Origin of the sequence: Achromobacter sp. 2789STDY5608621 (assembly GCF_001299375.1) — a bacterium.
Classification (GTDB): domain Bacteria; phylum Pseudomonadota; class Gammaproteobacteria; order Burkholderiales; family Burkholderiaceae_B; genus Achromobacter; species Achromobacter insuavis.
In genome coordinates this window covers 1-55,846 of record NZ_CYTU01000025.1, presented here as the reverse complement: position 1 = coordinate 55,846, position 55,846 = coordinate 1, and the positions used below count along the sequence as shown (strand labels likewise).

Sequence of the window (55,846 nt, the reverse complement as noted above, 5' to 3'; positions counted from 1 at the left end):
GTTGAGCAGCGCGTCGATCGCGGCCAGCAGCGCGTCCGCGCCGCATTGTTCGCGCGCCACGCCCAGCTGCAGATGCATGCGGCCATCCGGGGCCGCGCACGCCACCACGCCACCGCCCGCCTGCAGGAAGTTGCCCTGCGCGGCCAGCAACGCCAGCGCGCCATCCATCTTGCCCCCGCCCACCGCGCAGGACAGCAGGATCTGGCCGCGCGCGCCATGCGCCATCAGCTGCACCAGATGGCGGCCATCGAATGCCAGTTGGCACAGCCCGCCCTCGGCGGGCGCCAGCGCGGGAATGCCCAGCGCCTGGCCGAGTTCGGAAAGCACCTGGGCGAAATGAGGGTCTGACACGGTAACGAAAGTGGCGATGCGGGCGCGAACGGGCGCGGCCGCCCGCAGCGCGAGATGGACGAGGCCACATTATGGCACCCGCGCCGCGCGAATCCCAGGCCCCGGCAGGGAACCGGAAGGCATGCTGCTGTTACTCAAGGGGTGATTCCCACTCCGCGAGCTTTCCATGGCGTTCAACTCCCTCTCCGACATCGCGCAGGCCGCCGCACAGTACGCGCAGGCGCATTTCCATACCGGCGACACCGAACAGCCCGCGCAATGGGCCGTCCCGCTGGACGACCATCATCAACTGGGCATGGCGCGCAACGCGCACGACGGCAGCGTGGTGCTCACCGCCTGGCGTCACGCCTTCAACGACGCGCCCGGCTTCGACGACCCGCAGGGCGAAGCGCTGCTGCGCCGCGGCTTCGATACGCGCCTGGGCGCGGGCCTGATCGGCGGCATCTCGCCCGAGCTGGGGCCGAGCCTGAGCCTGCCGCTGTACGCGGCCTGCGACGCCCAGGCCCTGCACGACATCGCCGACACGCTGCTGCGGGAACTCGACCGCCTGGCCGGCCCCCACCCCGACGCCACGCCGCCCGCGGCGCTGCCGCGCGGCCCGCAAGGCGATGCGCGCCAGGCCGAGCGCGACCTGGCGCGGCTCGCGCTGGCCTGCGGGCTGGACACGCTGCCCAGCGGCGCGCGCCAGTTCGATCTGTTGTTCGACGACCTGCCCGGCCGCGTTACGCTGCACCCCGACAACCGGCGGCTGCTGATCGATTTCTTCCTGCACGACGCCGCCGCGCTGCAGGGCAGCCTGCGCCGCGCCGTCATCAAGAGCGCGCTGCTCATCAACCAGAACGCGCTGCGCGGCCACGCCTACGTGGTCGGACTGGACAGCCGCCAGTTCGTGACGGGCAGCGGCCGCATCGCGCTCGAGCGCCTGGACGACGACACCTGGCCGCGCTGGCTGCAATACCAGCTGGCGCAGGCGCAAGACACGCGCGCGCTGGTGCGCGACCTGGCGCTGGAAGGCGCGCAGATTTCCTTTGGCGTGGCGGCCGCCGCCACGGGCGCCGCCGCGCCGGGAGCGCTGGTATGAACGGTATCTCCAGCGCCATCCAGAACAGCGCCGCCGCCTCCGTCTGGCAACCGCCGGCACAGGCGCCGACCTCTTTGCTGGGCCAGCTCAAGGGCCTGTTCGTCACGCCCGACACCAACGCCGCCCACGTCGACGCGGCCAAGCGCTCGTTCGAGCAGTACTTCATGCAGGAGACCAGCGCGCTCGCCAACATGATGGGCCCCAAGGGCATCGAGAGCTTCGCCGGCGACGTGCAGACGCGCTTCGAGTCCATCGTCCAGCGCTCCTTCGACGCGCTGCCGCGCAAGCAGGACGGCTCGGTCGACGGCAAGGACTTCGCCAGCGCCATGAAGTCGGCCGGCAAATCCGCCGCCATGGCGCTGGACCGGCTCAAGGTGGATGCGGCGCGCTCGGAACTCATGTCCAACCTGCCGCAGGCCGACACCCGCCCGCAGATCATCCCGCGCGGCGACAAGTACGTCGTCATCCGCCCCGCGCCGCAGCTCGAGAACATGGCGCTGCGCGGCGGCGGCGCCAAGGGCATCGGCTACAGCGCCGGCCTGGACCAGATGGAAAAGACCGGCATGCTGGCCGGACTCAAGCACCTGTCGGGCTCGTCCGCCGGCGCCCTCACCGCCACCTGCCTGGCGGCGGGCCTGAGCGCGGCGCAGTTCGAACAGGGGCCGGCCGACGCGTTGTTCCGCCCGGGCATGCTCGATGCGCTCAAGGGCGGCGGCGACCTGGCGCGCATCTATCCCGACCTGAAGATGGAAGGCGGCCTCGCGCCCGCCGTCGCTTCCTTGAAGGTAGTCGACCAGACCACCTCGCGCAGCGTGCACGACTACCTGACGACGCACTGGAACACCCATGCGTTCCAGGACAAGCTGGTCGCGCTCGCCGGCCAGGGCCAGCTGAGCGACCGCCAGCTCGAACGCCTCAGCCGCCTGCAGCAGCTGCCGGACTTCGAGCAGGAACACAAGGACAGCATGATCACGTTCGGCGACCTGAAGCTGCTGAACACGCTGGCGCCCGACAAGTTCAAGCAGCTGACGCTCACCGGTTGGAACAAGACCGATCAGGTCGAGGAATACTTCGACGCCGACAGCGCGCCGGACATGCCGATCGCCTATGCCGCGCGCATGTCGATGTCGTTCCCGATCGCGTTCAAGGCGGTGTCGGTGGAGACGGCCGACGGCGGCAAGAAGGTCTACGCCGATGGCGGCATCGGCAGCAACATGCCGTCCGAGGTCTTCACCCATCCGAAGGACGCGCAGGGCGTGCCCACCGCCCTGACCGGCGACGCGCTCGGCCAGACGCAGGCCCGCACCCTGCTGCTGACCTTCGACGAAAACGGCAAGGCCTACCAGATCATGCACGGCGGCCCGCCCCAGGCGCCGACGCCGGGCGTGCTGGGCAAGATCAAGTCGTTCTTCGTCAACCTGATCACCAGCCACCCCGACCAGGCCGGCGCCGATTTCGCCGACAAGCAGAAGATCTGGACGGCCGGCCCGAACGCGCTGCCGGTGTTCCACGGCGGCATCAGCACGCTGACCTCGAACATCAGCGACGAGGTCCAGCACCAGGCCCACATGCTGTCGGCCTGGAAGTCGCTGGAGCAGATCGCGGTGCGCACGCATCAGGCCTACTCGATGGAATGCGACAGCCTGGCGGACCTGGCGGGCCTGCTGACCGACGGCGAAAAGCAGGCGCTGCGCACCGGCGCCGCGCCCGATGGCCTGCAACGCCAACTGCTGGCGCTGGTCGACAACGTTCCGCCGCCCGGCCTGGGACCGATGCCGCAACTGGCCTGAACGATGCCGGCCCCGCACGGGGCCGGCCGGGCGATTCAGAGCGGCACCACTGCCCTGGCCTCGCACACCTTGGCCAGGCGGCGCGGATCGCCATCGAGTTCGCGCCACAGGCGCAGCAGGCGGTCCGCGCCGCTGCTGCGCGCATCGACCGCGTAGCGCGCATAACCGAGCCAATGGCGCTCGTGCGGCGCCAGCCCGCCCGCGGCCACCGCCAGCACCTCGCCGGCCAGCGCATGCACCGCGGGATCGTGCAGCGCGTCGCGCATGGCGTCGGCGCGCATGGCACGCAGCCGCAGCCAGCCCCATGACCGCAACAGATCCTCGGCTTGCGGCAGGTTGCGCATCAATCCCAGTTGCAGCGCCGACGGCGCCATCACCAGCGTCGCCGCCACCTCGCGTCCCGCCTCGCGCAGCAGTTGCGCATCGGCGAAGCCGGCGCCGGGCGCGCGGCCTTCGATGTAGCCGCTGGCGCCCAGCTGCGCGTACAGCTCCTCGATGCCGCCCGGCCGCCGCCAGGCTTCACGCAGCGCCTCCAGCGATGGCGGCGTCGCCAGCCGGTAGCGCCAGCGCGCATCGAGGAAATGCGCGAACTGCGAATACTCGAAATGCGCGCCCTGCGGCGCGATGGTGACGCCCTCGCCGGTGTCCGAGCGCCGGCCCGGCCAGCCCTCCGACGCCAGGAACGCCGACAGGCACGGCGAACCGCGCAGGTACACGCCGGTGGCCGACTTGTAGCCATCGTCCGTCGCCAGCGGCAGGCAGCGGCTGGCGGTGCCGGGCGCGAACATCCAGCGGAAGTAATCGCCCAGGTCCACGAACGGCCGCTCGGGCAGGCGCTGCAGGTGATAGTCGCCGGCATAGCGCGAGTGGCGGAACATGCGGTCCCACACCGTCAGCCGGTTCTCCTTCAGGCCGGTCGCGCGGCCGTTCTCCAGCGGGCTGTTGGCGAAGATCGCGATGCTGGCCGGCGCCAGCGCCAGCACCACGTTGAGCGCGCGCGCCGCTTGCGTCACGTCCACCGACGTGCACGGGCTGTTCTGCGCCTTGGCGTCGATCCCCACGCGGTGCAGCCATTCACGATGGCCCACCAGCTCGCGGTAGATCGGCCGCGGCACGTGCACCGTCGCGTACCACGACGGGTCCAGGGTGCAGTCGGGATGCTCCGACGCATTCAGCAGCACCGCGCCTTCCGCTTCCAGCGCGCGGCTGGCGTCATGCAGTTCACGCGTGGCGCGCCGCGCCAGTTCGTCCAGTCCGCCGTCATCCTCCGAGACCGGCGCGAACGCGGTCTCGAGCAGGTTGAAGCCGTTGTCCAGGCCGCTCTCGCCGGCCGCCACCGACACGCCGACGATGCGCTCGCCGATGCGCGCCAGGTCCGGCGCCTCGCCGCGCGCCGCCTTGATCGCGGCCAAGGTCTCGAAGTAGCCGCCCACCGGGTGGCTGGCGCCGGTATCGCGCCGCGCCACCGCCATTTCCATCTCCAGCCCCAGCGTGCGTCCCGCGCGCGGCGTCATCGCGCCGCTCCCGCGGCGCGCGGGCGGTTCCGGACATCGGGAACGGAAAGGGTGGCGGCGTGCATCAAGACTGTCTCCTTGTTCTTCTGGCGCGATACGCGCCGCAAGCTGAGTAACACCGATGGCGCCGCCGTTCCCCGGCGGCTGTCGAGACGGTCTCAGACGGACTCGACCATGTCTCCGAAGCGCCGCGTCAGGATGTCGACGAAGGCCTCGGTCACCACCGACGGCGCGGTCTGCGCCGGATAGGCCATGCAGACCCGCACGGGTAGCTTGGGCGTGAACGGACGTATCGCCAGCTGCTGCGCGAAGACGTCGGCGATATACGGATTGACGATCCCCAGGCCGGTGCCGGCCGCGGCCAGCGCGCAGATCGTCGATGAATAGGTGGTCTCGATTTCCGACACCGGCTGCACCTGGTGCGCCAGCATCGCGCCGCGCAACTGCAGGTAGACGTCATCGTCGGCGTTCAGCACCAGCAGCCGGCGCTCGTTGAGGTCGGCGATGCCGATGGCCGGCAGCGCCGCCAGCGGATGGTCCGGCCGCATCACGCAGACCGCCGCGCTTTCGTGCAGGCTTTGCAGCGCCAGGTGCGCGCCGTCCAGCGGCACGGTCGTCACCACCACATCGTAGGTGCCGTGCAGCAGCCCCTCGCGCAGATACTGGCTGCCCACGGTCTGCATGTTGATGTGCACGTCGGGATAGCGCTGCGCGAATTCCTCGACCGCGCCGGGCAGCATGCCAAGGCCCAGCGCCGGCGTGCAGGCCAGCCGCAACACCCCGCTGCCGCTACGGCGCATGGCGGCCACGCGGTCCTCGATGCGCTCCAGGCCGACGAAGTGCCGCTTGACCGTATCGAACAGGTCCTTGGCCTCGCGCGTCGGCCGCAGGCGGCCGCGCTCCATGTCGAACAGTTTCAGGCCGCTGGCCTGCTGCGCCTGCGCCAGCAGGCGGCTCACCGACGGTTGCGTGGTGCGCAGCATCTGCGCCGCGCCGGTGGTGGTGCCGGCCAGCATTACCGCGTGGAAGGCTTCGATCTGACGGAAATTCAGCGGTCGGCTCATGGGGTCACAGGGTATAGCAAACTTGCATAGACTATGCCGAAAAAAGAATTTTTTCAAATACTTAGCGACTCCTACACTCGTGGCTCCTCGGGTGCTCCTGCTCCCGCACCCCACCGAAACACCAACCGCTGTAGGGGAAATACCATGCGTTCAAGCCATCCCTGGCGCCGCCGCGTCCTGCAAGCCTTCTGCCTGACCCTGGCGAGCGCGGCCCTGCCGTTCGCCGCCCAGGCCCAGGCCAATTATCCGGACCGCCCGTTACGGATCATCGTGCCGTTCACCGCCGGCGGCAGCTCCGACATCCAGGGGCGGCTGCTGGCCAAGTACCTGGGCCAGCTCTACAACCAGCCGGTCGTGGTCGAGAACCGGCCCGGCGCCGGCGGCCACATCGGCGGCAAATTCGTCGCCGAATCCGACCCCGACGGCTACACCCTGCTGCTCGGCTCCATCGGCCTGCATGCCACCTACGGCGTCTACAAGCACCTGAACTACCGCCCGGCCGAGGCCCTCAAGGTCATCACCATCGTCGCCGAGATGCCGCACGTGGTCGTCGCCAGCCCGACGCTCCAGGCCAACACCCTGGCCGAACTGACCGCCCAGGCCAAGGCCAACCCCGACAACCTGCATTTCGGCTCGGCCGGCGTCGGCTCCTCGGTGCATATGGTAGGCGAACTCTACAAAATGGCCGCGCAGGCCCCGATCGCGCACATTCCCTATCGCGGCAGCTCGGCCGCCATCAACGACCTGATCGGCGGCCAGATCCAGCTGCTGTTCGAAAACGTGCCCACCACCATCGGCTACATCCAGACCGGCAAGCTCAAGGCGCTGGCCATCACCGGCGCCACGCGCTCGGCCGCGCTGCCCGACGTGCCCACCGCCGCCGAGGCCGGCCTGCCCGGCCTGACCGTGACCTCCTGGACCACCCTGGCCGCCGGCAAGGACGTGCCCGACGCGCTGATCGACAAGCTCAGCGCCGACCTGCGCCGCGTCTACGCCGATCCGGAATTCCGCGCCGGCCTCGAGCACCTGGGCATGACGCCGGTGGGCAACAGCCCGGCCGAGGCGCGCGCCTTCGTCGAGCGCGAGCGCGCCCGCTGGAACAAGGTCATCGAAACCGAACACATCAGCGCCGGCTGAACGCCCTTCCCCTTCCTTCATTGATGAATCGCATGACCACTCCCGCCATCGCCTGCCGCCGCCTGGGCGGCCCGCCGGGCCATCATTTCTTCGGCTACTACAACAAGACCGTCTGGCATCGCGGCGGCCGCTATCTGCTGGCCAACCGCGCGCCGGTCAAGGACGCCGTGCTCACGCCCGGGCTGCGCGCCGAGGTCGGCTACTTCGACCTGCGCGACGGCGAGCGCTACCACGCCGTCGGCGCCACCACCGCCTGGAACTGGCAGATGGGCTGCCAGCTGCAGTGGCTGGACGGCCAGGCCGAGCCGCAGCTGATCTACAACTGCCGGCGCGACGACGATGGCGGCTTCTATCCCGGATTCCGCTCGGCGGTCCACAACCTCGTCACCGGCCAGACGCGCTACCTGCCGCTGCCGATCTACGTCGCCGCCCCCGACAGCCGCTACGCGCTGTGCGTGGACTACCGCCGGCTCTACATCACGCACCAGACCATCGGCTACAGCGAACACGCGCCCGCGCCGGTGGCCAACGCGCCGGCCGACGACGGCATCCACACGCTCGACCTGGACAGCGGCGCCCACCGCCTGCTGGTCAGCTACGCCGACCTGCGCAACTTCCATCCGCGCGCCTCGATGGAACGCGCCATCCACTGGGTCAGCCACATCGAGGTCAACCCCTCGTCGACGCGCATCCTGTTCCTGCATCGCTGGACTGAGCGCGTCGAGGACGAGACCTGCTTCCTGCACCGCCTCATCACCATGAACCCGGACGGCAGCGACATGCGCCTGCTGGAATGTTCCGATCATCCGCTGCCGCAGCTGGCCGACGACTTCGATCCGGCCGCCGTCGGCACCTTCGATTACGAGAAATCGGAATACCAGATCTCGCACCCGCTGTGGCGCGACGACCGCTCGATCATCGTCTGGGGACCGCATGCCGGCCGCATCCACTACCACCTGTACGAAGATGCCGACGGCGGCCAAGTGCAAGTGGTGGGCGACGGCGTCCTCACCGAGAACGGCCACATGACGTTTTCACCCGTGGACAGCCGCTGGCTGCTGAGCGACACCTATCCCGATCCGGTCACCCACGAACGCATCCTGTTCCTGTACGACATGCGCACCGGGCAGCGCCACGACCTCGGCAGCTTCTACGCCGATCCTTCGCTGTCCAAGGAAAACCGCTGTGACCTGCACCCGCGCTGGAGCCGCGACGGCACGCAGGTGTGCGTGGATTCGGTGCACGAAGGCGAACGCCAGATGTACGTGCTGGATGTCGCGCCGATCGTGAAAGCCTGAGCCGGCCGCCGCATGGACAAGCCCGGGACCGCCGTCGCGCGGCAACGACGCGGCGGCCTCGCGGTCATGCGGATCGCGGCGCGGCGCCCATGGCGCCGCCCGCCGCTCACCCCTCGCGCGCGACCTGGCGCAGCGCCTGCTCGAACACGTCGGCCGGCTGGCCGCCGGACACCAGGTACTTGCCGTTCAGGATCACCGACGGCACCGAGGTGATGCCGCGGTCGCGCCATTCGGCCTCTTCCTTGCGCACCTCTTCGCTGTAGCGGCCCGAGGCCAGTACCGCGCGCGCCTCGGCCGCATCCAGCCCGGCGTCCGCCGCCGCCTGCACCAGCACCTCGACGTCGCTGGTGTCCTGGTTGTCGTAGTGATAGGTCTCCAGCAGGCGCTTCTTCAACGCCGTCTGGCTGCCCTGCCCCTCCAGGCCGGCCCAGTGCAACAGGCGATGGGCGTCGAAGGTATTGAACGAGCGGTTGTCGTCGCCCATGCGCATGCGCATCCCGACCGCCGCGGCGCGCTCGCTGATCACCTTGCGATTGGCCTGCACCTGCTCGCGGCTGTAGCCATACTTGGCCATCAGGCGCTCGATGGTGTTCTGCCCGCCCTTGGGCATGTCGGGATTCAGCTCGAACGGACGGAAATGCAGCTCGACCTCGGCCTCGCCGCCCACCCGCTCGATCGCGGTCAGCAGGCCGCCCAACCCGACCGCGCACCAGGGACAGGCGACATCGGACACGAAATCAACAGTGATCTTGGACATGGAACTCTCCGGGAACAGAGAGCTAGCGTAGACCAAAGCACGGCACCACGGCCAAGAAACCCTGGACGCGCCAGGGCCGCGACGCCTAGCGCGCCGCGTTCCGACCAAACAGGATCCGCTCGATCGCCCGCACCCTATCCCGGCGCCGCCTGACCGCGCGCACCGGCCTGCCGAACACGCGCTTGCGCTGCGTGGCTTCCCGGCTGGCCTGCAGATGCTCGATGAACACCTCGTCGCACGACGCATTGTCGGTCTTGTCGAAGATCCAGCAATAGGCAACGGGCAGCCGCGCCTGCCGGTAACGCGGCTCGGCGGACAAGGCGTCGCTGGCCAGCAGGCGCTCCAGCACCCGCTGGTCCCACTCGTCGGGATTCTCCGCGCAGGCCTGCGCCCAGGCTTGCAACAGCGCGGCGGCGGCCGGCGTATGGTTGATGAACAACGTGCCGCTCAGCAAGTGCCCGTCGGGCTCATGGTAGGCGGCGATATCGCAGTCCAACGCGGCCAGCGTCGGCCACGGATCGCGATGAAACACCGCGTCCACGTCGACATACAGCAGTGGCCCCGTGTGCTTCTTGCGCATGGCAACCAGCACCGATGGCTTCATGGACGCATTGCGCACCCAGGACCCGGCGGATTCGATCGGCTCGGCGTCGACGGCAAGCCCCAGCCGTTCCGCCGAGCGCAGCAGGCGATTCTTTTCCGCCTCGTAAATGCTGTCGCAGGTGAAAAACGCCACCACCATGCCCGTGGCACTACCTCGTCGCCCGCCCGGCGCCACCTTGTCCGGCCCCGGAAAGCTCGGAACCCCTCGCGCCTGCTCCGCGGACCAGCCGAACCACCTGCGTCGAAACCAATCGAACATGATGCGCCACGCTATTCAAGATCAGGTACAGCGGGCATACCGGCAACGTCATGTCGACAGCGCGGAGGCAGGCTCGCACAACGCTTCTCCCGCCGTAACGCGACGCACGATGGTGCGGGCGGTACAGGCGCGGGATCGAAGCGCAGGCAGAGTTTATGGATCGACGCGATACGCGTCGACGCAATTGCAATCAGTCGAAATTCAAATCGCCACGCTGAAATAATTCTTCGCGCGGCCTCCCTCTGAAGCGCCGTTCCAGGCCCAACAGAACTTTCAACCGGCTTTCCGGGCAGGGCTTGCCGCGCGTCGGGAAAATTCCGACGGCGTGAGTGCTGTTGCCAGCCGGCTCAGGCGTATTGCGCGAGGCCGCCTCCCAGCGACCAGTTTTCCTTCAGCACCTCGACGAGGTTCACGAACACATCCTCGGGCCGCAGGCCGGGATTTTCGCCAAGCAATTGCGCAATCCGCCGGAACAACGCCTTCTTCTGTTCCAAGCTACGCGTGTTGTTCGCGGTGATCTGGATGAACACCAGATCGTCGCTTCGCGCGATATCGAGGTAAGTCGCCCCGTAGCGGAAATTCGCGGCCTCATGCTCGGTCATGACCATGAACTGGTCATCCTCGGGAACATTGAATGTCTCGCGCAGCGCGCGATAAACGCTGTCAAAGATCGCTTGCCTATAGGCCTCCGGCTTTCCGGAGCGCAATGAGATATGAGCGAACGGCATGGGAAGTTCCTCCTTTGTGGTCCCGCTGCCCATTATCCATTCTGATAACGTATGCATTTTTATTTCAACGATAAAGTTTTGAAATGACCAAGCGCGCCCTCGACCTGGAGGCGGTCAGAGCCTTCATCCGCATTGCCGAGCTGGGCAGTTTCACCCGCGCCGCCGAATCGCTGCAGACCACCCAGGCGGCGATCAGCCTGAAGCTCAAGCGGCTTGAAGACCGGCTGGATTTCAGGCTCGTCGAACGCACGCCCCGGCGCGTGGAGCTTTCAGCCCACGGCGCGACTTTTCTCGAGCACGCGCGCAAGCTCATCGAGGCGCACGACCGGGCGGTCTCGGTCGTCGCGGGAACGCGGCAGCGTCTCGCCATCGGCATCAGCGACCATGTCGCGGGTCCGGAACTGCCGGCGCTGATCGCACGCATGAACGCGCAGGATCCCCGGCTGCTGATCGAAATCCGGATCGGCTCGTCGGCCGAGCTGCTGCAACGTTTCGACCGCAGGGAGCTCGATACGGTGATCGTCCGCTTCCAGGCGGGCCGCGGCGATGGGGAAATCCTCGCCGAAGAAAAGTTCGGCTGGTTCGCCATGCCCGGCTGGCAACATCGGGCGGGAGAACCGCTGCCGCTGGCCACGATGGCCGAGCCCTGCGGCGTGCGCGCCCTGGCCGGGCAACTGCTCGATGAGGCCGGCATACCCTGGACCGAAGTGTTCGTGGGCGGCGGCGTGATGACGGTCGCCGCCGCCGTCATGGCGGGGCTTGGGGTGGCCGCGCTGGCCCCACGCATGGTGCCGTTCGGCGCGGTCGACGTCGGTCCCAGGCTGGGGCTACCGGATCTGCCGCGGCTGCCCATCCTGCTGCATACCCGGGTCAGGGACAGCCGCTCGCAGGATGCGCTGGCCGCGCTCTCGGCGGCCTTTCGCGGCGCGGTGCGAAGCTGATCGCCAAAGCCGGATCGGTCAAGCGGTGTCGCGGGTCGCGGGCCACTTGAGCCCTCAAGGGAACGCCGCTTACCGCGGCGTCCTCGCCGGAAAACAAAAAACCCGCAGGACCAATGTCCATGCGGGTTCTGGGGCAAGCTGATGGCGGGCGACCGCGCGGCAACGCTTGTGAAATTCTTGGCGGACAGAGGGGGATTCGAACCCCCGATACGCTTTTGACGTATACACGCTTTCCAGGCGTGCGCCTTCAACCACTCGGCCACCTGTCCTGATCTGGTACGCATTCCGAAAAATGCGAATCCGCGATTCTAGCAGATCGGCAAGAAAGCTGCATTGGCGGCGCGGCAAAAGAAAAAGGGGACGCGATTGCGTCCCCTTTTTGCCACGAGCCTCCCGGCCTGCCGCGCGACGGCGGCGCCGAGGCCGCCCGCCGCCCCCCCTCACGCGTTGGGCGGATCCTGCTCGCGGTACGAGCCGACGGTGCCGTCCGGCTCGGTTTCCTCCAGCCTCACGCGAAAGCCCCACAGCCGCGCCAGGTGCTTCATCACCTGCTCGGCGTCCTCGGCCGCCAGCGGCCGGCCGCGGCTCTTCAGGTGGCGCAGCACCAGCGAGCGGTCGGTGTCGCGGTTAAAGCGCACCACCTGGATGTCCGGCACCTGGTTGTCGCGGTTGTGCTGCGCGGCCAGCAGGCGGCGGATGTCGCGGTAGCCGTCGTCGTCGTGGATGGCGGCGACTTCCAGCTTGGGATTGGCCTGGTGGTCGGAGATCGCGAAGAAGCGGAACTCGCGGATCAGGCGCGGCGACAGGTACTGCGAGATGAAGGACTCGTCCTTGAAGTTGCGCATGGCGAAGTCCAGCGTCTTCAGCCAGTCGCCGCCGGCGATGTCGGGAAACCAGCGGCGGTCCTCATCGGTGGGCTTCTCGCAGATGCGGCGGATGTCCGACATCATCGCGAAGCCCAGCGCATACGGGTTGATGCCGCCGTAGCCGCGCTCGTCGAAGCCACGCTGGCTGACGACGTTGGTGTGGCTCTGCAGGAACTCCATCATGAAGCCGTCGTTGACCAGCCCCTTCTCGTGCAGCCGGTTCAGGATGGTGTAGTGCCAGAACGTGGCCCAGCCTTCGTTCATCACCTTGGTCTGGGTCTGCGGGTAGAAGTACTGGGCGACCTTGCGCACGATGCGCACCAGCTCCTTCTGCCACGGCGCCAGCTTGGGCGAATACTTCTCGATGAAGTACAGCAGGTTCTCTTCCGGCTCGGGCGGGAACACCGACGCGGCCACGCGCTCGTCCTTGTCGGCCTCCAGCCGCGGCAGGGTGCGCCACAGGTCGTTGTACTGCAGGCGCGCGTGCTCCTGGCGCTCGGCCTGGCGCGCGGCCTCTTCCTTGTACGAGATCGGCGTCGGCCGCTTGTAGCGGTCCACGCCGTGGTGCGACAGCGCGTGGCACGAATCCAGCAGCGCCTCGACCGCGTCGATGCCGTAGCGGTCCTCGCAATCCATCACGTACTTGCGGGCGAACACCAGGTAATCCAGCACGCCATCGGCGTCGGTCCACTGGCGGAACAGGTAGTTGCCCTTGAAGAACGAGTTGTGGCCGTAGCAGGCGTGCGCGATCACCAGCGCCTGCATCGTCATGGAGTTCTCTTCCATGAGATACGCGATGCAGGGGTTGGAGTTGATCACGATCTCGTAGGCCAGGCCCTGCATGCCGCGCCGATAGAACTGCTCGTTGCGGATGAACTCCTTGCCATACGACCAGTGCGGATAGCCGATGGGCAGGCCCGCCGACGCATAGGCGTCCAGCATCTGCTCCGAGGTGATGACCTCGATCTGGTTCGGATAGGTGTCCAGCCCGTACTCGCGCGCGACCTGCGAGATCGCGTCGTCATAGGACTGGATCAGTTCAAACGTCCATTCGGAACCTTGCGACAGCGGCCGGGGGCTGCCGGCCGACTCCGGCTCCACGAGTGCGCCCAGGATGGCATTCATGCGGTTTCCTTCTTGAACAGGTCATGGAACACGGGATAGATTTCCCCGCGATCGCAAATCCGCCGCATCACGAAATGCGGCGCCAGCTTCTGTTCATATTCCGCCCACAGGCTGCTCTTGCGCGCCTCCTGCGAGTCGGGAACCTCGATATAGGCGAAGTAGCGCGTGGCCGGCAGCAGGTGCTCGGCCAGGAAGCGCGCGCTCTTGCCCGCGTCGGCGCCGAACGAGTCGCCGTCGCTGGCCTGTGCCGCATACACGTTCCAGGCCGTGGGCGGATAGCGCTTCTCGACGATCTCGCGCATCAGCTCCAGCGCCGACAGCACGATGGTGCCGCCGCTCTTGGGATCGTAGAAGAAGGTCTGCTCGTCCACTTCCTCGGCATTGTCCGTGTGGCGGATGAAGACCAGGTCGACGTGCTCGTACTTGCGCGACAGGAACAGGTACAGCAGCGTGAAGAAGCGCTTGGCCAGGTCCTTCTTGCCCTCGTCCATCGAGCCGGACACGTCCATCAGGCAGAACATGACCGCGCGCGCCATCGGGATCGCGACCGACACGCGGTTGCGGTAGCGCAGGTCCAGGTCGTCCAGGAACGGCACGCGCGCCAGGCGCTCGCGGCAGTCCTCGACGTCCTGCTCCAGGGCCTTGATCTGGTCGGCGGGCTCGCCCGCCGCCTTGGCCTTGGCCAGGCGCTCTTCCGCGTCTTCCAGGTCGGCCCGCGCCTTCACGCTCAGCGCCACCCGCCGCGCCAGCGACGACTTCAGCGTGCGGCTGATGCTGAGCATGCTGGGCGAGCCGGTGGTGGTGTAGCCGGCGCGCTGCCATTTCTTCTGGCTGACCTCGCCCAGCTGGGTGCGCGCCAGGTGAGGCAGTTCCAGGTCTTCGAAGAACAGGTTGAGGAATTCGGCCCGCGACAGGCTGAAGGTGAACTGATCGACCGCCTCGCCCTCGCCGGGCTCGGACCCGCCTTGGCCTTCTCCTCCCTGAGGCCGGTCGAACGTGTCGCCCTTGGCGAACTCGCGATTGCCCGGATGCACCATTTCCCGGTCGCCGCCCGCGCCGTGCCGGAACGTCGGCTCGGAAATATCGCGGGCGGGCAGGTTGATCTCGCCGCCCTGATCCATGTCCTGGATCGAGCGGTCGCGGATCATCCCGTGGACCGCCTTGCGGATCTGGTCCTTGTAACGCCGCAGAAAGCGCTCCCGGTTAACGGCGCTCTTGTTGCGCCCGTTAAGACGGCGATCGATCAGTGAATTCATGATTCACCTCGCTCAGGAAGACTTCCTCACACGGAGGTACCACTCGCACAGCAGCCTGACCTGCTTCTCCGTGTAGCCCTTTTCCACCATCCGGTCGACGAAGCTCTGGTGCTTCGACTTGTCCTCGGCCGACGCCTTGGCGTTGAACGAGATCACCGGCAGCAGGTCTTCCGTGTTCGAGAACATCTTTTTCTCGATCACCTCGCGCAGCTTTTCATAGCTGGTCCAGGTCGGGTTGCGGCCATTGTTGTTGGCGCGCGCCCGCAGCACGAAGTTCACGATCTCGTTGCGGAAGTCCTTCGGATTGGCGATGCCGGCCGGCTTCTCGATCTTCTCCAGTTCGTCGTTCAAGGCGCTGCGGTCGAAGCTCTCGCCGGTTTCCGGGTCGCGGAATTCCTCGTCCTGGATCCAGCAATCGGCGAACGTGACGTAGCGGTCGAAGATGTTCTGGCCATACTCCGAGTACGACTCGAGGTACGCGGTCTGGATCTCCTTGCCGATGAACTCGGCGTAGCGCGGCGCCAGGAAGCCCTTGATGAACTCCAGGTAGCGCCGGCGGATTTCCTCCGGATAGTCCTCGCGCCCGATGCGCTGCTCGAGCACATACATCAGGTGCACCGGATTGGCCGCCACCTCGGTCTGGTCGTAGTTGAAGACGCTGGACAGGATCTTGTACGCGAAGCGCGTCGAGACCCCGTTCATGCCTTCGTCGGTGCCGGCGTAGTCCTTGTACTCCTGCAGCGCCTTGGCCTTCGGATCGACGTCCTTCAGGCTTTCGCCGTCATAGACGCGCAGCTTCGAGTAGATGCTGGAATTCTCCGGCTCCTTCAGCCGGGTCAGCACCGAGAACTGCGCCATCATGTCCAACGTTCCCGGCGCGCACGGCGCCGTCGACAGCGAGCTGTGATGCAGCAGCTTTTCGTAGATGCGGACCTCTTCCGAGACCTGCAGGCAGTAAGGCACCTTGACGATATAGATACGGTCGAGGAACGCCTCGTTGTGCTTGTTGTTGCGGAAGGTCTGCCATTCCGACTCGTTCGAGTGCGCCAGGATGCAACCGTTGAACGGGATCGCCGAGAAACCCTCGGTGCCCTTGAAGTTGCCTTCCTGCGTCGCCGTCAAGAGCGGATGCAGCATCTTGATCGGCGCCTTGAACATTTCCACGAACTCGAGCAGGCCCTGGTTGGCCAGGCACAGGCCGCCGGAATAGCTGTAGGCGTCCGGGTCGTCCTGCGAATGGCGGTCGAGCTTGCGGATGTCGACCTTGCCGACCAGCGACGAGATGTCCTGATTGTTCTCGTCACCCGGTTCGGTCTTGGCGATCGCCACCTGGCGCAGCACCGACGGGTTCAGGCGCACCACGCGGAATTGCGAGATGTCGCCGTCGAACTCCTTCAGGCGCTTGACCGCCCACGGCGACATGATGCCCGTGAGGTAGCGGCGCGGAATGCCGTATTCCTTTTCGAGCGTGTCGCCGAAGCGTTCCGGATGGAACAGGCCAAGCGGCGACTCGTTCACCGGCGAGCCCTTGAGCGCGTAGATGGGGAAGCTCTCCATCAGCACCTTGAGGCGTTCGGCGATGGACGACTTGCCGCCGCCGACCGGCCCCAGCAGATAGAGGATTTGCTTGCGCTCTTCCAGTCCCTGCGCGGCGTGCTTGAAGAACGCCACGATCTGCCCGATGACGTCCTCCATGCCGTAGAACTCCTGGAACGCCGGATAGCGCCGGATGGTCCGGTTGGAAAACAAACGGGAAAGACGTGGGTCGTTGCGCGTATCCACGATTTCAGGTTCGCCAATCGCCGCCAGCATGCGCTCAGCGGGGCTGGCGTATGCCATCGGGTCGCGTCGGGCGAGGTCCAGATATTCCTCTAGGGAAAGCTCTGATTCCTGTTCTCTTGCATACTGCGACTTGAAGCCTTCGACGATGTTTTGCACGGAAACCTCCTACAACACGCGAAAAAGCCATGACGTCCCTACGTGTCCCCATTGTGTGCCTCAGTGCTTCAGCGTGACTAGTCAATCTCGCTATAAGCAATCTCGGCACGGTCGTATGTTGCTTTCGCCACACATCAACCAAGAGCACGATCGGGCCCTTTCCGTTTAGGCTGCACCCTGGAGACACAAGTTCCGTCAGGGATTGCAACCAACGTGAATAAGTTCACTCGTTCGCCTTCAGCATATCGCTGTAGAACGGGCGCATGACGCAGCCACGCACGAAATGGTCAGCAATGATTTGAAGGGATGAGATATCCCGGTGGATTCTTATGATCCGGAACGCAAGTCCGGTGCGTTCGCTATGCGATGGCAGCGAACGGTCTGAACGGCGCAAGGCGACTGCGTTCAGCAACGTGTCGGTCCGGTTTGTGAAAAGCGCCGGTACGCGACACTGGAATCCGTGGTGACGAGGGCGCGTGGCGGGTCGTGGAGCAAGCCATGCGCGCGTAGCGCCAAGTCATGACCTAGCTTAAGCCCAATTGACGGTTTTGTGGCAATTCATTTGTGCACACGCGGTAAAAAAAAGCTGTCGGATGCTTCGACGCAGACATGCAGGAATCACTCCCAAACTTGCTGCCATCACGCCGCGGGCCGCGCGGGCAAACGCTATGCGGCCGATGGTCCACGGCTATCACGCGGTGGGTTGGCAGCCAGGCATCGAGAGTGCTAATACCCCTTGCGGCGTCAAGGATAGAATCACGCATCCCGCGAAACCGCGTACGACACCGCTTTCAAACACCGTCCGTCCCATCATGCCGCCCCGCTCGCGCCGCCTCATGCAAGGGCTCCGCATCGTCCGCGCGCCGATGCGCTGGCGGCGCTTGGCGGCCGCGTGCGGCGTGCTGTTGCTGGCCGCGTGCGAACGCGCCGCCCCGCCCCTGCCCAACGACGCCTATGTCTGGCAACGGCAATGGACGCCCGCGCTGGTCAGCGCGCTGGCCAAGGGCGCGGATGCGGTGCGGTCATGGCGGGTGCTGGCGGCCGAATTGCGCGCCGACGGCGCCTGGTTCGACGCGGCGCCCGACCTCGCCGCGCTGGCCGCGTCACAACGACCGGTGGTGCTGGTGTTGCGGCTGGATGGCCGCGTCAACGACTTGCGCGACACCGACATCGCCGATCGCGCCATCGCCGCGCTGGCGGCCTGGCGCCAGGCCGGCGTCACGCCGGCCGGCCTGGAAATCGATTACGACTGCGCCACCTCCAAGCTGCCGGCCTATCGCGCATTGCTGGCGACGCTGAAGACCCACCTCGGCGCCAGCCTGCCGTTGTCGATCACCGCCCTGCCCACCTGGCTCGACAGTCCCGCGCTGCCCGCGTTGCTGGCGGTTCCGGACGAAACCGTGCTGCAGGTCCACGCCGTGCAGAACCCCACGCAAGGCCTGTTCGACGCCAAGCGGGCCCGCGCCTGGCTCGATGCCTACGCGCGCCAGACCGGCAAACCCTGGCGCGTGGCGCTGCCTTCCTATGGCAGCCGCGTCGCCTGGGACGAGCATGGCCGGATCGCCGCGGTCGAAAGCGAACGCCCGGCGTTGATGCCGGGCGGCCGCTCGGCCGAGCTGCTGGTCACGCCCGACGCCATGGCGGCCTTCGTCGCCACGCTCGATCGCGATCGCCCGTCGGGGCTGCGCGGCATCGTCTGGTTCCGCCTGCCGACCCAGGCCGACACGCGCGCCTGGAGCCTGCCGACCTGGCGCGCCGTGCTGGCGCGTCAACCGCTGACGCCGCAACTGGAGGTGATCGCCGCCGCGCCCGGCGCCGGCGGCGCGCGCGACGTGCGGCTGGCCAACCGCGGCAACGCCGACACCGCGCTCCCGTTCACCGTCCGGCTCGACGCCACATGCGGCGCCGCCGACGGCATCAACGGCTACACCCTTGAATACGATCGCGAGGGCAGGTATCTTCGCCGCGCGCAGGATGGCTTGCTGCGCGCCGGCGCCGAACGCGCCATTGGATGGATCCGCTGTGACTCCGCAACCCCGAGCTTCCATGTACAACCGTAAATCGCTTGCCGCCGCGCTGGCGCTGGCCTGCGCCGCCGGCGCCGGCATCGTCATCGCCTGCGGCCCGGACTTCCCGCCGCAGTTGCTGGACGACCGCGCCGGCACGCTGCAGGGCACGCCCGCCAACTCGTTCGCCTACGAAGCGGCGCGGCTGATGCCGGCCACGGACGCGCTGCGGGCCAACGAATCGCCGCTGCTGCCAGACGGCACGTACCGCTCCGACGCCATCCCCGAAGCGTTCGACGCGACGCTGACGCCGGCGCAACGGCAACAGGCTCGGGCGATGCGCGCCCGTCCCGACGGCGACCAGGCCTACGCCGCCGGCGACGGCCTGCCGGAAGCCGCGCGCCTCTACGTCGCCGCCGCGGTGGACTACCGCAGCGCCGCCCAGGCGCCGGACGAACCGCGCCTGGAACGCGCGCGCCAGCGCCTGCTGGCCATCCTGGCGCTGCCGGCGGAACAGGCCGCAACCCGCAGCGTCTGGGCCGCCTACCTGCTGGCCGAAATCGGGGACATCGGAACCACGCCGGCGACGGATCACCCGGCGCAGGCCTATGCCCGCGTGCGCGAACTGGCGCTGCAAGGCGCGCCCGACCCCTTGGGCCTGGCCGTCGCCAGCTACGGCCAGCAAGCGCGCCTGTCGCTGTCCGGCAGCCTGGGCCAATGCGCCTACGAAGACCTGTTCAACGCCTCGCCCTGCATGGATGCGATCGCGCCGGCCGACCTGCAGCAGGCCGTGCGCCTGTATGCCGCCCAGGCCGCGCGCGAGTCGGTCAGCGGCCGCGAATCGTTGCGCCTGATGGCCGACTGGGCGCTGGCCGCGCCGACGCGCGCCATCCGCCTGATCGACGACCCGGTCGGCCAGCGCCTGCTGGTGGCGTACGGCCTGGCCCGGCTGGGCGACATCGTCGACGGCAAGCCCGACAGCGCGCGCGACCCTTTCGCCAACTTCGAGGCCACCGGCCGCCTGAGCCTGGCCGACGCCGCCGACGGCACGCCCAACGTCACGCCCAACCCCGCGCTGCAATCGCTGGTGGCCGCGCTGCAGACGCAGGATCCGCGACGGATCGCCGACGCCGACCGGGTCGCGGCGCTGGCCTACCGCGTCGGCCGCTACGACCTGGCGCAAGAGCTGGCCGACCGGCTCGACACGGCGCTGGCCTGGTGGGTGCGCGCCAAGCTGGCGATCCGCCGCGGCGACAACGAGCTCGCCGCCCAGGCCTACGCCCGCGCGGCGGAGGCGTTCCCGCGCGGTGACGGCAGCGTCGAGGCGGAAGCCGGCGCCCTGCTCAAGGGCGAACAGGGCGTGCTGTCGCTGTCGCGCGGCCAATACGTCGAAGCCCTGGACCAGTTGTACCGGGCCGCGGCGGCAGGCGATGGCGCCCCGCCGCCGGAAGAGGGCTGGCCGCTCTCGCCCTATTGGAACGACGCGGCCTACGTGGCCGAACGCGTGCTGACGACCGATGAGCTCAAGGCCTATGTCGACCGGCTGCCGCCGCCCCCGCCCGCGCCGTCGCGGCCGTCGGGCTTCAGCCGTTACACGACCGACCAGTTCTACGAATGGAGCCGCCTGAACCAGCCGCCCGTCCATGACCGCCTGCGCCAGCTGCTGGCGCGGCGGCTGGTGCGGGAAAACCGGGTGGCCGAGGCCTTGCCGTACTTTCCCGCGGATTCCGATCCCCGCTTCGCCTCGCTCGACTACGACAACGGCAACTGGAAGATCCGGGAGTCCGATGTCCGCCAGCGCGCCGCCCAGTACGGCGACGCGCTGCAGGCCGCGGGCAACGCCTGGGGCCGCACCACCCGCGCCGAAGCCTGGTACACCGCCGCCACGCTGGCGCGCCGCGACGGCATGCGCATCATGGGCTACGAACAGGGACCGGACTACGCCGTCTACGAGGGCAACTACTCCGCCGGCGCCGGCCGCGACGCCAACCCCTGGTGGCGCGAGGCCCGCGCCGATGCCGGCGTACCGATGGAAACGCCGCGGCAGCGCGCCGAGGCGGACCTGCCCGGCCCCTTCGTAACGCAGGAAGAACGCGTGCGCTACGCGGCCAGCGAGGCGCGCCCCAACGTACGCTATCACTACCGCCAGATCGCCGCCGACTACGCGCTGAAGGCGGCCGACGAACTGCCGACCCGCTCGCAGGCCTTTGCGGCCACCCTCTGCCGCGGCGCCCGCTACGTGATCGACGACACGCCGGAGCGCGCCACCGCCATCTATCTGCGCTACGTGGATCAGGGCGCCCAGGTGCCCTTCAGCGGCACGTTCGGCCGCGAATGCCCGGAACCGGACTTCCAGTCGGCTTCGCGCTTTCACTATATCCAGGCATGGAAGGCCTGGGAACGTGTCCGCAAGCAGCATCCGGGCGTGTTGCTGGCCGCCGGCCTGCTGGCGCTGGCGGCGCTTGGCGCCGGCCTGTGGGCCTGGCGCAATGGCGCGCCGGCCGGCAACGGCAAGAAGCGCCAGGATCCGTTGGCGTAAAAAGCGCCCCGCACGGGCGCTACGGCGTCCCGGCGGCGGGCAACTCGACCCGCCGCAGCAACCCTCGCCAGTGCTCCGGCACCCGGGCGCGCAGGCGCAGGTCGGCCGCCACCCGCTCCGCCTCGATGAATTCGTAGCGCGGAGCGGGGTCCAGCCGTTCCAGCATGGGCAGCTTGACCACGCCGGCGGCGTCGCCCAGCAGCATCGGCGCCATATAGATAAGCAGCTCATCGATGCAGCCGGCCGCGACCAGCGCGCCGCTCAGGCCGGCGCCGGCCTCGACGTGGACTTCGTTGAACTGCTGCGCGGCGAACCAGCGCATCATGGCCGGCAGGTCGACCCGGTCGGGCATCTCGGCGGGCAGCGCCACCACCCGCACGTTCCTGGCCTCCAGCCGCGCCTGCTTGGCGGCGTCGGCGCGGGCCGTGAACACGATGACCTCGCCGCCGTCGAACAGGCGCGCGTCCTCGGGAATCTCGAAGCGGCCGTCGACCACCGCCCGGCGCGGCTGGCGCGGCGTCTCGACGCTGCGCACGGTCAATTGCGGATCATCCTTGAGCACGGTGCCGATGCCGGTCAGCACCACGCAGCTGCGGGCGCGCCAGCGGTGGCCGTCGGCGCGCGCCTCCGGGCCGGTGATCCATTGCGACAGGCCGTTATGCAGCGCGCTGCGGCCGTCCAGCGACGCCGCCATCTTGAGCCAGGTCCAGGGCAGCCCGCGGCTCATGCGCGAAATGAAGCCCGCGTTCAGGGCCAGCGCCTCTTCGCGGCAGATGCCGGTGGTGACGGCGATGCCGGCCTCGCGCAGCCGCGCCAGGCCCTTGCCGTTGACCAGCGGATTGGGATCGCCGATCGCCACCACCACGCGCGCCGGCGCGGCCGCCAGCAGCGCATCCACGCACGGCGGCGTGCGGCCGAAATGACTGCAGGGTTCCAGCGTGACGTAGACGGTGGCGCCCGCCACCGATTCGCCGCGCGCCTGGGCATCGCGCAGCGCGCAGACTTCGGCATGCGGGCCGCCGGGCGGCTGGGTCGCGCCCTCGCCCAGCACCCGGCCGTCGCGCACGATCACGCAGCCCACGCGCGGGTTGGGCGCGGTCGAATACATGACGGTCTGCGCCAGGGCCAGGGCGCGCCGCATCCAGGACAGGTCGTCGGCTTGGCCGGGGGTCGGGCTGGAATTCATCATCATGGCCAAATTGTATGTCCGCGGCGGGCCCGCGGCACGCCGCGCCCGCCGGCGCCGGCGGAGGCGCTATGATGGCCGCAGCGGCCTGAAATGGATGTCCGTTTTAGGCCGACGCAGGTCTGGAGACGGCCTCGCCCGGGAGCCGGGGCAGGCACACAATACGCCACGTACCTCCTGAAATCCCACGGCACGGAGCCCGCCGCCATGAAACAAGCATTGATCGTCATCGACGTCCAGGATTCCTTCCGCCAGCGTCCGTTTTGGGACGAATCGGAATACCCGGCATTCGTCTCGCAACTGCAGGGCCTGATCGACGCCGCCCGCGCCCGCGACATCCCGGTGCTGCAGGTGTTCCACATCAGCGCCGCCAACGACCCGGCCAACCCGTTTTCGCTGGCCTCCGGCCACGTCAAGACGCTGAAGGAACTGCGCATCGCCCCCGACGCCGTGTTCCACAAGACCGTGCATTCCTCGCTCTACGCCAAGGACGCCGACGGCGCCACGCTGCAGGAATGGCTGCGCAAGCACGGCATCGAAGGCGTCATCGTCAGCGGCATCCGCACCGAACAGTGCTGCGAAACCACCACCCGCCACGCCAGCGACGACGGCTTCAAGGTGGTGTTCCCGACCGACGCCACGCTGACCTTCGCGATGCAGAGCCCGTCCGGCAAGCACTACACGCCGGCCGAGATCCGCGACGCCACCGAGCTGGTGCTGCAGGGCCGCTTCGCCCGCATCGCCCGCGCCGCCGACGTCTTCGCGGACGCGCAATAAGGCGACCGGCCATGATTCCCGTGCATTTCGTATTGCCCAGGGGAATCGTGCTGCTCGACGTGGCCGGGCCGGCCGAGGCCTTCCGGGTCGCCAACAAGCTGTGCCCGGACGCCTTCTCGCAGCATTTCTGCGGCCCGTCGACCGAAGTCGAAAGCGGCATTCCCGGCCTGCACCTGGCCCGGATCCAGCCGCTGCCCGAGAAACTGCCGCCCGAGGCGCTGGTGATCGTGTCCGGCGTGGTCGGCAAGCACATCCGCCTGGATGAGCCCGAGGCCCGCGTCATCATCGACTGGCTGGCGGCGCGCCATCCGGCCGACGGCTTCACCCTGATGACCGTCTGCGCCGGCGCCCTGTTCGCCGCCGCGGCAGGCCTGACGCGCCAGCGCGACTGCACCACGCACCACAGCTGCCTGGCGCAGCTGGCCGACCTGGATCCCAGCGCCCGGCTGCACGACAACCGCATCTTCGTGGAAGACGGCAACCTGGTCAGCAGCGCCGGCATCACCGCCGGCATCGACCTGGCGCTGCACATGGTGGCGCGCCATTGCGGCCCGCGCGTGGCCAGCGAAGTGGCGCGCGACATGGTGGTGTACCAGCGCCGCGCCGGCACCGACTCGGCGCTGTCGCCCTGGCTGGAGCACCGCAACCACATGCATCCGGGCGTGCACCGGGTGCAGGACGCGGTGGTGCGCAACCCCGCGGCGCCCTGGTCGGCGCAATCGCTGGCCGAGCAGGCCCACACCAGCGCCCGCCACCTGACGCGGCTGTTCCGCGAGCATGCCGGCTGCACGCCGATGGACTACCTGTATCAGATACGCGTGGCGCTGGCGCGCGACATGCTGCGCGAGACCCGCTTGAACCTGGAGTTGGTGGCGGAGAAATCCGGCTTCGGCTCGGCCCAGCATCTGCGCCGCGTGTGGCGCCGGTTCCAGCCGCAGACGCCCAGCATGGCGCGGGCGGTGGCGCTTTAACGCGCCGGGCCGCGCCGCGGCCTCATTCCTTGCGCAGCTTGCCGGGCAGCACCGGTCCCTGCATCTCGCGGATCGCCTCGACGAATTCGCCGATGTCCTCGAAGCTCTTGTAGACCGAGGCGAAGCGCACGTAGGCCACCTTGTCGAGCTTGCGCAGCTCGTTCATGACCAGCTCGCCGATGTGCCCGGAAGCCACTTCGCGCAGGCCGCTGGCCAGCAGTTGTTCCTCGATGCGGGCCACGGCCGCGTCCACGTCCTCGGTGCTGACCGGGCGCTTGCGCAGCGCCAGGCTCAGGCTGGCGCGCAGCTTGGCGGGATCGTAGTCGCTGCGGCTGCCGTTGCGCTTGACCACGGAAGGCAGCGCCAGCTCCACCCGCTCGTAGGTGGTGAAGCGCTTGTCACAGGACTGGCAGCGACGCCGGCGGCGGATCGCATCGCCCTCTTCCGAGACACGGCTGTCGACGACCTGCGTTTCGGAATTGCCGCAAAATGGACACCGCATGTGTGATCCCTGAAAACACGGAAAGCAATAATTCAGCGATATTGTAACGATGTGGCAGTGTATCGGTGTCAAGAGGGGCCAAATTCGTCCCTGCGCACGCGACGGACATTTTCTCCGCAGCGCCGCGGCACATCGGAACGGAGCGCCCCCTCATTCAAACCGTACGTTCACCATGACCTGGGTGGTGAACTTGCCGAGTTTCATGCCATCGGCGCTACCCGTTGGCGACAATTCGGCGGCGTAGGTATTACGCAATGACAAGATGCTGCCATGCAACGCGCCGAAGTTGCCTTTCGGGGGAACGACGGCCTGGTTCAGGATGACCGGCTGGCCAGCGGGATCGGTGATCTGCATTTGCAGGCCGTTTTCCTGGCCTTCCTCGTTGCGCAGGAAGATGAAGCGCCCATCGCTGGAGAGACGCTCCGTGCCCATCGGCGTGAATGTCGCCGTGAGCGGCATGTAGAACTCTTGATCGGGTCCCTCCCCCGGTCTGACCGTCGTGAGGCTGCCGGTCGAGCAGGAGGGATTGATCCGCGCGGTGACATTGAAGGGCCGCTGCTGCGGCAAGGTTCCCATATAGCCGGCGGTCGCGACCACGCGGTCGAACTGAACCAGATTGTCCACGCCGACGTCGCCGATGCAGGTATCGGGGATGTACTGTAGCCGCGTGGGGCTGGTGGTCAGGAAGATGCCCGGGTTGCCTGTGCCGGTGAAGTCGGAGATCAGCTTGATCACCGTGGTTCCGGGCACCGGGTAGCGCCCCGGAGTGACCTTCCTGCTTTTCACGCTCAGCTGTATGACGATTGTGGCGTGCTGCGGCCGTTGCTGATCGGCGGGCAGGGTTCTGTCAAACGGGACGCCGATCGGAAAGAATTCGGGGAAGACCTGTGCGACGGACTCCAATGCCTTGGGAGACCAGGGCTTGGCCTCATTGCCGTCGACGATGATATCCAGGGCCAGGCCGGAATCCCTCAGGGCGTTTCTCAGCGGGGTAAAGTCCCCAAGCGTCGTGAGCATGGGCTGATTCTTGGCCGGGCCTGACGTGTAGGTGCATAAGTAATCCACGACGTAGGGTTGGCTTCGATAGAGGACCGTGCCTTCCGGGGGGATTTGGCTCAAGGCGAAACCCACCGAGGGCGGCAGATGGAATTGCACGGTGCCGGCAGACCCCATGACGGAATGACATTCATCGCCTAGCGCTGTCGCCGGGATCAGCAACGCGCAGGCGATGAGCAGCCCTGCCATCAGCGCGCCCGAGCTGCCTCGGCGCGCAAATCCTGTCCGTTCAGTCATGCCGTCTTCTCGGGAACATGGCCGTTGCCCGATAGGTTGGAGGTTCGTTGCCATTTCAAGAAAAGGGGCGTTGCATGCCGTGGCGAGGACTGCGGGCAAGGCAACCGACACGGCCCCTGATCCAGGGCCGTGTCGGTTGGCAGCGTCGGACGGCGCTCGGTGGAGGCGGAAAATGGATCGAGCGATGGCGCCCGAAGCGACTCTGAATATAGGTCGGCCGAGCCCGGCTTTTGCCGTTCAGCCATAGGAGGGATTACCACATCGGGGTGGTAATGAAGGCCTGAACGGGGGTGCGAAACGGCGCCGGCGGGGGCACCGGCCCGGAAAACAAAAGGACGGCCCCTTGCGGAGCCGTCCGTGTCACATGCGGGCGGAAAAAATCCGCCGTCGCATTACTTCTTGCCGTACACCGGCAGGCGCGAGGTCAGTTCGTTGACCTTGGCGCGCACGGCGGCGATGTTGGCTTCGTCGCGCGGGTTGTCCAGCACGTCGGCGATCAGGTTGGCGGTCAGCTCGGCCTCGGCTTCGGTGAAGCCGCGGGTGGTCATGGCCGGGGTGCCCAGGCGGATGCCGCTGGTCACGAAGGGCTTTTCCGGATCGTTCGGGATGGCGTTCTTGTTGACCGTGATGTGGGCCTGGCCCAGCACGGCTTCGGCTTCCTTGCCCGTGATGCCCTTGGAGCGCAGGTCCACCAGCATGACGTGGCTTTCGGTGCGGCCCGAGACGATGCGCAGGCCACGCTTGACCAGCGTGTCGGCCAGCACCTTGGCGTTCTTGACCACTTGCTGCGCGTAGGTCTTGAATTCGGGTTCCAGCGCTTCCTTGAAGGCCACCGCCTTGCCGGCGATGACGTGCATCAGCGGACCGCCCTGGATGCCGGGGAAGATGGCCGAATTGACGATCTTCTCGTACTCGGCCTTCATCATGATGACGCCGCCGCGCGGGCCGCGCAGCGACTTGTGCGTGGTCGAGGTGACGAAGTCGGCGTGCGGCACCGGGTTGGGGTAGGCGCCGCCGGCCACCAGGCCGGCGTAGTGGGCGATGTCGACCATGAACAGCGCGCCGTTGTCGTGGGCGATGCGGGCCATGCGCTCGAAGTCGATGTGCAGGGCGTAGGCCGAGGCGCCGGCGACGATCAGCTTGGGCTTGTGTTCCTTGGCCAGCTGTTCGACCTGGGCGTAGTTCAGGACTTCGTTTTCGTCCAGGCCGTAGGAGATGAAGTTGTACAGCTTGCCCGAGGCGTTGACCGACGCGCCGTGCGTCAGGTGGCCGCCTTCGGCCAGGCTCATGCCCAGCACGGTGTCGCCCGGCTTCAGGACAGCCATGTACACGCCCTGGTTGGCCTGCGAACCCGAGTTGGGCTGCACGTTGGCGGCTTCGGCGCCGAAGATCTGCTTCAGGCGGTCGATGGCCAGCTGCTCGACCACGTCGACGTATTCGCAACCGCCGTAGTAGCGCTTGCCCGGGTAGCCTTCGGCGTACTTGTTCGTGAGCTGCGTGCCCTGGGCTTCCATGACGGCCGGGCTGGCGTAGTTCTCCGAAGCGATCAGCTCGATGTGCTGTTCCTGGCGAACGTCTTCCTTCTGGATGGCGGCCCAGACGTCCGGGTCAGCCTTGGAGAGGGTGAGGTTGCGGTCAAACATGACGGGGGGTTCCTGAGGCGGTAAGAGAGGAGGAAACTGCGCCCGGGTGGGTAAACCCGGATAATGACGAATAGTTTACCGCGTACCGCCGCTTCCCCTGTCGCCAAAATGCCCCGAATGGCGGCAAAATTCCCGCCAAGGGCGCGAAAATTCCGGCATCCGTCCATGGCTGGAAAACGCGCTCAACCCGACTTGAGAAACTTTCATGCAAACCCAGACTTTGGTCGCGTACACCCTGGTCGCCGCCGTCAGCGTCGTCACCCCCGGCCCCGCCAGCATCCTGGCCATGCGCAACGGCGCCGCCGGCGGCCTGCGCGCGGTGCTGCCATCGTCGCTGGGCAATGTCACCGGCCTGTTCCTGCTGTCCGCCGCCGCCATGCTGGGCCTGGGCGTGGTGCTGCAATCGTCCGCCCTGCTGTTCGCCGCGCTCAAGATCGCCGGCGCCGCCTACCTGATCTACCTGGGCCTGCGCCATCTGCTGGGCCGCAGCAGCGTGGCCACGCCGCCGCCCGACAGCGCCGGCCGCCCGCCGCGCGGCGCGCTGGCGCTGTATCTCGAAGCGACCTTCGTGGCCGGCCTGAATCCCAAGCCCATCCTGTTCTTCACCGCGCTGTTCCCGCAGTTCCTGAACGCGGCCGAACCGCTGCTGCCGCAGTTCTTCATCCTGACGGGCATCTTCATGGGCCTGTCGCTGCCCTCGCTGCTGGCCTACGGCCTGCTGGCGCGCCGTGCCCGCCGCCTGTTCCAGCAGCCGCGCGCGGTGCGCTGGATCAACCGGGCCGTGGGTTCGGTGTTCGTCGCCTTCGGCGTGGCATTGTTGCGCCTGAAGCGCGCCGGCGTCTGAGGGCGCGGCGCGTCCGGCGAATGCGCCGGAAATAAAAAAAGGGCCGCATTGATGCGGCCCTTTTTGCTGATCGCGGCGATCAGGACGCGGAGGTCGCGCCGATCTGCTTGGGCGCCAGCGCCGGGTTGAGCGTGTAGGTGCCCGTCAGCGACGCCTGCGCCAGCACGTGCTTCTGGATGGCGCGCAGCGCGTCTTCGCCAGTGAACGCCCCTTGCAGGTTCAACGTGTGGACGTCCAGCGCGTACAGCGTGAACACGTAACGGTGCACCAGCGCGTCGTTCCAGGGCGGGCACGGGCCGTCGTAGCCGAAATAGTCGCCGCTCATGTCGTGGTCGTTGGCGAACCAGGACGAGTACGAGTTGATGCCCTGGCGGGCATCCAGCGGCGCCAGCGGGCCGCCCTTGCCGCGCGGCGTGATGCCGCTGGAAAAGGCGCCTTCGTCGATCTCTCGCATGTCGGCGGCCAGATCCACCAGCACCCAGTGGAAGAAATCCACCCGCGGCAGGTCGGCCGGGACTTCGCGGCCCTCCTGGTTGACGTCGTCGGGCTTGGACGGAACGTCCGGGTCGTGGCAGATCAAGGCGAACGACTGCGTGCCCGCCGGGACGTCGTCCCAGGAAAACTGCGGGTTGAAGTTGTCAGCCAGCGCGAGGTGCGATTGCGCATCGATCTTGCCGAAGGCGTAGCGCTCCGGAATCGACTCGTGATCGGAAAAAGACAAACTCGAAAGTTTCATGTCGTGCTCCTTGAAGTGCTGCGAAGGCATTCCAGCCTTGAACGTCCCTCCAGCGTATCAAAATCTTCGCGATTATGGGTTCAACTTAACACGCGCGAACTTGCGCTTGCCCACCTGGACGACGTAAGTCCCGGCAGGCAGTTGCAACGATTTGTCTTCGACCCGGTCGCCATTGACGCGCACCCCGCCCTGCTCGACGTTGCGCTGGGCCTCGGAACCCGATGCGACCAGCCCGGCCTCGCGCAGCAGCTTGAGGATGCCGACCGGCGCGCCGCCGATGCTGACCTCGGGCATGTCCTCCGGAATCGCGCCGTCGCGGAAACGCGCTTCGAAAGCGGCCAGCGCGTCGTCGGCCGCCTTGGCCGAGTGGAAACGCGCAATGATTTCCTGGGCCAGCATGACCTTGGCGTCGCGCGGATTGCGGCCGCCCTCGATCTCCTGGCGGAGCGCGGCGATGTCTTCCAGCGAGCGGAACGACAGCAGCTCGAAGTAGCGCCACATCAGCGTGTCGGAAATCGACATCAGCTTGCCGAACATCGAATCGGGCGACTCCGAAATGCCGATGTAGTTGCCCTTGGACTTGGACATCTTCTCGACGCCGTCGGTGCCGACCAGCAGCGGCATCGTCAGGATGCACTGCGGCTCCTGTCCATACTCCTTCTGCAGCTCGCGGCCGACCAGCAGGTTGAACTTCTGATCGGTGCCCCCCAGCTCCAGATCGGACTTCAGCGCCACCGAGTCGTAACCCTGCATCAGCGGGTACAGGAATTCATGCACCGAAATCGGGATGCCGCCCTTGAAGCGCTTGGTGAAATCCTCGCGTTCCATCATGCGCGCCACGGTATAGCGCGACGCCAGCTGGATCATGCCGCGCGCGCCGAGCGGGTCGCACCACTCGGAGTTGTAACGGATCTCGGTGCGGGCCGGATCCAGCACCAGGCTGGCCTGCGCATAGTAGGTCTTGGCGTTGGCCTCGATCTGCTCGCGCGTCAGCGGCGGGCGGGTGCTGTTGCGGCCGCTGGGATCGCCGATGGTCGAGGTGAAGTCACCGATCAGGAAGATGACCTCGTGGCCCAGGTCCTGCAACTGGCGCATCTTGTTGAGCACCACGGTGTGGCCCAGGTGGATGTCCGGCGCGGTCGGATCCAGCCCCAGCTTGATCCGCAACGGCACGCCGGTGGCGCGGCTGCGGGCCAGCTTGCGGGCGAATTCGGCTTCGACCAGCAGTTCATCGCATCCGCGCTTGGCAATACGCAGATCGGCTTCGACTTCGGGGGTGATGGGGGCTTCTGAGGGTGACATTTTTAGGGGGGCCGCGACGGCTTCAGCCGATAAAAAGGTGTAAAAAGTGACGAAAACTATCGAAAATTCTAGCCGAATCAGCTAGGATACCGCCCTAATCATACGCAACTGTCATATATACGCAGTTGCGCGTCCGGTTACCACCCGTTGTTCACAAGTTGCGCCCCGCGCCAGCCCTTGCCCCGGAAAACGTGGCGCGCGGGGGCCGTTCGTGTCACGCACCCTGCGAGCTCATGCCACCTGAGAGGGTATCTTCACGATGAATCGTGGCCTCCACGACCTGGCGAGTAGCATCAAGCGCAAAGTTGCTGCCGTGTTTGCGCCCGTCGAGCCCAAGCCCCATCGCTCGGGACTTCTCCGTCGCACTCTTCTCGTCACCGCCATGGGTCTGTTTGCCGGCGCCGCCGCCTTGGGCATGGTGCAGCAACCCGACCGCAGCGAAATCCCCCCCACCCGCATCATCCAGAGCATCCTGCCGCTGACCACCGAACAGGTCGAAGTCAGCACGCCCAGCGCCGCGCCGTACATCAGCGAAACCCGCATCCGCGCGGGCGACACGCTGGCCGCCGTGCTGCAGCGCCTGGAACTGGATTCCCCGGATCTGCAGACCTTCCTCACCCACGACGCCAGCGCGCGCAGCATCTACAAGCTGTACCCGGGTCGTTCGGTGCAGGCCGCGACCGACGCGGAAGGCAACCTGATCTGGCTGCGCTACATCCACACCCCCGGCAACGAGGCTGACGGCCAGGTCGTCACCCGCATGCTGCACGTGGCGCGCACCGACAACGGCTACAAGGCCGAGGAAATCACCGAGAGCACCGATCGCCAGACCCGCGTCGCCGTGGGCACGATCCGCTCCTCGCTGTTCGGCGCCACCGATGCCGCCGGCATCCCGGATTCGGTCACCATGCAGATGGCCGACATCCTCAGCGCCAAGATCGACTTCCTGCGCGACCTGCGCCAGGGCGACCAGTTCCGCGTGGTCTACGAAGTGCGCTCGCACGACGGCCGCTACGCCGGCGCCGGCCGCGTGCTGGCCCTGGAGTTCATCAACGGCGGCAAGACCTACTCCGCCGTCTGGTTCAGCGCCGACAACAACAAGACCGGCTCGTACTACGACTTCGATGGCACCAGCCTGCGCGGCGCGTTCCTGCGCACCGCCCTGAAGTTCAGCCGCATCAGCTCCACGTTCGGCATGCGCATGCATCCGATCCACAAGACCTGGACCGGCCACAAGGGCGTGGACTACGCCGCGCCCTCGGGCACGCCGATCCACTCCACGGCCGATGGCACGGTGGAGTTCTCGGGCTGGCAGAACGGCTACGGCAACGTGGTCATCATCAAGCACCACGGCAAGTACTCGACGCTGTACGCCCACCAGAGCCGCATCGCCGAAGGCATCACCAAGGGTAGCAAGATCTCGCAGGGCCAACTGATCGGCTACGTCGGCGCCACCGGCTGGGCCACCGGTCCGCACCTGCACTACGAGTTCCGCGTCGACAACCAGCCGATCGACCCGCTGTCGGTCGACCTGCCCGTCGCCCGCGCCCTGGAGCCCGCCGAGATCCGCGCCTTCAACCAGGCCGTGGCGCCGTACAAGCAGCAGATCCAGCTGCTGACCGAATTCCAGCAGACTCTTCCCGACGCGCTGACCAACGTGGCCAGCCGCTAAGGCGGACCTGCATGACGCACCCGCAAGGCGGCCCGCGCATCTCGATGCCGGGCCGCTTTTTTTCCAGGCGGCACCCGACATGACCACCCCCCAGCATTTCATCGGCCTGATGTCCGGCACCAGCGTGGATGGCGTCGACGGCGTCCTGGCGCGCCTGCGCGACGGCCAGCCGCCGCAGGTGCTGGCCAGCGCCAGCCTGTCGATGCCGGCCGCGCTGCGGGCCGAATTCCTGGCGCTGAACCAGGCCGGCGACGACGAGCTGGCCCGCGCCGCGCTGGCCGCCAACGAACTGGCCCGCCTGTACGCGCAGGTGACCGCCGACCTGCTCGCCGGCGCCCGCCTGCGGGCGCAGGACATCGCCGCCATCGGCGCCCATGGCCAGACGGTGCGCCACCGTCCCGACAGCGGCTACACCTTGCAATTGAACGCGCCCGCCCTGCTGGCGGAGCTGACCGGCATCGACGTGGTGGCCGACTTCCGCAGCCGCGACGTGGCCGCCGGCGGCCAGGGCGCGCCGCTGGTGCCGCCCTTCCACGCGGCCGTGTTCGGCGCGCCGCAGGGCCGCGCCGTGCTCAACCTGGGCGGCATCGCCAACGTCACCCTGCTGGCGCCAGGGCAGGCGCCGCGCGGCTTCGACACCGGCCCGGCCAACGTCTTCCTGGACGGCTGGTGCCAGCGGCACCTGGGCCAGCCCTACGATGCCGACGGCCGCTGGGCCGACAGCGGCCAGGTGCTGGCGCCGCTGCTGGAACAACTGATCGCGAGCGAACCCTGGTTCGCGCTGCCGCCGCCCAAGTCGACCGGCCGCGACCTCTTCAACATGCGCTGGCTGGACGACCGGCTGGCCGCCTTCGACGGCGCCAGGCCGGCCCCTCAGGACGTGCAGGCCACCTTGCAGCGCCTGACGGCCCGCACCGTGGCCAACGCCATCGACGCAGCCGGCGACGACGTGCGCGAGCTCTACGTGTGCGGCGGCGGCGCCCACAACCCGGGGCTGATGCACGAGCTGGCGTATTGCCTGCAGCGCCCGGTGCATGCCACCGACGCGCTGGGTGTTCCAGCGCAGCAGGTCGAGGCGCTGGCCTTCGCCTGGCTGGCGCAGGCCTTCCTGGCGCGCCAGCCAGCCGGCCTGCCCAGCGTCACCGGCGCCCGCGGCCCGCGCATCCTGGGCGCGCTGTACCCCGCCTGACGCGCGGCGCGCGCCCAGCAAAAAGCCCTTCGGAAAACCGAAGGGCTTTTTTGTCGGGCGGACGATCGGCGCGAGGCCGCGCGCGGATTACACCGAGAACGACGAACCGCAGCCGCAGGTGGTGCTGGCGTTGGGATTGCGGATGACGAACTGCGCGCCTTCCAGGTCTTCCTTGTAGTCGATCTCGGCGCCGACCAGGTACTGGAAGCTCATGGGGTCGACCAGCAGTTGCACGCCAGCCTTGTCCAGCACGGTGTCGTCTTCATTGACGACTTCATCGAACGTGAAACCGTACTGGAAACCCGAACAGCCGCCGCCTTGCACGAACACGCGCAGCTTCAGCTCGGGGTTGCCTTCCTCGGCCAGCAGGTCCTTGACCTTGGCGGCTGCCGAGTCGGTGAACACCAGGGGAGCAGGCGGGGCGGCCTGCAGGTCGACGGTTTCGGTCACTGCATTCATGATTCACTCCTGGCCGCTGGGGCCGTATTCCGATGAGCGGCTGCGCCACTCGCATGTAGTCACTATAGCGCAGGCGCCGCCCGGACTCAAAGTTCGAGCTTGACACTGCGGGAGGCACGGACCACATCGCCCTCCAGGATGCTGATGGTGACGCTTTCGGGGACAAATCCCTCGGGCACTGCCAGGACGCCCTGGCTGCGCTGGTACTGGTCGAACTGCAAGGCCAGCGATGCCGCTGTCGTGGTTTCACCGGTGGCGGGCACCGGCCCGCTTTCCGCCTTGACCTGCATCGGCGCCAGGTCGACGGTGACGGTTTCGCCCTTGAGCGTGCCGGTGGCCTGGAACCGCAGCGTGCCGGCGAACGGGGCCGCGCCATTGCGGCCGCTGCGCATCAGCAGCACCTTGTAGCGCAGGCCCCCGCCTTCGCGATCGATCTGGGCGCCGCGGATGTCCACGGTGCCTTCCGGCCCCGGCGGCAGCAATTGCTCATAGAACGCCAGCTGATCGCGCACCCGGCCAACCTCGGCCTGCGCCGCATGCAGCTGGGTTTCGAGCTCCTGGCGCGCCGAGCGCTCGATCACGAGCTCGCCGTCGGCGGTGTCGAGCTGGCCGCGCGTATAGCGCAGCTGGACCGCCTGCTGACGCATCGCCTCGTCGCGCGCCTCGGCCTGGTCGGCGCTGAGGACCACCGCGTCCTTGGGCTGGTAGACGCCGCGGGCGTAGTAATAGCCGGCCGCGCCACCCGCCAGTACGCCCGCCAGCACGCCGGCGGCGACCCGCAGGCCGAGGCCGGGGCGGGAGGTTCGAGGTGTCGCGGAGGAATCGTTGGACATGAAAAGCGGGCCGGCGGGCTTGCCGCCGACCCGGCGCGGCATCAGGGCAGGATCGCGACCTGGTCGAGACCGACGGTCTCGGGGAAGCCGAACATCAGGTTCATGTTCTGCACGGCCTGGCCGGCCGCGCCCTTCACCAGGTTGTCCTGCACCACCATGATGATGAGCTGGTCGCCGCCGCCCGGACGCGACAGGGCGATGCGCAGGTTGTTCGAGGCGCGCACCGAGCGCGTCTCGGGCAGGCTGCCGGCGGGCATGACGTCGACGAACGCTTCGTCGGCGTAGCGCTGCTCGAACAGGGCCTGGAAGTCGGTGTCGCGCGCCTCGGGCTTGATGCGGGCGTAGATGGTCGAGTACATGCCCCGGATCATCGGCACCAGATGCGGCACGAAGGTCAGGCCGACCTTGCCGCCGGCGATCTTCTCGAGCTGGGCGACGATTTCGGGATGGTGGCGGTGGCCGGCCACGCCGTAGGCCTTGAAGTTGTCCGAGGCCTCGGAGAACAGCGAGCCGACTTCGGCCTTGCGGCCGGCGCCCGACACGCCCGACTTGCAGTCGGCGATCAGGGTCTGCGCATCGACCAGCTGCTTGCCGCCTTCGAGCAGCGGGGCCAAGCCCAGCAGCACGGTGGTCGGGTAGCAGCCCGGGTTGCCGATGACGCGCGCCTTGGAGATGGCTTCGCGGTTCAGCTCGACCAGGCCGTACTGGGATTCAGCCAGGATGTCCGGGCAGGTATGGGGAATCTTGTACCAGCGTTCGAAGGTGGGCACGTCCTGCAGGCGGAAGTCCGCGGCCAGGTCGATGACCTTGGTGCCGGCGGCGATCAGTTCCTGGGCCTGGGCCATGGCCACGCCGTGGGGCGTGGCGAAGAACACCACGTCGCAGTCGGTCAGCGTGGCCTTTTCCGGCGAGGAAAAAGCGATCCGCACGCGGCCGCGCAGGTTCGGGTACATGTCGGCCACCGGCAGCCCGTCTTCCTTGCGGGACGTGATGGCGGTCAATTCCACATGGGGATGCTGCGACAGCAAGCGCAGCAGTTCGACGCCGGTGTAACCGGTGCCGCCGACGATACCAACCTTGATACGGGAGTTCGATGCTTGGGCCATGATGTGTGCTCTTCGTAGAACGAGGCTCGATTGTATCGCTCGGACAACCGGCCTTGCCGCCACGCTTGAAAGCGCGCGGCGACCGCTGTCCGACCGGACGAAGCCCGCGGAGTTCCGCGGGCCTGGGCGGGGCCTGGGCCCCGGGATGTAAAAAAAAGCCCGCACGAGGCGGGCTTTTTTCGCAGCGATTAACGCTTGCTGAACTGCTTGCGACGGCGCGCCTTGCGGAAGCCGACCTTCTTGCGTTCGACTTCGCGGGCATCGCGGGTCACAAAACCAGCTTGCGACAGTGCGGGCTTCAGGGTCGCGTCGTAGTCGATCAGGGCACGCGTGATGCCGTGACGGACTGCGCCGGCCTGGCCGGTTTCACCGCCGCCGTGCACGTTGACCTTGATGTCGAACGATTCCAGGTGGCCGGTCAGTTCCAGCGGCTGGCGCACGACCATGCGGCCGGTTTCACGAGCGAAGAACTCGTCGACGGGCTTGCCGTTGACGACGATCTTGCCGGTGCCCTTCTTGATGAAAACGCGAGCCACCGAAGTTTTGCGACGGCCGGTTCCGTAGTTCCAGTTACCGATCATGGCGTTTCCTTAGATATCCAGCGTCTTGGGCTGCTGGGCGGTGTGCGGGTGCTCGGCACCGGCATAGACCTTCAGCTTCTTGATCATGGCGTAGCCCAGAGGACCCTTGGGCAGCATGCCCTTGACGGCCTTCTGGATGGCGCGACCGGGAAAACGCTCTTGCATCTTCTCGAAGTTCGTTTCGCGGATACCGCCCGGGTACGTGGTGTGGCGGAAGTACTTCTTGTCCTTCGCCTTGGTACCGGTAACGACGATATCGGAAGCGTTGATGATGACGATGTAATCGCCGGTATCAACGTGCGGCGTGAATTCAGGTTTGTGCTTGCCACGCAGACGACGTGCGACTTCGCTGGCCACACGACCGAGGACTTTGCCCTTGGCGTCGATCACAAACCAGTCACGTTGGACTTCATGCGGCTTGGCCACAAAGGTCTTCATGATGGTTCCTAGATATGAAAAATGGTCTCTGACTGGACGATCCAGCCAGGCTTTTTCCCTCAACTAGACAATGGAGCCGGCATCTTTCCAGCAACTGGATTTCAGTGCCGGGTTTCAGCCGATCGGGTTTAAGCCGATCGGGTTTAAGCCGATCCTTTGTCCCTATCGACGTCCCGCCTAAGCGTTATTACCCGCCCGTGCAATGGTCAAAATGAGGGAAAGCCTGAAATTCTACCACGGATGCTCAAAAAATGGGCAGCCGTGGCCGAATCCAGGCGAATGGACAGCCGTTTCCGGGGGAACGACTGTCGCATTTTTAAAAGGGACGCAAGCGCGCGCTGCCGGCAACCCTGCCCGCGCGCTCCTGCCCCCCCGTCCGTGCCGGGCGGCGCGGATCAGGCGCCCAGGTAGGCTTCCAGCACCCGCGGATGGCCGAGCAGGCCGCGGCCGGTGCCCGACAGCGCCATGGCGCCGTTCTCCAGCACGTAGCCGTGCTGGGCGATCTTGAGCGCCTGGCGCACGTTCTGCTCCACCAGGAACAGGGTCAGGCCGTCGGCATTGATCGCCCGCAGCGAGCGGAAGATCTCCTGCACCACGATCGGCGCCAGGCCCATCGACGGCTCGTCCAGCAGCAGCAGGCGCGGCTTGGCCATCAGGGCGCGGCCGATCGCCAGCATCTGCTGTTCGCCGCCGGAGAGGTTGCCGGCGATGCCGGTGATCCGCTCTTTCAGGCGCGGGAACAGGTTGAAGACGTATTCCAGGTCCGAATCGACGTTCTTCAGGCCGCGGCGGTAGGCGCCCAGCTCGAGGTTTTCGAGCACGGTCATGGTGGTGAGGATGGCCCGGCCTTCCGGCACCTGGACGATGCCGCGCGCCACCAGCTGGTGCGGCGCCAGGTTGGTGACGTCCTCGCCTTCGAACAGGATCTTGCCGCGCGCCTTGGGCAGCAGGCCCGACAGCGCCAGCAGCGTGGTCGACTTGCCGGCGCCGTTGGCGCCGACCAGGGCGGTGATTTCCTTGGCTTCCAGGTCCAGGTCGATGCCGCGGACGGCTTCGATGTGGCCGTAGTTGACCTCGAGTCCGCGGACTTCCAGCATTGCGCTCATTGTGCGGCCTCCGCGTTTTCGATGTCGTCGTCGTCCTCGCGGCCCAGGTAGGCCTCGATGACCTGCTCGTTGTTGCGGATCTCTTCAGGCCCGCCGCAAGCGATGATCTTGCCGAAGTTCAGCACCGCGATGCGTTCGCACAGCCCCATCACGAAGCGCATGTCGTGCTCGATCATGAGGATGGTGTAGCCGCGGTCGCGGATCGCCAGGATCTCGCGCATCAACTCGGCGCGTTCGCCGGTGTTCATGCCGGCGACCGGCTCGTCCAGCAGCAGCAGCTTGGGCTCGGTGGCCAGCGCGCGCGCCAGCTCCAGGCGGCGCTGTTCGCCGTACGACAGGTTGTCGGCCAGGTCGTTGGCCTTGTGGTCCAGGCGCATCCACGTCAGCAGCTCGTGGGCGCGCTCGCGGGCGCGCTGCTCGTGCTCGCGGTAGCCCGGCAGGCCCAGCAACAGGCTGGGGAAGCCATAGTTCATGTGGCGGTAGGCGCCCACCACCACGTTCTCCAGCAGCGTCATCTCCTTGAAGAGGCGGATGTTCTGGAAGGTGCGGGCGATGCCCATGCGGGTGATGGCGTGCGGCTTCCTGCGCAGCAGGCTTTCGCCCTGGAAGGCGATGCCGCCGCCGCTGGGCGGCAGCAGGCCGGTGATCAGGTTGAACACCGTGGTCTTGCCGGCGCCGTTGGGGCCGATCAGGCCGAAGATCGCGCCTTCGGGCACCGACAGGCTGACGTCATGCAGCACGTGCAGGCCGCCGAAGCTCTTGGAAACGGAGGTCAGCTCAAGCATGGCGCTTGCCTCCTTGACGCATCCAGCGCTTGAAGCGCGCCGGATCCCAGATGCCTTGCGGCAGGAACAGCACAATCACCACCAGGATCACTCCGTTGATGACCAGGCGGAAATCCGCGAAGCCGCGCAGCATCTCGGGCAGCACGGTGATGATGAAACTGCCCAGCACGGGGCCGGCCAGGCCGCCGATACCGCCCAGGATGGCCATCGTCAGGATTTCAACGCCGCGGTCGAAGCCGTATTCGTTGGGGCCGATGAAGAAGGTCAGGTGCGCGTTGAGGGCGCCAGCCAGGCCGGCGATCATCGCGCCCGCCACGAAGGCCAGCATCTTGTTGGCGCGCACGTCGATGCCCATCAGGCCGGCCGCGGTCTCGTCGCCACGGATGGCCTCGAAGGCCCGTCCGATCTTCGAGGCGCGCACGCGCCACAGCACGAACAGCACGATGACGACCGCCAGGATGACGTGCCACCATTGCGTCAGCTGCGGAATGCCGTTCAGGCCCAGCGCGCCGCCGGTGATCGACTCGGTGTTCAGCACCGTCACCCGCACCACTTCGCCAAAGCCCAGCGTGGCCATGGCGAGGTAGACCCCTGACAGCCGCAAGGTCGGCAACCCGATCAGCGCCGCCACCAGGGCGGGCGCCGCCATGCCGCCGGCCAGCGCGACCGGGAACGAGACGTCGTAGTTCATGGTGAGCAACGCCGCCGCGTAGGCGCCGATGCCCATGAAGGCCGCATTGGCCATGGCCAGCATGCCGCAGGCAAGCGTCAGCCAGATGGAGAGGGCCAGCAGGGCGTTGGTGCCGAGCGTCAGCACCAGGTTGCCATAGATGGCCCAGAAGTTTTCGAATCCGCTCATACTCACGCCTTGCGTTGAACCACTTTGCCGAACAGACCTTGCGGGCGCACCAGCAGGATCAGGAACAGCAGGCCGAATGCCACCGCGTCGCGCATGGTGGAGCCGATATAGGCCACCGACAGCACTTCAGCGAAGCCCAGGAACAGCCCGCCCAGCATGGCGCCGCGAATGTCGCCCATGCCCCCGAGAATGATGACCGCGATGCCCTTGTGCAGCATCGGCTGGCCCATCAGCGGGAACAGCGCATTCGAGTACAGGCCGATCAGCACGCCCGCGACCCCGCCCAGGGCGGCGGCGGCGAACGAGGTGGTGATGAAGAGCTTTTCGACGTTGATGCCCAGCAGCCAGGCGGCCTTGGGCGATTCGGCAATGGCGCGCAGGGCGCGGCCGAACTGCGTGCGACGCATCACGAACATCAGCAGGGCCATCAGCGCGAACGACAGGAAGATGATGCCCAGTTCGATCACGGTCAGGTGCAGGCCGGCGATCTCGATGACTTCCTCGGGCACGGTGCCGTGCGGGAAGCGCAGGTTGCTGGCGCCGAAGATGCCTTGCGCGCCATTGTTCAGGATGATGCCCACGCCGATCGTGGCGATCATGGGGATCAGGTGGGGTGCATTGCGTTTGCGCAGCGGCTTGAGCACCAGGTAGTCGATGATGACCCCGGTGAAGCCGGCAACGAAAAATGCCACCATCAGCGCCGCCCACAGGGGCAGGCCGAAATGCTGCACCACGGAGAGCGCCGCGTAGGCCCCCACCATGAAGACGGCGCCATGCGCGAGGTTGATCACCCCGAGCACGCCGAATACCAGCGTGAAGCCCAGCGCGAACAGTGCGTACACACAGCCCAGCGACAAGGCGTTAACGAATTGTTGTTCCAACATGATGGGACATATTCCAAATCAAAAAAGAGCCCCCACGCTGCGCCCCCTGCGTGGACTTGCCGCTCGCCAGGCTCGGCTTCGGGACTCGGGGCAGGCCTGTGTAAGGCCTTCCACGCCGCGCATTGCGTGGACCTGCCGCCCTGAGAGAGCCGTTCTATTCCTGGGGAGTCCTACGATAAAAAGCGCCTTGCGGACCGCGGCCAGCCGCCGTCCGCAAGGCGCATCCCCCCGCGCGGGGATGCGGACTGCTTACTTTTCGATGACGTACTTGCCGTCCTTGGTCACGCTGACGATCGGCGCCTGGTCGGCGTCGTAGCCGGCGGGCTTGCCGGCGCGGTCGGTGGCCTGGCGGAACTTGAAGGCGCCGGTGGCGCCGGTCCACTGGACGGCGGGCAGCGCGTCACGCAGGGCGGCGCGATCCTTGGCCAGTTCGCCGGAGATCTTGGTGTTCTTCAGGGCCTGGGCGACGATGTACATGGCGTCGTACGACTGCGCGGCGAACTGGTCGGGCGCGCCGTTGAACTTGGCCTTGTAGGCGTCGATGAACTTGACGTTCTCGGGGGCCTTGTTCTCGATCGACCACGGGCTGCCGATCCACAGGTTGTTCGACGCGCCGCCGGGGGCCAGGTCGAAGATCTTGACCGAGTTCATGCCGTTGCCGCCGATGACGGGCACGTTGATGCCCAGTTGACGGGCCTGCACCATGATCGGGGCGCCTTCGGCCAGCAGCGCCGACAGCACGATGGCGTCGGGGTTGGTGCCCTTGATCTTGGTCAGCTGGGCCTTGAAGTCGACGTCGCCCTTGGCGAACGTTTCGGTCGTGGTGACCGGGATCTTCTGGTCTTCCAGGGCCTTCTTGAAGTTGTCGTAGCCGCTCTTGGTGAAGACGTCGTCGTTGCCGTACAGCACGGCCACGTTCTTCAGGCCGGTCTTGGCCTTGACGGTGGAGATGGTGGCCGGCAGCACGTCGGCTTCGGTGACCGAGTTGCGGAACACGTAGTTGCCGATCGAGGTGATGCCGTCGGCGGTGTTGGAGGTGCCGAAGGCGACCGTCTTGGCGGCCTGGGCGACCGGGTCGGCGGCCTGGGCCGAGTTCGACAGCGTCGGGCCGAAGACCATCAGGACGTTGTCCTTGAAGATCAGCTTCTTGAAGACGTTGATGGCTTCTTCTTTCTTGCCCTGCTCGTCCTCGACCACCAGCACGATCTTGTTGCCATTGATCCCGCCCGCGGCGTTGATCTCGTCGGCCGCCAGCTGGAAACCGTTGCGGATCGACACGCCGTACTGGGCGGCGCCGCCCGACAGGGCCTCGGCCACGCCCAGCTTGATGTCGGCCGCATGGGCAGCCGGGACGATACCGGCGGCGATCAGCGCGGCCAGCAGCTTCTTGGTCTTGGATTGCATGGTTGATACCACCTTAAAGTCTGTCTCGGAATGTTGGTTATCCAGGCCGGGATGTTCCCGCCGGATTGACGTCCAATGGCGCCTGAAGGCGTCACGTTTGCGCGTCAAGACCCGGGATATTACTCCTTTGTATCAGGCCGAAACTCGAATGCCGTTCAACAAAAGGAGCAAAACCGCCCATTTTTTTGTAAAAAACACGGGGTTATCAGCGAAAACCCCACCTCCAACCGAATGCCATTCGGCATCCGGACCTGCCATCAACTGCGCGCCGACAGCGCCACGCCCAGGTACTGGTCGTAGGCGCCGCTGGTCAGGCGGAACCAGGGCATCGCGCTGTCGCGAAAGCCCATGTAGTTGTCGTGGATCGCCTTGAACTTCGGGTCTTTCTCGCTCAAGTCCTTGTAGACCTGCAGGGACGCCTCGAACGCGGCGTCCATGACCGAGCGCGGCAAGGCGCGCACCTGCACGCCGGCCGCGACCAGCTGGGCCAGCGCGGCGGGATTGCGGGCGGCGTAGGCCGCCGTGGTGCGGGTGTGCGCGGCCAGGGCGGCGGCCTCGAGCACGGCCTGGTAGTGCTTGGGCAGCTTGGCCCAGGCCTCTTCATTGATATAGAGCGACAGCTGTTCGCTGGCGGCCCACCAGCTGGGACCGTAGTAGAACCTGGCGGTCTTGTTCAGGCCCAGCTTGCCGTCGTCGTAGGCGCCGGCGCCGGCCACGGCGTCCGGGCCCGTCTTGGCGGCGGCCTCGGCGGGCTTGGCACCATCGGCGGGCTTGGTCCCTTCGGCGGGCTTGGCCCCTTCGGCAGGTTTGGCCCCTTCGGCGGGCTTGGCCTCCTCGGCAGGTTTGACCCCCTCCGCAGGTTTGGCGGCTTCGGCGCCCTTCCCGTCGCCGGCCTGCGCGGCCGCTCCGGCCTGCTGCGGCGCCACGCCCAACTGCGCCAGCACCTGCGCCGCCAGGCCGTCAACGCGCATCTTCAGGTCTTTCAGGTCGGTGGCGCGCTTGATCTCGCGGTTGGACCACAGGCCCATCTGCGGACCGGTGTTGCCCAGCGGGAAGTTGATGATCTTCTGCGCCTTGAACAGTTCGCGCGTCAGGCGCAGGCCGTCGCCTTCGAGCATCCAGGCATTCATCTGACCCGCGTCGAGCCCGAACGGCACCGCCGAATCGAAGCAGAAGGCGGGGTTTTTGGCGAAGTAGATGCCTGATGAGACGTGGGCGCACTCGACCTTGGCGGCGCCGACCGCGTCCATCAGTTCCGCCGCGGGCGCGATCTCGCCGTCGGCCAGCTGGCGGATGCTGAACTTGCCGCCGGTGGCGTCGGAGACGAATTTGCGGAAGACCTCGCCGGCGCCGAAGCGCAGGTCCAGCGCGGCCGGGAAGCCGGACGCAAGGCGCCAGCTGATCGAGGGGGAATCCTGCGCCAGGGCGGGAGCGCTGATCGCCGCCCCCGTCGCCACGGCGCCCAGGCCGGCCTGCTTCAAGAATGAACGTCGTTGCATCTCTTTGCTCCTCTACAGCGATACCAGTTTGAGCAATACCCGCCGGATATTACACGTTGCAATCGGCCCTGGCGGCTAGAGGAATTCCCGAGCGATAAAGGATTGCAAAGACAGGCGCGGACCGGTTGCCGCGAGATCCGGCGCGAACGCCGTGGCCGCGCCAATGAAAACGCCCGCCGCCGGCACCCGAAGGTGCCGCGCAGGCGGGCGCAGGGGCGAGAAAACGGGACTCAGGTGCCCGCGATCGCCATCTGCTCGATCAGGATCGAGCCGGTGGTCTTGGTGCCGCGCGAGATGGTGTCGGCGCCCACCGCGACGATCTGGCGGAACATGTCCGACAGGTTGCCGGCGATGGTGATCTCCTGCACCGCATGCTGGATCTGGCCGTTCTCGACCCAGTAGCCGAACGCGCCGCGCGAGTAGTCGCCGGTGACGTAGTTCACGCCCTGGCCGATCAGCTCGGTGACCAGGAAGCCCGTGCCCATCTTCTTGAGCATGGCCTCGAAATCGTCGCCGCGGCGCGTCAGGGTGGAACTGAAGACCAGGTTGTGCGAGCCGCCGGCGTTGCCGGTGGTCTGCATGCCAAGCTTGCGCGCGGTGTAGGAGGACAGGAAATAGCCTTCCAGCACGCCCGCCGACACCACGCTGCGCTTGCGGGTGCGCACGCCTTCGTCATCGAACGGCGAGCTGCCCATGGCGCCGCGGATGTGCGGATCCTCGGTCAGGTTGATGTGGTCGGGGAAGATCGGCTTGCCCAGCGCGTCGAGCAGGAAACTGGCCTTGCGGTACAGCGCGCCGCCGTTGGCCGCCTGCGTCAGGGCGCCGACCAGGCCGAGCGCCAGCGGGGCCTCGAACAGGACCGGGAACTTGCCGGTGCGGATGCGGCGCGCCGACAGGCGCGACAGCGTGCGCTCGGCGGCGTAGCGGCCGACCGCCTCGGGCGTGGCCAGCTTGGCCGGATCGCGCTCGGAGGTGTACCAGTAGTCGCGCTGCATGCCGTTGCCGCGCCCGGCGATGGGCGCCACCGACAGGCTGTGGCGCGAATACGGGTAGCCGCCCAGGAAGCCACGGGTGTTGCCCATGACGAACTGGCCTTCGTAGGTGCCGACCGTGGCGCCATCGGTGTTGGTGATGCGCGCATCGACCTCGCGCGCGGCGCGTTCGGCGCGCAGCGCCAGCTCGGCGGCTTCCTCGGTGGATACCGTCCAGGCGCGATGCAGGTCGAGGTCGGGGAATTCGGTGGCCAGCTGGTCGGCGTCGGGCAGGCCGGCGGCCGGATCGGCGGCGGTGTGGCGGGCGATGTGCCAGGCGGCTTCGACCGTCTGGCGCAGCGCGGCTTCGGAGAAGTCGGAGGTCGAGGCGGAACCGCGGCTCTGGCCGGCGTAGACCGTCAGGTCGAGCGAGCGGTCACGGGTCTGTTCGACGGTCTCGATGTCGTTCTTGCGCACCGATACCGACAGGCCCAGGCTTTCGGAGACTTCGGCCGCGGCGTCCGAGGCGCCGATCTGGCGCGCGTAGGCCAGCGTTTGCTCGACGAGTTCGGAAAAACGCGCGTGATTGGCCGCCAGCGGCAAGGAGGAGGAGGATTTGACCATTGCTGTCCAATTTGCAGAGACGGTTATCATAGCCAAGTCTGTCATTGCGCAGTTTTCCATGAATTCCCATATCGAAGAAGAATCCACCGACGGCTACGACGAGAACGGCTACGATCGTCCCAGCAAGTCCCAGGTCAAGCGCGACATGCAAGCGCTGCTGGACCTGGGCAAGCAGCTGATCGAACTGTCCCCCGAACGCCTCAAGCAGTTGCCCCTGGCCGAACGCCTCTACGAGGCGATCCGCGAGGCGCAACGCACCACCAGCCGCGAAGGCCGGCGCCGCCAGACCCACTTCGTGGGCAAGCTGATGCGCGACGCGCCCGCCGACGAGATCCGCGCCCAGCTCGACGTCTGGGAAAACGGCTCGCGCGAGGAAACCGCGGCCATGCACCGCCTGGAAACCCTGCGCGACCGCCTGCTCGACGACGACGAAGCCCTGACCAAGCTGCTGAACGACAATCCGCAGGCGGATGTGCAGCAGCTGCGCGCGGTGATCCGCGCCGCCCGCAAGGAAAAGCTGGCCAACGCCGCCCTGCTGCAAGGCCAGGAACCGCAGAAGAAGCACTACCGCGCGCTGTTCCAGACCCTCAAGACCCTCACCCACTGATCGCGCCCGCCGTCCATGAACGCCCCGACCGACCTGCTCGATTGCATCGAGATCGAAACCGCCCCCAACCCCACGCACGCCGTGATCTGGCTGCACGGCCTGGGCGCCGACGGCAACGACTTCGCGCCCATCGTGCCGGAGTTGGACCTGCCGGCCGGCCTGGGCGTGCGCTTCGTCTTCCCCAATGCCCCGGTGCAGCGCGTCACCATCAACAATGGCATGGCGATGCGCTCCTGGTACGACATCCTGGTGATGGACCTGGTGCGGGTGGAAGACGCCAAGGGCATTCGCGCCTCGGAAGCCGCGATCCACAAGCTGATCGCGCGCGAGAACGCGCGCGGCATCCCGACCTCGAACATCGTGCTGGCGGGCTTCTCGCAAGGCTGCGCCATGACCCTGCACACGGGCCTGCGCCTGCGGGACAAGCTGGCCGGCATGATGGGCCTGTCGGGCTACCTGCCGCTGCTGGCCAGCGCCGAGGCCGAGCGCGCGCCGGCCAACCAGCGCACCCCGATCTTCCTGGCCCATGGCCTGTATGACCCGGTGGTGTCGCTGCCGCGCGCCGAGGCCTCGCGAGCCGAGCTGGAACGCCTGGGCTACGACGTGCGCTGGCACACCTACCCCATGCCGCACTCGGTCTGCGCCGAGGAAGTGGCCGACATCTCGCGCTTTCTGAACCAGGTCCTGGCCTGACGCGGGCGGCGCGCGCCGCCGCCTTCCCCCCCCGGGCCCGGATTCTCCGGGCCATTCCAACGGGGGACTCCCCTGCTTTGTATACCAAGTGGTATTCCAGCTCCGGATTTTCCGGCGCTGCCTGATGCTCGCCCCTAGAGAAAACGCCAATATCAAAACGCTTGTGGGCCGTGATTGTTGAATATAGTATTCAATCACGCCGTATCGGCCCGGGCGAGAAAGTGTTCGGGCTTCCCTGTTGTTGCAGTCGATCCATCCCATTGGCCGTGTCGCGCCGGGTTTCGGCGAGGCATTCAGACGCAGGAGAAAGTCCCGTGAAGCCCTTGCCATCGCCCCGCCGGGCAGCCGTGGCGCTGCTTGCCGCGTGCGCCGCCGCGCTCGCCCCCTTCGCCAGCCAAGGCGAAGCCCTGAATCCCCCCGTGAAAGTGCGCTACGAAGAGGTGGTCCGCTCCATCCTCTACGTGCCCAAGTATGTCGCCCTGTCGCAGGGCTACTTCAAGGACGCCGGGCTGGACGTGTCCATGAAGACCTCGCAGGGCACCGACAAGGGCATGACCGCCCTGCTGTCCGGCAGCGCCGACATCGTCCTGATCGGGCCCGAGGCCTCGATCTACGTGCAGAACAGCGAATCGCCGGTCAAGCCCAAGATCTTCGCCGGACTGACCGCCACCGACGGCTTCTTCCTGCTGGCGCGCAAGCCGGTCGAGAAATTCGACTGGAGCATGCTCAAGGGCAAGGAGGTGATCGGCTTCCGGCCCGGGTCGAACCCCATCGTGTTCCTGGAGACCGCGCTGCGCAAGCACGGCCTGGACCCGCAGAAGGACGTCAAGCTGCTCAACAACATCGGCATCCCCGCGCGCGCCGGCGCCTGGATGGCCGGCCAGGGCGAGTACGGCATCTTCCTGGAACCCGAGGCCGGCGAACTGGTGCGCAACGGCAAGGGCTACATCGTGGCCTCGGTCGGCCATGAGGTCGGCCAGGTGGACTACACGGTCTTCACCGCCACCGACAAGTACATCCGCGACAACCCCAAGGTGATCCAGGCCTGGACCAATGTGGTGGCGCGCGCCGAGAAATACGTCAAGGACACGCCGGCGGCCACGCTGGCGCCGCAGATCATGACCTACTTCCCCGGCATGGACGCGGCCGCGGTGACCGACGCCATCGAACGCTACAAGCAGTACCAGATCTGGAAGACCACGCCGCTGGTGACGGCCGAGGCCATGAACCAGCTGCAGGACATGCTGATCGCCAGCGCGGTGATGAAGGACGGCGCTCGCGTCAAATACGAAGACGTGGTGGTGGCCGACTTCGCCAGGAAGGTGCCGTGATGAGCGCCGTCGTCCACAACCTCAAGCCGGACCCGGCCACCTCCAAGATCGAACTGCGCGATGTCTGCCTGAGCTATTTCACGCCGGAGGGCGAGACCGAAGCGCTGTCGCAGGTGTCGTTCGCGCTGGCGCCGGGCGAATTCGTCAGCCTGATCGGCCAGAGCGGCTGTGGCAAGAGCACGCTGCTGTCGCTGATCGCCGGCCTGCACGCGCCGACCTCGGGCACGGTGATGATCGACGGTCAGGCGGTCACCGAACCCAATCCGCGCATCGGCTACATGCTGCAGCAGGACTACCTTTTCGAGTGGCGCACCATTCTCGACAACGTCATGCTGGGCGCCGAGATCCAGGGCCGGCGCGATGCGCGCAGCGAGGCCCGGGCCGTGCACCTGCTGGAAAAGTGCGGGCTGGGCGCGTTCCTGTCGCACACGCCGCGCCAGCTGTCGGGCGGCATGCGCCAGCGCGCGGCGCTGGCGCGCACGCTGGTGACCGAGCCCGACGTGATCCTGCTGGATGAGCCGTTCTCGGCGCTCGACTCGCAGACCCGGCTGGCGATCTCCGACGAGGTCGTCGACATCCTGCGGCGCGAAGGCAAGACGGTGGTGCTGGTGACCCACGATATCGGAGAGGCCATCGCCATGACCGACCGCGTCATCGTGCTGTCGCGCCGGCCCGGCCGGCTCAAGAGCCAATACCGCATCCATTATGGCGACGGCGCACGGCCGACGCCGTTCCAGGCCCGCTCGCGGCCGGAATTCAATGCCTACTTCAAGCAGCTCTGGGACGAGCTGGACGTCCATGTGGAGGGTTGAGCCGTGAACGCACCGATTGCCAACACCGTGCCGCTGCGCGCCGTGCCCGCGCCCAGCCAGAAGTACCAGGACTACCTGCGGCGCGACCGCGCCCGCCGCCGCAACATCCGCATCGCCCAGGCGCTGCTGCTGGTGGTGTTCCTGTGCGCCTGGGAGATCCTGCCGCGCATGCACATCCTGAACCCGCTGCTGACCAGCTATCCGAGCGCGCTGTGGCCGACCTTCCTGGAGCTGTGGAGCCAGGGCAACCTGGCGCACCACATCCTCACCACGCTGTCGGCCACGCTGGTCGGCTTCACGCTCAGCATGGTGATCGGCATCATCGTCGCCGCCGCGCTGTGGTGGTCGGACTTCCTGTACAAGGTGCTCGATCCGTTCCTGGTGGTGGCCAACGCCATGCCCAAGATCGCCTTCGTGCCGATCTTCTACCTGTGGCTGGGCTCGGACTACGCGGTCTACGGCATGGCCGTGGCGATCGCGGTGTTCGTGACCATCATGGTGGTGTACGCCGGCTTTCGCGCCATCGACCTGAACAAGGTCAAGCTGGCCCGCACCTTCGGCGCCAGCCGCTGGCAGGTGCTGACCAAGGTGGTGCTGCCCGGCAGCGTGCCGACCCTGATCGCCGCGGTGAAGATGAACATCGGCCTGGCGCTGGTGGGCGTCATCGTCGGCGAATTCCAGTCGGCCGACTCGGGCCTGGGCTTTCTCATCATGAACGGCAGCCAGGTCTTCAAGCTGAACATCGTCATGACCGCCATCGCCATGCTGGCGCTGATCTCCAGCGTCATGTACCTGGTGGTGTACCGCATCGAAGCCGCCGTGGCGCGGCGCTACGGATAAGGAACCGCCATGCAGATTCCGCAATGGGTCCAGGACCGCGTCATCGCCCGCCAGGGCTGCCTGCATCCCTACGACAGCCTGCCCGGCGCCCGCACCGCGGTGGTGGTGATCGACATGCAGCAGTACTTCACGCTGCCTGGCTATCAGGGCGAATGCGCCGCGGCGCGCGACATCATCGCGCCGGTCAACCGCCTGTGCGACGCGGTGCGCGCGGCCGGCGGCACGGTGGTCTGGGTGCAGACCGCGTCCGACAACGCCGACGCCTTCTGGTCGCACCACCATGGCGTAATGCTGACGCCGGAGCGCAGCGCGCGGCGCCTGGAAACCCTGCGCCGCGATGCGCCGGGTTTCGCCCTGCATCCGGACCTGCGGCCGGCCGACAGCGACCTGTGCGTGACCAAGCGCTTCTACAGCGCCATGGCCACGGGCTCGTCGGAACTGGAGCCGCTGCTGCGCGGACGCGGCGTGGACACGCTGCTGATCGCCGGCACGGTCACCAACGTCTGCTGCGAATCGACCGCGCGCGACGCGATGATGCGCGACTTCCGCACCATCATGGTGGACGACGCGCTGGCCGCGGTGACGCCCGCCGAGCACGAAAACGCCCTGCATGGCTGGCTGCTGTTCTTCGGCGACGTGCTGTCGGTAGATGAGGTGTCGACGCGGCTGCGGCCGGCGCAGGCCGCGCGCAAGACGGCCTGATTTGGCCTGATATCAGGCGGGAGATGCCGCCGCGGACAGGGCGCGGTCCGCCAGGGATACGGCGCCGGCACCGGCCGGCGCCGGCTCAGTCCAGGTCCAGCCAGACCCGCCGCATGGTCGGGTCCTCCGGATCCGGATCGTTGGTGAACCCCAGGCTGGTCATCAGCGACAGCATCGGCCGGTTGGTCGACAGCACCAGGCCGTCGATGTATTCCAGCCCCTGCTCGCGCGCCGCGTCGATCAGCGCCGTCATCAGCTGCCGGCCCAGGCCGCGCCGCTGCCAATCGTCGCCGATCACCAGCGCGTATTCCGCGCCGCGCCCGTCGGGGTTGCGCAGGTAGTGCGCGAAACCGACCAGCACTTCGTGCGGATGGCCGCGGTTGGCCGGGTTGGGCACCTGGGTGGCGGCCACCAGCGCCAGCTCGCGGTGGTAGTCCACCTGGGTGTAGCGCGACACCATGCGCGGCGTCAGCTCGCGCATCATCGACACGAAGCGCATGTAGCGCGAACGCTCCGACAGGCCGCGGATGAAGTCCTGCAGCGGCTGGCCGTCCTCGGGGCGGATCGGCCGCAGCACCCACGGGATGCCGTCGGCGAAGCGGCGCACCTGCACCAGGCGCGCCGGGTACGGGTGGATCGCCATGTGTGGATAACCGGCGGTCTGCGGCGTCTCGCAGCCCGGCGTCTCGGCCAGCATCATGCGCAGGCCGCCGGCGCGCAGATGGGTTTCGCCGGCATAGAGCGGATCGATGTCGAGCGTCTCGATGTCCGGCAGCTCCGACACCATCTCCGAGACCAGCACCAGCGCCTGCTGCAGCGCCTCGGCGGCCAGGTGACCGACGCGCGGCGCCAGCACCCGACGCCACAGGCGGCTGCGCTCGATCATCTGGCGCGCCAGGAAGCCGTTGAGGGGCGGCAGGTCGATGCCGCGATCGGATTGCGACAACACCGCGTCCGGGCCGCCGGCGCCGAAGCGGATGACCGGCCCGAACTGCGGATCGCGCCGCACCCGGATCGCCATGGGGCGGGACTCCGGCTCGGCGGCCGCCACGTCCACCGGCATGTCGCGCAGCGGCACGTAGAACAGCGCCAGCAGCGCGCGGATCTCCGCGGTATTCAGTTCGCGCCGGCAATCGGCCCGCACCCGCGCCAGGATCTCGCGGGCGGCGCCCAGGTCGGGCACGTGGGTGGCCGGCTCGGGCGGCTGGGTCTGCAGCAGCAGTTGCTGGTTGTAGTGGTGCGTGGCCAGCACGCCGAAGGCGTCGGCCGCGGATTCGGGCGTGCGGAACGCCGAGGTGCCGGCGTCGTCCAGCATGCGCCGCAACGGCCGCATGCCGGCATCGCCCATGAAGCAGGTGACCACCGGTTTCTTGGCCTTGGGCGCGATCAGCGCCAGCTCGCGCGCCACCGCCGGCATGTCGGCCAGCGCGTCGGGCGCCAGCAGCACCAGCACGCCGTCCACGCCAGTGTCGTCCAGCACCACATCGAGAATGGCACGGATGCGTTCCGGCGTCAGCGGCACGTAGGTGATGACCGGATTGGTGCTAGCCGCGTCCGGCTCCAGCATCGCCGCCAGCGCGCGCTGCGTGGCCGGCGCCAGGTCGGCCCGCAGCACCGCGGCGTCCGGGCCGATCAGGTCCATGGCCAGTTGGGGAGGCCCGCTGCCGTTGGAGATCAGCGCCACGCGCCGGCCCTTGGGACGGCGCGTGTAACCCAGCACCTTGACCGCCGAGAACAGCTGCACGAAGTAGCGCACCCGCACCGCGCCGGCGCGCCGCAGGGCGGCATCGAAGATGGCGTCGGCGCTGTCGGTGTCGGCGCGGCCGGCCTTGAGCACGATGACCGGCTTGACGCTGGCCGCGGCCCGCAGCGTGCTCATGAATTCGCGCGCCGGGCCCACGTCTTCCAGGTACAGCACGATGCTGTCGGTGCGCGGGTCGCTGGCCAGGTAGTCCAGCACCTTGGACAGGCCCACCACCGCCTCGTCGCCCAACGACACGGCGGTGGAAAAGCCGATGTGCACGTCCTCGGCCCAGTCCATGACGGCCGCCATGATGGAGCGCGACTGCGCCAGCAGCGCCACGCGGCCGGCGCGCGCCAGCACCGGGTGCTGGCTCAGGTTCAGGCCGGCATGCGGCCGCTGGGCGCCGAACGAGCGCGGCCCCAGCAGTTCGCAGCGGTTTTCCTCGGCCCAGGCGCGGCACAGCGCCAGCGTGCCGCGCGGATACGGATCGGGCAGCTCGTGCGGCAGCAGGATGACCGCGCGCGGCGCCAGCGGCGCCAGCCGGCGCAGGGTCTCGGGCAGCACGGCGGGCGAGACGCAAACCAGGGCCAGATCGGGCCGCTCGCCGGCGGCCAGGCCCTGGAGCGCGGCCGGCAGGTCGGGCGCGGCGCCGGTTTCGCAGGCCACCACCGTGGTTTTCGCCTTGAGCGCGGGCGACAGGGAGCCCGCCGCCGGCAGCGGCCGATCGGCGACGATCACCAGCGAACCAGGTTCGAACATCGGGGCAAGAGCGTGTCGCAGCATGGCGGGAACAGGCACTAATCTAAAATAGCGTTCATCGTAACAAGACAACCCCCACGTCCGCTTGATCCAGGCCGGGTCCGCCGCCGCTTCGTGGCGCCGCTGCCGCTATCATTGGTTCCTATGACTTCCAACGCCTCCTCCCCCATCCGTACCCGCTTCGCGCCTTCGCCCACGGGCTTCCTGCACCTGGGCGGCGCCCGCACCGCGCTGTTCTCCTGGGCCTTCGCGCGCCACCACAAGGGCACATTCGTGCTACGCATCGAAGACACGGACGTCGAACGCTCCACGCCGGAAGCGGTGCAGGCCATCCTGGACAGCATGGACTGGCTCGGCATGCAGCCGGACGAAGGCCCGTTCTACCAGATGCAGCGCATGGACCGCTACCGCGAAGTGGTGGCGCAGATGCTGACCGCCGGCACCGCCTACCACTGCTACAGCTCGCCCGAGGAAGTCGAGGCCATGCGCGAGGCCGCCCGCGCCCGCGGCGACAAGCCGCGCTACGACGGCACCTGGCGCCCCGAGGCCGGCAAGACCCTGCCGCCGGTGCCCGAAGGCCGCAAGCCCGTGGTGCGCTTCAAGAATCCCCAGGACGGCGCCACCGCCTGGAACGACATGGTCAAGGGCCCCATCAGCTTCGACAACACCGAGCTGGACGACCTGATCATCGCGCGCCCGGACGGCACCCCCACCTACAACTTCTGCGTGGTGGTGGACGACTGGGACATGGGCATCACCCACGTGCTGCGCGGCGACGACCACGTCAACAACACCCCGCGCCAGATCAACATCCTGCGCGCGCTGGGCGCCACCCTGCCCGAATACGGCCACGTGCCCATGATCCTCGGCCCGGACGGCGAAAAGCTGTCCAAGCGCCACGGCGCGGTCAACGTCATGGAATACGACAACGAGGGCTACCTGCCCGAGGCCATGATCAACTACCTGGCGCGCCTGGGCTGGAGCCACGGCGACGACGAACTCTTCAGCCGCGACCAGCTGGTGGAATGGTTCGACACCCGCCACCTGTCCAAGTCGGCCTCGCAGTGGGACCCGAAGAAGCTGAACTGGGTCAACGCCCACTACATCAAGCAGATGGACAACGCCGAACTGGCCGAACGCGTGGCGCCGCGCGTCGCCCATCGCGGCGGCTATCCGGAAAAGATCGACCTGCCGGGCGTGATGGGCCTGCTCAAGGACCGCGCCGAGACCCTGGAACAGCTGGCCGACGGCGCCATGCTGTTCTGCGGTGAATTCAAGCCGGCCGCGCCGGAGCTGGTCGAACAGCACCTGACCGCCGCCGCGCGCGAGGCGCTGGCCGACTTCGCCCAGCGCGCCCAGGGCGCCGACTGGACCCGCGAGGCCATCTCGGCGCTGATCAAGGCGGTGCTGGCCGACCGCGGCCTGAAGATGCCGCAACTGGCGATCCCGCTGCGCGTGGCCGTCACCGGCCAGACCCAGACGCCCGCGGTCGACGCGGTGCTGGCCCTGCTGGGCAAGGACGTCGTGATCAAGCGCCTGGCCGCCATCTGATCGGACTTCCCGTCCACGAAAAAGCCCCGTCCGGCCTGGCCGTTCGGGGCTTTTCTTTGGCCTCGCGGGCCGGCGCCGCGCGGCTGCCGTCGCCCTAGGCGGCCTTGGGCCGCGTCTTCAATGCCCGCGAGAAGAACGCGCCCAGCAACGGCAGCAGCACGGCCGAACCGCCGAACAGCACCGCCGCGCCGGCCTCGTCCACCACCGAGCCGGCCAGCGCCACGCCCGCCGCCTGCCCCATGAACAGGCAGGACGCGAACCAGGCCACCGCCGTGCCGCGCGCCGACGGCACCATCTGGGTGGCGTTGGTCTGCAGCGTCGCGTGCAGCAGGTAGTAGCCAAAGCCCGCCAGCACGCTGGCCAGCAGGCTCCACAGCCATACCGGCCCCAGCAGGTACGACAGGAAGGCCACCCCCAGCACCAGACCGCCCGCCACCGCCAGGCCGCGTTCGCCCAGCCGCTTGAGGATGCGGCCCGCCACCACCGTGTACAGCAGCCCGCCCACCGCATAGACCGCCACCAGCGCGCCGGCCGCGGTCAGCGAGATATCGAAGCGCTCATGCAGGTAGGACGGCGCGAACGCCAGGGCGCCGAACACCAGCAGGCCCTCGATGAACACCGTGGCCAGCACCACCCGCGCCCAGGGCGTGCCCAGCACCAGCCGCGCCTGCGCCACGAAGCCCTGGCGCGGCGCGTTCGGATCGACCACGCCCAGCCCCAGCGCGCGCTGGCGCCGCACTTCCCGATGCAGCAGCGCGCCCACCACCAGATAGCCGCCCACCAGCGCCGCGAAGGCCCAGCGCCAACCCAGCGTGTCGGCGAACAGGCCGCCGGCCAGCTGGCCGGCCGCCATGCCCAGGATGGTGCCGGTCAGGAACCGCGCCAGCGTCGCCTGGCGGCGCTCATAGGGCACGGTGTCGCCGATCCAGGCCATCGACAGCGGCACGATGCCGGCGCCAGCGGCCCCCGAGAGCGCGCGGCACAACACCAGCGCGTCCAGCGTCTCGGCCGCGAAGGCGCCGGCGCTGCCCAGCGCGCAGGCGAACGTCGCCACGCTGACGACGCGGTACTTGCCGTAGCGGTCGCCGACCGGGCCGAAGAACATCTGCAGCACGCCGTAGGCCACCGCGAACGCGGTCACCGCGCGCGCGGCCTGGCCGGTGGAGGCGCCAAACTCGGCGGCCAGCTGCGGCAGCATGGGATCACAGATACGGAAGGCGCTGGCGCTGACGAAAGCGGCCAGGGCAAGCAGCGCAATGGCGCGCGCTTCGGAAGAGAGGGCGGGCATGGAGGGCCGGCGGCGGATGGAGGACGAAGTCCGCACCTTACCGCAGCCCCGGGCGCTTGGCGACGCCGGCGGCGCGATTGCGTCCGCCCGGCGTTACGTCCGGCCAGCGGCCGGACGGCCCCGGGGATCAATACGGCAGGCGGTAGCCCTGCGGCATGCGGCGGGCGGTCACGACCTGGCCACCGCTCCTGAGCTCGCGCAGCGTCAGCTTGGCCTGTTCGACCTTCTCGACGCGGTAGCGGTTGATGTAGATCGGATCGCCGGCATCGACGAGCTCGCCGTTCGATTGCGTGGTCTGCATCGTGTAGACGCCGTCCACCACGCTCCAGCAACCCGTCTCGCGCAGCGCCGGCCGGGTCTTGCGGCCGATCTTCAGCTGCGTCTCATAGGCCATGCGGCCGTCGGGATACAGCACCGTGAGCGCCTGCAGGTCGCCGCTGACGCCCTTTGGCTTGGAATTCGAATACCAGGTGCCGACCATGGGCTCACCGCTCTTGGCCGGCACGCACGCGATCGGCTTGGGCGGCCCTTCCGGCTGGGCCTCGGTAATGGCGGCGGGTTTGCGGGTGACGCAACCGGCCAGGATCAGAAGGGCGCAAGCC

General features: G+C 67.6%; 49 protein-coding genes and 1 tRNA gene (1 of these 50 cut by a window edge). 19 read left to right on the top strand and 31 right to left on the bottom strand.

The window, feature by feature from the left end; genetic code table 11:
* Positions 1-351: the 5' portion of a CesT family type III secretion system chaperone gene (locus AOZ53_RS21220; RefSeq protein WP_231689805.1), read on the bottom strand. The gene continues 93 nt to the left of window position 1, outside the view; only the first 351 of its 444 coding nucleotides appear in the window; the start codon lies at positions 349-351; the stop codon falls past the left edge of the window.
* Positions 352-517: 166 nt separating this feature from the next.
* On the opposite strand from AOZ53_RS21220, the gene AOZ53_RS21215 reads away from it, so the two are divergent.
* Both AOZ53_RS21215 and AOZ53_RS21210 read left to right on the top strand, forming a co-directional pair.
* Positions 518-1,432 carry a hypothetical protein gene (locus tag AOZ53_RS21215; protein ID WP_054432781.1) on the top strand — a complete coding sequence of 305 codons (915 nt, stop codon included), beginning with the start codon at positions 518-520 and terminating at the stop codon, positions 1,430-1,432.
* Positions 1,429-3,222, top strand: coding sequence for a patatin-like phospholipase family protein (locus AOZ53_RS21210; RefSeq protein WP_054432783.1), 1,794 nt, complete (start codon positions 1,429-1,431; stop codon positions 3,220-3,222). Before AOZ53_RS21215 ends, AOZ53_RS21210 begins: the two co-directional genes overlap by 4 nt.
* 35 nt (positions 3,223-3,257) lie before the next feature.
* Here the strand turns inward: AOZ53_RS21210 and AOZ53_RS21205 are convergent, their stop codons facing one another.
* The gene (locus AOZ53_RS21205; RefSeq protein ID WP_054489192.1) at positions 3,258-4,736 is read right to left on the bottom strand and encodes a glutamate-cysteine ligase family protein; all 1,479 of its coding nucleotides are present in this window, start codon (positions 4,734-4,736) and stop codon (positions 3,258-3,260) included.
* 158 nt (positions 4,737-4,894) lie between these two features.
* A complete protein-coding gene (locus tag AOZ53_RS21200) occupies positions 4,895-5,800 on the bottom strand; it encodes a LysR substrate-binding domain-containing protein (RefSeq protein ID WP_054432787.1) in 906 nt (301 codons plus the stop codon).
* Positions 5,801-5,944: 144 nt separating this feature from the next.
* Between AOZ53_RS21200 and AOZ53_RS21195 the strand changes: the two genes are divergently transcribed.
* Positions 5,945-6,937 (top strand): Bug family tripartite tricarboxylate transporter substrate binding protein, encoded by a 993-nt coding sequence (locus AOZ53_RS21195; protein ID WP_054476536.1) that lies wholly within the window; start codon positions 5,945-5,947, stop codon positions 6,935-6,937.
* Positions 6,938-6,960: 23 nt separating this feature from the next.
* Positions 6,961-8,235, top strand: a complete 1,275-nt coding sequence (locus AOZ53_RS21190) for a hypothetical protein (RefSeq protein ID WP_054476535.1) — start codon at positions 6,961-6,963, stop codon at positions 8,233-8,235.
* 106 nt (positions 8,236-8,341) lie between these two features.
* Here AOZ53_RS21190 and AOZ53_RS21185 read toward each other — a convergent pair whose 3' ends face one another.
* From AOZ53_RS21185 to AOZ53_RS21175, 3 genes are all read right to left on the bottom strand, one after another.
* The gene (locus AOZ53_RS21185) at positions 8,342-8,992 is read right to left on the bottom strand and encodes a DsbA family oxidoreductase (protein ID WP_054432793.1); all 651 of its coding nucleotides are present in this window, start codon (positions 8,990-8,992) and stop codon (positions 8,342-8,344) included.
* 85 nt (positions 8,993-9,077) lie between these two features.
* The gene (locus AOZ53_RS21180) at positions 9,078-9,854 is read right to left on the bottom strand and encodes a putative nucleotide-diphospho-sugar transferase (RefSeq protein ID WP_231690657.1); all 777 of its coding nucleotides are present in this window, start codon (positions 9,852-9,854) and stop codon (positions 9,078-9,080) included.
* 347 nt (positions 9,855-10,201) lie between these two features.
* On the bottom strand, positions 10,202-10,582 hold the full coding sequence (locus tag AOZ53_RS21175) for a tautomerase family protein (protein WP_054432851.1): 381 nt from the start codon (positions 10,580-10,582) through the stop codon (positions 10,202-10,204).
* 83 nt (positions 10,583-10,665) lie between these two features.
* On the opposite strand from AOZ53_RS21175, the gene AOZ53_RS21170 reads away from it, so the two are divergent.
* Positions 10,666-11,523: a LysR substrate-binding domain-containing protein gene (locus tag AOZ53_RS21170; RefSeq protein ID WP_054489188.1), complete on the top strand. Its 858-nt coding sequence runs from the start codon at positions 10,666-10,668 to the stop codon at positions 11,521-11,523.
* Positions 11,524-11,701: 178 nt separating this feature from the next.
* On the opposite strand, the gene AOZ53_RS21165 is transcribed toward AOZ53_RS21170, so the two are convergent.
* From AOZ53_RS21165 to AOZ53_RS21150, 4 genes are all read right to left on the bottom strand, one after another.
* Positions 11,702-11,792 (bottom strand) — tRNA-Ser (locus AOZ53_RS21165).
* A gap of 171 nt (positions 11,793-11,963) precedes the next feature.
* Positions 11,964-13,514 (bottom strand): SpoVR family protein, encoded by a 1,551-nt coding sequence (locus AOZ53_RS21160; protein WP_082380476.1) that lies wholly within the window; start codon positions 13,512-13,514, stop codon positions 11,964-11,966.
* On the bottom strand, positions 13,511-14,770 hold the full coding sequence (locus AOZ53_RS21155) for a YeaH/YhbH family protein (RefSeq protein WP_054432798.1): 1,260 nt from the start codon (positions 14,768-14,770) through the stop codon (positions 13,511-13,513). The genes AOZ53_RS21160 and AOZ53_RS21155 overlap by 4 nt, the downstream gene beginning before the upstream one ends.
* 12 nt (positions 14,771-14,782) lie before the next feature.
* Complete coding sequence (locus AOZ53_RS21150; RefSeq protein ID WP_369816849.1) at positions 14,783-16,699, bottom strand: PrkA family serine protein kinase; 1,917 nt, start codon at positions 16,697-16,699, stop codon at positions 14,783-14,785.
* Between the two features lie 845 nt (positions 16,700-17,544).
* On the opposite strand from AOZ53_RS21150, the gene AOZ53_RS21145 reads away from it, so the two are divergent.
* Together AOZ53_RS21145 and AOZ53_RS21140 are read left to right on the top strand one after the other, a co-directional pair.
* Positions 17,545-18,768 (top strand): DUF3142 domain-containing protein, encoded by a 1,224-nt coding sequence (locus AOZ53_RS21145; protein ID WP_231690656.1) that lies wholly within the window; start codon positions 17,545-17,547, stop codon positions 18,766-18,768.
* Complete coding sequence (locus AOZ53_RS21140; protein ID WP_054489187.1) at positions 18,755-21,253, top strand: hypothetical protein; 2,499 nt, start codon at positions 18,755-18,757, stop codon at positions 21,251-21,253. The genes AOZ53_RS21145 and AOZ53_RS21140 overlap by 14 nt, the downstream gene beginning before the upstream one ends.
* Positions 21,254-21,272: 19 nt before the next feature.
* Here AOZ53_RS21140 and ribD read toward each other — a convergent pair whose 3' ends face one another.
* Positions 21,273-22,442, bottom strand: coding sequence for a bifunctional diaminohydroxyphosphoribosylaminopyrimidine deaminase/5-amino-6-(5-phosphoribosylamino)uracil reductase RibD (gene ribD / locus AOZ53_RS21135; protein ID WP_054489232.1), 1,170 nt, complete (start codon positions 22,440-22,442; stop codon positions 21,273-21,275).
* A 204-nt stretch (positions 22,443-22,646) separates the two neighbouring features.
* Between ribD and AOZ53_RS21130 the strand changes: the two genes are divergently transcribed.
* Positions 22,647-23,216: a cysteine hydrolase family protein gene (locus AOZ53_RS21130; protein ID WP_054432804.1), complete on the top strand. Its 570-nt coding sequence runs from the start codon at positions 22,647-22,649 to the stop codon at positions 23,214-23,216.
* Between the two features lie 11 nt (positions 23,217-23,227).
* Positions 23,228-24,187 (top strand): GlxA family transcriptional regulator, encoded by a 960-nt coding sequence (locus tag AOZ53_RS21125; RefSeq protein WP_054489186.1) that lies wholly within the window; start codon positions 23,228-23,230, stop codon positions 24,185-24,187.
* 22 nt (positions 24,188-24,209) lie between these two features.
* Here the strand turns inward: AOZ53_RS21125 and nrdR are convergent, their stop codons facing one another.
* The 3 genes from nrdR to glyA all read right to left on the bottom strand — a co-directional run bounded on the left by nrdR (position 24,210) and on the right by glyA (position 27,625).
* Entirely contained in the window at positions 24,210-24,689 is a 480-nt protein-coding gene (gene nrdR, locus AOZ53_RS21120) for a transcriptional regulator NrdR (protein ID WP_006392798.1), read from the bottom strand.
* Between the two features lie 150 nt (positions 24,690-24,839).
* Positions 24,840-25,982, bottom strand: coding sequence for a hypothetical protein (locus AOZ53_RS21115; protein WP_156333464.1), 1,143 nt, complete (start codon positions 25,980-25,982; stop codon positions 24,840-24,842).
* A 392-nt stretch (positions 25,983-26,374) separates the two neighbouring features.
* Positions 26,375-27,625: a serine hydroxymethyltransferase gene (gene glyA, locus AOZ53_RS21110; RefSeq protein WP_054432809.1), complete on the bottom strand. Its 1,251-nt coding sequence runs from the start codon at positions 27,623-27,625 to the stop codon at positions 26,375-26,377.
* Between the two features lie 205 nt (positions 27,626-27,830).
* On the opposite strand from glyA, the gene AOZ53_RS21105 reads away from it, so the two are divergent.
* Entirely contained in the window at positions 27,831-28,469 is a 639-nt protein-coding gene (locus AOZ53_RS21105; protein ID WP_054489184.1) for a LysE family translocator, read from the top strand.
* 79 nt (positions 28,470-28,548) lie between these two features.
* On the opposite strand, the gene AOZ53_RS21100 is transcribed toward AOZ53_RS21105, so the two are convergent.
* Together AOZ53_RS21100 and tyrS are read right to left on the bottom strand one after the other, a co-directional pair.
* The gene (locus AOZ53_RS21100) at positions 28,549-29,205 is read right to left on the bottom strand and encodes a YbhB/YbcL family Raf kinase inhibitor-like protein (RefSeq protein WP_054489229.1); all 657 of its coding nucleotides are present in this window, start codon (positions 29,203-29,205) and stop codon (positions 28,549-28,551) included.
* A 72-nt stretch (positions 29,206-29,277) separates the two neighbouring features.
* Positions 29,278-30,507 carry a tyrosine--tRNA ligase gene (gene tyrS / locus AOZ53_RS21095; protein WP_054432812.1) on the bottom strand — a complete coding sequence of 410 codons (1,230 nt, stop codon included), beginning with the start codon at positions 30,505-30,507 and terminating at the stop codon, positions 29,278-29,280.
* Between the two features lie 259 nt (positions 30,508-30,766).
* Between tyrS and AOZ53_RS21090 the strand changes: the two genes are divergently transcribed.
* Complete coding sequence (locus AOZ53_RS21090) at positions 30,767-32,179, top strand: M23 family metallopeptidase (RefSeq protein ID WP_054432813.1); 1,413 nt, start codon at positions 30,767-30,769, stop codon at positions 32,177-32,179.
* Between the two features lie 79 nt (positions 32,180-32,258).
* Positions 32,259-33,368 (top strand): anhydro-N-acetylmuramic acid kinase, encoded by a 1,110-nt coding sequence (locus tag AOZ53_RS21085; RefSeq protein WP_054489182.1) that lies wholly within the window; start codon positions 32,259-32,261, stop codon positions 33,366-33,368.
* A gap of 87 nt (positions 33,369-33,455) precedes the next feature.
* On the opposite strand, the gene erpA is transcribed toward AOZ53_RS21085, so the two are convergent.
* The 12 genes from erpA to pmbA form a co-directional block, all read right to left on the bottom strand.
* Positions 33,456-33,827, bottom strand: a complete 372-nt coding sequence (erpA, locus tag AOZ53_RS21080) for an iron-sulfur cluster insertion protein ErpA (RefSeq protein WP_006388644.1) — start codon at positions 33,825-33,827, stop codon at positions 33,456-33,458.
* Positions 33,828-33,913: 86 nt separating this feature from the next.
* Entirely contained in the window at positions 33,914-34,660 is a 747-nt protein-coding gene (locus AOZ53_RS21075; RefSeq protein ID WP_054432855.1) for a DUF6776 family protein, read from the bottom strand.
* 41 nt (positions 34,661-34,701) lie between these two features.
* Positions 34,702-35,766, bottom strand: coding sequence for an N-acetyl-gamma-glutamyl-phosphate reductase (argC, locus tag AOZ53_RS21070; RefSeq protein ID WP_054432815.1), 1,065 nt, complete (start codon positions 35,764-35,766; stop codon positions 34,702-34,704).
* Positions 35,767-35,954: 188 nt separating this feature from the next.
* Positions 35,955-36,347 (bottom strand): 30S ribosomal protein S9, encoded by a 393-nt coding sequence (gene rpsI, locus AOZ53_RS21065; protein WP_006388641.1) that lies wholly within the window; start codon positions 36,345-36,347, stop codon positions 35,955-35,957.
* Positions 36,348-36,356: 9 nt separating this feature from the next.
* Positions 36,357-36,785: a 50S ribosomal protein L13 gene (gene rplM, locus AOZ53_RS21060; protein ID WP_006217309.1), complete on the bottom strand. Its 429-nt coding sequence runs from the start codon at positions 36,783-36,785 to the stop codon at positions 36,357-36,359.
* 395 nt (positions 36,786-37,180) lie between these two features.
* Complete coding sequence (locus AOZ53_RS21055; RefSeq protein ID WP_006392789.1) at positions 37,181-37,891, bottom strand: ABC transporter ATP-binding protein; 711 nt, start codon at positions 37,889-37,891, stop codon at positions 37,181-37,183.
* Positions 37,888-38,676, bottom strand: coding sequence for an ABC transporter ATP-binding protein (locus AOZ53_RS21050; protein ID WP_054432816.1), 789 nt, complete (start codon positions 38,674-38,676; stop codon positions 37,888-37,890). Before AOZ53_RS21050 ends, AOZ53_RS21055 begins: the two co-directional genes overlap by 4 nt.
* Positions 38,669-39,535 (bottom strand): branched-chain amino acid ABC transporter permease, encoded by an 867-nt coding sequence (locus tag AOZ53_RS21045; protein WP_006392787.1) that lies wholly within the window; start codon positions 39,533-39,535, stop codon positions 38,669-38,671. Before AOZ53_RS21045 ends, AOZ53_RS21050 begins: the two co-directional genes overlap by 8 nt.
* Before the next feature lie 2 nt (positions 39,536-39,537).
* Positions 39,538-40,419 (bottom strand): branched-chain amino acid ABC transporter permease, encoded by an 882-nt coding sequence (locus AOZ53_RS21040; RefSeq protein ID WP_006388637.1) that lies wholly within the window; start codon positions 40,417-40,419, stop codon positions 39,538-39,540.
* Positions 40,420-40,668: 249 nt separating this feature from the next.
* Complete coding sequence (locus AOZ53_RS21035; protein ID WP_054432817.1) at positions 40,669-41,823, bottom strand: ABC transporter substrate-binding protein; 1,155 nt, start codon at positions 41,821-41,823, stop codon at positions 40,669-40,671.
* A 257-nt stretch (positions 41,824-42,080) separates the two neighbouring features.
* Positions 42,081-43,322 carry a TRAP transporter substrate-binding protein gene (locus tag AOZ53_RS21030; RefSeq protein ID WP_054489180.1) on the bottom strand — a complete coding sequence of 414 codons (1,242 nt, stop codon included), beginning with the start codon at positions 43,320-43,322 and terminating at the stop codon, positions 42,081-42,083.
* Between the two features lie 230 nt (positions 43,323-43,552).
* Entirely contained in the window at positions 43,553-44,917 is a 1,365-nt protein-coding gene (pmbA, locus tag AOZ53_RS21025) for a metalloprotease PmbA (RefSeq protein WP_054432819.1), read from the bottom strand.
* A gap of 58 nt (positions 44,918-44,975) precedes the next feature.
* On the opposite strand from pmbA, the gene yjgA reads away from it, so the two are divergent.
* From yjgA to AOZ53_RS20995, 6 genes are all read left to right on the top strand, one after another.
* Positions 44,976-45,524: a ribosome biogenesis factor YjgA gene (gene yjgA / locus AOZ53_RS21020; RefSeq protein WP_054489178.1), complete on the top strand. Its 549-nt coding sequence runs from the start codon at positions 44,976-44,978 to the stop codon at positions 45,522-45,524.
* A gap of 15 nt (positions 45,525-45,539) precedes the next feature.
* Positions 45,540-46,217: an alpha/beta hydrolase gene (locus tag AOZ53_RS21015; protein ID WP_054432821.1), complete on the top strand. Its 678-nt coding sequence runs from the start codon at positions 45,540-45,542 to the stop codon at positions 46,215-46,217.
* Between the two features lie 314 nt (positions 46,218-46,531).
* Positions 46,532-47,548, top strand: coding sequence for an ABC transporter substrate-binding protein (locus AOZ53_RS21010; protein WP_054489176.1), 1,017 nt, complete (start codon positions 46,532-46,534; stop codon positions 47,546-47,548).
* Complete coding sequence (locus AOZ53_RS21005) at positions 47,548-48,360, top strand: ABC transporter ATP-binding protein (protein WP_054432823.1); 813 nt, start codon at positions 47,548-47,550, stop codon at positions 48,358-48,360. The genes AOZ53_RS21010 and AOZ53_RS21005 overlap by 1 nt, the downstream gene beginning before the upstream one ends.
* Positions 48,361-48,363: 3 nt before the next feature.
* Positions 48,364-49,200, top strand: coding sequence for an ABC transporter permease (locus AOZ53_RS21000; protein ID WP_054432824.1), 837 nt, complete (start codon positions 48,364-48,366; stop codon positions 49,198-49,200).
* 9 nt (positions 49,201-49,209) lie between these two features.
* Positions 49,210-49,902 carry a cysteine hydrolase family protein gene (locus AOZ53_RS20995; RefSeq protein ID WP_054432825.1) on the top strand — a complete coding sequence of 231 codons (693 nt, stop codon included), beginning with the start codon at positions 49,210-49,212 and terminating at the stop codon, positions 49,900-49,902.
* An 85-nt stretch (positions 49,903-49,987) separates the two neighbouring features.
* Here AOZ53_RS20995 and AOZ53_RS20990 read toward each other — a convergent pair whose 3' ends face one another.
* Positions 49,988-52,429: a bifunctional acetate--CoA ligase family protein/GNAT family N-acetyltransferase gene (locus tag AOZ53_RS20990; protein WP_054432826.1), complete on the bottom strand. Its 2,442-nt coding sequence runs from the start codon at positions 52,427-52,429 to the stop codon at positions 49,988-49,990.
* 120 nt (positions 52,430-52,549) lie between these two features.
* Between AOZ53_RS20990 and gltX the strand changes: the two genes are divergently transcribed.
* Positions 52,550-53,956 (top strand): glutamate--tRNA ligase, encoded by a 1,407-nt coding sequence (gene gltX / locus AOZ53_RS20985; RefSeq protein WP_054478336.1) that lies wholly within the window; start codon positions 52,550-52,552, stop codon positions 53,954-53,956.
* A gap of 94 nt (positions 53,957-54,050) precedes the next feature.
* On the opposite strand, the gene AOZ53_RS20980 is transcribed toward gltX, so the two are convergent.
* Entirely contained in the window at positions 54,051-55,244 is a 1,194-nt protein-coding gene (locus AOZ53_RS20980) for an MFS transporter (RefSeq protein ID WP_054432828.1), read from the bottom strand.
* Between the two features lie 127 nt (positions 55,245-55,371).
* Entirely contained in the window at positions 55,372-55,833 is a 462-nt protein-coding gene (locus AOZ53_RS20975; protein ID WP_054489227.1) for a hypothetical protein, read from the bottom strand.
* Positions 55,834-55,846 lie beyond the last annotated feature (13 nt).

What these genes read in the sequence shown, in the direction of transcription:
- AOZ53_RS21015 (WP_054432821.1), top strand. Translation starts at nt 45,540, where the DNA reads ATGAACGCCCCGACCGACCTGCTCGATTGCATCGAGATCGAAACCGCC.
- AOZ53_RS21145 (WP_231690656.1), top strand. Translation starts at nt 17,545, where the DNA reads ATGCAAGGGCTCCGCATCGTCCGCGCGCCGATGCGCTGGCGGCGCTTG.
- AOZ53_RS21130 (WP_054432804.1), top strand. Translation starts at nt 22,647, where the DNA reads ATGAAACAAGCATTGATCGTCATCGACGTCCAGGATTCCTTCCGCCAG.
- AOZ53_RS21195 (WP_054476536.1), top strand. Translation starts at nt 5,945, where the DNA reads ATGCGTTCAAGCCATCCCTGGCGCCGCCGCGTCCTGCAAGCCTTCTGC.
- pmbA (WP_054432819.1), bottom strand. Translation starts at nt 44,917, where the DNA reads ATGGTCAAATCCTCCTCCTCCTTGCCGCTGGCGGCCAATCACGCGCGT.
- tyrS (WP_054432812.1), bottom strand. Translation starts at nt 30,507, where the DNA reads ATGTCACCCTCAGAAGCCCCCATCACCCCCGAAGTCGAAGCCGATCTG.
- AOZ53_RS21045 (WP_006392787.1), bottom strand. Translation starts at nt 39,535, where the DNA reads ATGAGCGGATTCGAAAACTTCTGGGCCATCTATGGCAACCTGGTGCTG.
- AOZ53_RS20995 (WP_054432825.1), top strand. Translation starts at nt 49,210, where the DNA reads ATGCAGATTCCGCAATGGGTCCAGGACCGCGTCATCGCCCGCCAGGGC.
- yjgA (WP_054489178.1), top strand. Translation starts at nt 44,976, where the DNA reads ATGAATTCCCATATCGAAGAAGAATCCACCGACGGCTACGACGAGAAC.
- AOZ53_RS21050 (WP_054432816.1), bottom strand. Translation starts at nt 38,676, where the DNA reads ATGCTTGAGCTGACCTCCGTTTCCAAGAGCTTCGGCGGCCTGCACGTG.
- AOZ53_RS20980 (WP_054432828.1), bottom strand. Translation starts at nt 55,244, where the DNA reads ATGCCCGCCCTCTCTTCCGAAGCGCGCGCCATTGCGCTGCTTGCCCTG.
- gltX (WP_054478336.1), top strand. Translation starts at nt 52,550, where the DNA reads ATGACTTCCAACGCCTCCTCCCCCATCCGTACCCGCTTCGCGCCTTCG.
- AOZ53_RS21005 (WP_054432823.1), top strand. Translation starts at nt 47,548, where the DNA reads ATGAGCGCCGTCGTCCACAACCTCAAGCCGGACCCGGCCACCTCCAAG.
- AOZ53_RS21075 (WP_054432855.1), bottom strand. Translation starts at nt 34,660, where the DNA reads ATGTCCAACGATTCCTCCGCGACACCTCGAACCTCCCGCCCCGGCCTC.
- nrdR (WP_006392798.1), bottom strand. Translation starts at nt 24,689, where the DNA reads ATGCGGTGTCCATTTTGCGGCAATTCCGAAACGCAGGTCGTCGACAGC.
- AOZ53_RS21030 (WP_054489180.1), bottom strand. Translation starts at nt 43,322, where the DNA reads ATGCAACGACGTTCATTCTTGAAGCAGGCCGGCCTGGGCGCCGTGGCG.
- AOZ53_RS21085 (WP_054489182.1), top strand. Translation starts at nt 32,259, where the DNA reads ATGACCACCCCCCAGCATTTCATCGGCCTGATGTCCGGCACCAGCGTG.
- AOZ53_RS21190 (WP_054476535.1), top strand. Translation starts at nt 6,961, where the DNA reads ATGAATCGCATGACCACTCCCGCCATCGCCTGCCGCCGCCTGGGCGGC.
- AOZ53_RS21180 (WP_231690657.1), bottom strand. Translation starts at nt 9,854, where the DNA reads ATGTTCGATTGGTTTCGACGCAGGTGGTTCGGCTGGTCCGCGGAGCAG.
- AOZ53_RS21090 (WP_054432813.1), top strand. Translation starts at nt 30,767, where the DNA reads ATGAATCGTGGCCTCCACGACCTGGCGAGTAGCATCAAGCGCAAAGTT.
- AOZ53_RS21105 (WP_054489184.1), top strand. Translation starts at nt 27,831, where the DNA reads ATGCAAACCCAGACTTTGGTCGCGTACACCCTGGTCGCCGCCGTCAGC.
- AOZ53_RS21160 (WP_082380476.1), bottom strand. Translation starts at nt 13,514, where the DNA reads ATGAATGCCATCCTGGGCGCACTCGTGGAGCCGGAGTCGGCCGGCAGC.
- AOZ53_RS21115 (WP_156333464.1), bottom strand. Translation starts at nt 25,982, where the DNA reads ATGACTGAACGGACAGGATTTGCGCGCCGAGGCAGCTCGGGCGCGCTG.
- AOZ53_RS21205 (WP_054489192.1), bottom strand. Translation starts at nt 4,736, where the DNA reads ATGACGCCGCGCGCGGGACGCACGCTGGGGCTGGAGATGGAAATGGCG.
- glyA (WP_054432809.1), bottom strand. Translation starts at nt 27,625, where the DNA reads ATGTTTGACCGCAACCTCACCCTCTCCAAGGCTGACCCGGACGTCTGG.
- AOZ53_RS21155 (WP_054432798.1), bottom strand. Translation starts at nt 14,770, where the DNA reads ATGAATTCACTGATCGATCGCCGTCTTAACGGGCGCAACAAGAGCGCC.
- erpA (WP_006388644.1), bottom strand. Translation starts at nt 33,827, where the DNA reads ATGAATGCAGTGACCGAAACCGTCGACCTGCAGGCCGCCCCGCCTGCT.
- AOZ53_RS20990 (WP_054432826.1), bottom strand. Translation starts at nt 52,429, where the DNA reads ATGCTGCGACACGCTCTTGCCCCGATGTTCGAACCTGGTTCGCTGGTG.
- rpsI (WP_006388641.1), bottom strand. Translation starts at nt 36,347, where the DNA reads ATGATCGGTAACTGGAACTACGGAACCGGCCGTCGCAAAACTTCGGTG.
- AOZ53_RS21035 (WP_054432817.1), bottom strand. Translation starts at nt 41,823, where the DNA reads ATGCAATCCAAGACCAAGAAGCTGCTGGCCGCGCTGATCGCCGCCGGT.
- AOZ53_RS21170 (WP_054489188.1), top strand. Translation starts at nt 10,666, where the DNA reads ATGACCAAGCGCGCCCTCGACCTGGAGGCGGTCAGAGCCTTCATCCGC.
- AOZ53_RS21140 (WP_054489187.1), top strand. Translation starts at nt 18,755, where the DNA reads ATGTACAACCGTAAATCGCTTGCCGCCGCGCTGGCGCTGGCCTGCGCC.
- rplM (WP_006217309.1), bottom strand. Translation starts at nt 36,785, where the DNA reads ATGAAGACCTTTGTGGCCAAGCCGCATGAAGTCCAACGTGACTGGTTT.
- AOZ53_RS21185 (WP_054432793.1), bottom strand. Translation starts at nt 8,992, where the DNA reads ATGTCCAAGATCACTGTTGATTTCGTGTCCGATGTCGCCTGTCCCTGG.
- AOZ53_RS21100 (WP_054489229.1), bottom strand. Translation starts at nt 29,205, where the DNA reads ATGAAACTTTCGAGTTTGTCTTTTTCCGATCACGAGTCGATTCCGGAG.
- argC (WP_054432815.1), bottom strand. Translation starts at nt 35,766, where the DNA reads ATGGCCCAAGCATCGAACTCCCGTATCAAGGTTGGTATCGTCGGCGGC.
- AOZ53_RS21200 (WP_054432787.1), bottom strand. Translation starts at nt 5,800, where the DNA reads ATGAGCCGACCGCTGAATTTCCGTCAGATCGAAGCCTTCCACGCGGTA.
- AOZ53_RS21210 (WP_054432783.1), top strand. Translation starts at nt 1,429, where the DNA reads ATGAACGGTATCTCCAGCGCCATCCAGAACAGCGCCGCCGCCTCCGTC.
- AOZ53_RS21040 (WP_006388637.1), bottom strand. Translation starts at nt 40,419, where the DNA reads ATGTTGGAACAACAATTCGTTAACGCCTTGTCGCTGGGCTGTGTGTAC.
- ribD (WP_054489232.1), bottom strand. Translation starts at nt 22,442, where the DNA reads ATGATGAATTCCAGCCCGACCCCCGGCCAAGCCGACGACCTGTCCTGG.
- AOZ53_RS21175 (WP_054432851.1), bottom strand. Translation starts at nt 10,582, where the DNA reads ATGCCGTTCGCTCATATCTCATTGCGCTCCGGAAAGCCGGAGGCCTAT.
- AOZ53_RS21125 (WP_054489186.1), top strand. Translation starts at nt 23,228, where the DNA reads ATGATTCCCGTGCATTTCGTATTGCCCAGGGGAATCGTGCTGCTCGAC.
- AOZ53_RS21055 (WP_006392789.1), bottom strand. Translation starts at nt 37,891, where the DNA reads ATGAGCGCAATGCTGGAAGTCCGCGGACTCGAGGTCAACTACGGCCAC.
- AOZ53_RS21215 (WP_054432781.1), top strand. Translation starts at nt 518, where the DNA reads ATGGCGTTCAACTCCCTCTCCGACATCGCGCAGGCCGCCGCACAGTAC.